The organism is Bacillus sp. UMB0728 (assembly GCF_002858875.1).
GTDB lineage: Bacteria > Bacillota > Bacilli > Bacillales > Cytobacillaceae > Bacillus_AB > Bacillus_AB infantis.
This window is the reverse complement of the sequence record NZ_PKLA01000002.1, coordinates 348,509-405,759: the sequence shown is the minus strand read 5'-3', so window position 1 is coordinate 405,759 and position 57,251 is coordinate 348,509. Positions and strand designations below refer to the sequence as shown.

At 48.7% G+C, this 57,251-nt stretch carries 56 protein-coding genes and 1 pseudogene (2 of these 57 running past the window's edge); 10 read left to right on the top strand and 47 right to left on the bottom strand.

Annotation, left to right across the window (positions count from 1 at the left end; translation table 11 throughout):
• The 3 genes from CYJ37_RS07830 to rpiB all read right to left on the bottom strand — a co-directional run.
• A protein-coding gene (locus CYJ37_RS07830; RefSeq protein ID WP_253618789.1) for a sigma-70 family RNA polymerase sigma factor crosses the window boundary here: on the bottom strand, positions 1-318 show its 5' portion. The gene continues 228 nt to the left of window position 1, outside the view; 318 of the gene's 546 nt are visible here — the first part of the coding sequence; it begins with the start codon at positions 316-318; its stop codon lies off the left edge, out of view.
• Between the two features lie 681 nt (positions 319-999).
• Complete coding sequence (locus CYJ37_RS07820; protein WP_009792620.1) at positions 1,000-1,563, bottom strand: TIGR01440 family protein; 564 nt, start codon at positions 1,561-1,563, stop codon at positions 1,000-1,002.
• A 20-nt stretch (positions 1,564-1,583) separates the two neighbouring features.
• Complete coding sequence (gene rpiB / locus CYJ37_RS07815) at positions 1,584-2,024, bottom strand: ribose 5-phosphate isomerase B (RefSeq protein WP_094769150.1); 441 nt, start codon at positions 2,022-2,024, stop codon at positions 1,584-1,586.
• A 208-nt stretch (positions 2,025-2,232) separates the two neighbouring features.
• Between rpiB and CYJ37_RS07810 the strand changes: the two genes are divergently transcribed.
• Positions 2,233-2,748, top strand: coding sequence for a C40 family peptidase (locus tag CYJ37_RS07810; protein WP_009792618.1), 516 nt, complete (start codon positions 2,233-2,235; stop codon positions 2,746-2,748).
• Positions 2,749-2,775: 27 nt separating this feature from the next.
• Here CYJ37_RS07810 and CYJ37_RS07805 read toward each other — a convergent pair whose 3' ends face one another.
• The 20 genes and pseudogenes from CYJ37_RS07805 to CYJ37_RS07715 form a co-directional block, all read right to left on the bottom strand.
• Positions 2,776-3,408 (bottom strand): NUDIX hydrolase, encoded by a 633-nt coding sequence (locus CYJ37_RS07805; protein WP_094769149.1) that lies wholly within the window; start codon positions 3,406-3,408, stop codon positions 2,776-2,778.
• A gap of 118 nt (positions 3,409-3,526) precedes the next feature.
• Positions 3,527-4,453, bottom strand: coding sequence for a methyl-accepting chemotaxis protein (locus CYJ37_RS07800; protein ID WP_441296442.1), 927 nt, complete (start codon positions 4,451-4,453; stop codon positions 3,527-3,529).
• A 12-nt stretch (positions 4,454-4,465) separates the two neighbouring features.
• A pseudogene (locus tag CYJ37_RS28080) lies at positions 4,466-4,639 on the bottom strand (HAMP domain-containing protein); the annotation flags it as partial.
• Between the two features lie 196 nt (positions 4,640-4,835).
• A complete protein-coding gene (locus CYJ37_RS07795; protein ID WP_035401974.1) occupies positions 4,836-5,273 on the bottom strand; it encodes a low molecular weight protein arginine phosphatase in 438 nt (145 codons plus the stop codon).
• A gap of 489 nt (positions 5,274-5,762) precedes the next feature.
• The gene (locus tag CYJ37_RS07790) at positions 5,763-6,320 is read right to left on the bottom strand and encodes a manganese efflux pump MntP (RefSeq protein ID WP_022544503.1); all 558 of its coding nucleotides are present in this window, start codon (positions 6,318-6,320) and stop codon (positions 5,763-5,765) included.
• A 405-nt stretch (positions 6,321-6,725) separates the two neighbouring features.
• Positions 6,726-7,766 carry an L-threonylcarbamoyladenylate synthase gene (locus tag CYJ37_RS07785; RefSeq protein WP_101548891.1) on the bottom strand — a complete coding sequence of 347 codons (1,041 nt, stop codon included), beginning with the start codon at positions 7,764-7,766 and terminating at the stop codon, positions 6,726-6,728.
• 176 nt (positions 7,767-7,942) lie between these two features.
• Positions 7,943-8,383 (bottom strand): GNAT family N-acetyltransferase, encoded by a 441-nt coding sequence (locus CYJ37_RS07780; RefSeq protein WP_009792611.1) that lies wholly within the window; start codon positions 8,381-8,383, stop codon positions 7,943-7,945.
• Between the two features lie 157 nt (positions 8,384-8,540).
• On the bottom strand, positions 8,541-8,927 hold the full coding sequence (gene gsiB, locus CYJ37_RS07775) for a glucose starvation-inducible protein GsiB (protein ID WP_022544504.1): 387 nt from the start codon (positions 8,925-8,927) through the stop codon (positions 8,541-8,543).
• A gap of 186 nt (positions 8,928-9,113) precedes the next feature.
• A complete protein-coding gene (gene spoIIR / locus CYJ37_RS07770) occupies positions 9,114-9,812 on the bottom strand; it encodes a stage II sporulation protein R (protein ID WP_101548889.1) in 699 nt (232 codons plus the stop codon).
• 647 nt (positions 9,813-10,459) lie between these two features.
• Positions 10,460-11,338 (bottom strand): peptide chain release factor N(5)-glutamine methyltransferase, encoded by an 879-nt coding sequence (gene prmC, locus CYJ37_RS07765; RefSeq protein ID WP_276537450.1) that lies wholly within the window; start codon positions 11,336-11,338, stop codon positions 10,460-10,462.
• Entirely contained in the window at positions 11,331-12,404 is a 1,074-nt protein-coding gene (gene prfA, locus CYJ37_RS07760; protein ID WP_009792606.1) for a peptide chain release factor 1, read from the bottom strand. The genes prmC and prfA overlap by 8 nt, the downstream gene beginning before the upstream one ends.
• Positions 12,405-12,755: 351 nt before the next feature.
• Complete coding sequence (locus CYJ37_RS07755; RefSeq protein ID WP_142385234.1) at positions 12,756-13,217, bottom strand: hypothetical protein; 462 nt, start codon at positions 13,215-13,217, stop codon at positions 12,756-12,758.
• 139 nt (positions 13,218-13,356) lie between these two features.
• Positions 13,357-13,977, bottom strand: coding sequence for a thymidine kinase (locus tag CYJ37_RS07750; RefSeq protein ID WP_094769143.1), 621 nt, complete (start codon positions 13,975-13,977; stop codon positions 13,357-13,359).
• A gap of 163 nt (positions 13,978-14,140) precedes the next feature.
• On the bottom strand, positions 14,141-14,353 hold the full coding sequence (gene rpmE, locus CYJ37_RS07745; protein ID WP_009792603.1) for a 50S ribosomal protein L31: 213 nt from the start codon (positions 14,351-14,353) through the stop codon (positions 14,141-14,143).
• Between the two features lie 156 nt (positions 14,354-14,509).
• Positions 14,510-15,784, bottom strand: coding sequence for a transcription termination factor Rho (gene rho, locus CYJ37_RS07740; protein WP_009792602.1), 1,275 nt, complete (start codon positions 15,782-15,784; stop codon positions 14,510-14,512).
• Positions 15,785-16,214: 430 nt separating this feature from the next.
• Positions 16,215-17,177: a class II fructose-bisphosphatase gene (gene glpX, locus CYJ37_RS07735; RefSeq protein WP_009792599.1), complete on the bottom strand. Its 963-nt coding sequence runs from the start codon at positions 17,175-17,177 to the stop codon at positions 16,215-16,217.
• Positions 17,178-17,214: 37 nt separating this feature from the next.
• Positions 17,215-18,501, bottom strand: coding sequence for a UDP-N-acetylglucosamine 1-carboxyvinyltransferase (locus CYJ37_RS07730; protein ID WP_009792598.1), 1,287 nt, complete (start codon positions 18,499-18,501; stop codon positions 17,215-17,217).
• A 319-nt stretch (positions 18,502-18,820) separates the two neighbouring features.
• Positions 18,821-19,468: a fructose-6-phosphate aldolase gene (gene fsa, locus CYJ37_RS07725; RefSeq protein ID WP_101548885.1), complete on the bottom strand. Its 648-nt coding sequence runs from the start codon at positions 19,466-19,468 to the stop codon at positions 18,821-18,823.
• A gap of 110 nt (positions 19,469-19,578) precedes the next feature.
• On the bottom strand, positions 19,579-20,436 hold the full coding sequence (locus CYJ37_RS07720) for a class II fructose-bisphosphate aldolase (RefSeq protein WP_101548883.1): 858 nt from the start codon (positions 20,434-20,436) through the stop codon (positions 19,579-19,581).
• 300 nt (positions 20,437-20,736) lie between these two features.
• Entirely contained in the window at positions 20,737-21,111 is a 375-nt protein-coding gene (locus tag CYJ37_RS07715) for a response regulator (RefSeq protein ID WP_009792595.1), read from the bottom strand.
• 442 nt (positions 21,112-21,553) lie between these two features.
• Here CYJ37_RS07715 and CYJ37_RS07705 point away from each other — a divergent pair, with 442 nt between their 5' ends.
• Positions 21,554-22,084 (top strand): DUF2529 domain-containing protein, encoded by a 531-nt coding sequence (locus CYJ37_RS07705; RefSeq protein ID WP_094769142.1) that lies wholly within the window; start codon positions 21,554-21,556, stop codon positions 22,082-22,084.
• Positions 22,085-22,348: 264 nt separating this feature from the next.
• On the opposite strand, the gene CYJ37_RS07700 is transcribed toward CYJ37_RS07705, so the two are convergent.
• The 10 genes from CYJ37_RS07700 to CYJ37_RS07655 all read right to left on the bottom strand — a co-directional run bounded on the left by CYJ37_RS07700 (position 22,349) and on the right by CYJ37_RS07655 (position 36,378).
• Positions 22,349-23,956, bottom strand: a complete 1,608-nt coding sequence (locus CYJ37_RS07700; protein WP_094769141.1) for a CTP synthase — start codon at positions 23,954-23,956, stop codon at positions 22,349-22,351.
• Positions 23,957-24,177: 221 nt separating this feature from the next.
• A complete protein-coding gene (gene rpoE, locus CYJ37_RS07695) occupies positions 24,178-24,726 on the bottom strand; it encodes a DNA-directed RNA polymerase subunit delta (protein ID WP_101548881.1) in 549 nt (182 codons plus the stop codon).
• A gap of 349 nt (positions 24,727-25,075) precedes the next feature.
• Positions 25,076-25,255 carry a hypothetical protein gene (locus CYJ37_RS07690; protein ID WP_224948820.1) on the bottom strand — a complete coding sequence of 60 codons (180 nt, stop codon included), beginning with the start codon at positions 25,253-25,255 and terminating at the stop codon, positions 25,076-25,078.
• Positions 25,256-25,424: 169 nt separating this feature from the next.
• Positions 25,425-28,691, bottom strand: coding sequence for a fused isobutyryl-CoA mutase/GTPase IcmF (gene icmF / locus CYJ37_RS07685; RefSeq protein WP_101548879.1), 3,267 nt, complete (start codon positions 28,689-28,691; stop codon positions 25,425-25,427).
• Positions 28,688-29,365, bottom strand: coding sequence for a TetR/AcrR family transcriptional regulator (locus CYJ37_RS07680; protein ID WP_101548877.1), 678 nt, complete (start codon positions 29,363-29,365; stop codon positions 28,688-28,690). The genes icmF and CYJ37_RS07680 overlap by 4 nt, the downstream gene beginning before the upstream one ends.
• A 122-nt stretch (positions 29,366-29,487) precedes the next feature.
• Positions 29,488-30,627, bottom strand: coding sequence for an acyl-CoA dehydrogenase (locus tag CYJ37_RS07675; protein ID WP_094769199.1), 1,140 nt, complete (start codon positions 30,625-30,627; stop codon positions 29,488-29,490).
• Between the two features lie 42 nt (positions 30,628-30,669).
• Positions 30,670-31,800, bottom strand: a complete 1,131-nt coding sequence (locus CYJ37_RS07670; RefSeq protein WP_101548875.1) for an acyl-CoA dehydrogenase — start codon at positions 31,798-31,800, stop codon at positions 30,670-30,672.
• A gap of 38 nt (positions 31,801-31,838) precedes the next feature.
• Complete coding sequence (locus CYJ37_RS07665) at positions 31,839-32,690, bottom strand: 3-hydroxybutyryl-CoA dehydrogenase (protein WP_009792584.1); 852 nt, start codon at positions 32,688-32,690, stop codon at positions 31,839-31,841.
• 37 nt (positions 32,691-32,727) lie between these two features.
• Positions 32,728-33,915, bottom strand: a complete 1,188-nt coding sequence (locus CYJ37_RS07660; RefSeq protein WP_022544508.1) for an acetyl-CoA C-acetyltransferase — start codon at positions 33,913-33,915, stop codon at positions 32,728-32,730.
• A gap of 351 nt (positions 33,916-34,266) precedes the next feature.
• Positions 34,267-36,378 carry a (Fe-S)-binding protein gene (locus CYJ37_RS07655; RefSeq protein WP_009792581.1) on the bottom strand — a complete coding sequence of 704 codons (2,112 nt, stop codon included), beginning with the start codon at positions 36,376-36,378 and terminating at the stop codon, positions 34,267-34,269.
• Between the two features lie 275 nt (positions 36,379-36,653).
• Here CYJ37_RS07655 and cls point away from each other — a divergent pair, with 275 nt between their 5' ends.
• Together cls and uvsE are read left to right on the top strand one after the other, a co-directional pair.
• A complete protein-coding gene (gene cls, locus CYJ37_RS07650) occupies positions 36,654-37,793 on the top strand; it encodes a cardiolipin synthase (RefSeq protein WP_094769198.1) in 1,140 nt (379 codons plus the stop codon).
• 63 nt (positions 37,794-37,856) lie between these two features.
• Positions 37,857-38,813 carry a UV DNA damage repair endonuclease UvsE gene (gene uvsE, locus CYJ37_RS07645; protein ID WP_101548873.1) on the top strand — a complete coding sequence of 319 codons (957 nt, stop codon included), beginning with the start codon at positions 37,857-37,859 and terminating at the stop codon, positions 38,811-38,813.
• 669 nt (positions 38,814-39,482) lie between these two features.
• Here uvsE and CYJ37_RS07640 read toward each other — a convergent pair.
• The 5 genes from CYJ37_RS07640 to speE all read right to left on the bottom strand — a co-directional run bounded on the left by CYJ37_RS07640 (position 39,483) and on the right by speE (position 44,199).
• Complete coding sequence (locus CYJ37_RS07640) at positions 39,483-39,662, bottom strand: XapX domain-containing protein (protein WP_094769440.1); 180 nt, start codon at positions 39,660-39,662, stop codon at positions 39,483-39,485.
• 128 nt (positions 39,663-39,790) lie between these two features.
• Entirely contained in the window at positions 39,791-41,461 is a 1,671-nt protein-coding gene (argS, locus tag CYJ37_RS07635) for an arginine--tRNA ligase (RefSeq protein WP_101548871.1), read from the bottom strand.
• Entirely contained in the window at positions 41,458-41,910 is a 453-nt protein-coding gene (locus tag CYJ37_RS07630) for a DUF1934 domain-containing protein (RefSeq protein WP_308302646.1), read from the bottom strand. Before CYJ37_RS07630 ends, argS begins: the two co-directional genes overlap by 4 nt.
• A 543-nt stretch (positions 41,911-42,453) precedes the next feature.
• On the bottom strand, positions 42,454-43,329 hold the full coding sequence (gene speB, locus CYJ37_RS07625) for an agmatinase (RefSeq protein WP_094769437.1): 876 nt from the start codon (positions 43,327-43,329) through the stop codon (positions 42,454-42,456).
• A 42-nt stretch (positions 43,330-43,371) separates the two neighbouring features.
• Positions 43,372-44,199, bottom strand: coding sequence for a spermidine synthase (speE, locus tag CYJ37_RS07620; protein WP_009791651.1), 828 nt, complete (start codon positions 44,197-44,199; stop codon positions 43,372-43,374).
• Between the two features lie 264 nt (positions 44,200-44,463).
• On the opposite strand from speE, the gene CYJ37_RS07615 reads away from it, so the two are divergent.
• A complete protein-coding gene (locus CYJ37_RS07615; RefSeq protein WP_101548867.1) occupies positions 44,464-46,536 on the top strand; it encodes a transglycosylase domain-containing protein in 2,073 nt (690 codons plus the stop codon).
• 163 nt (positions 46,537-46,699) lie between these two features.
• Here the strand turns inward: CYJ37_RS07615 and CYJ37_RS07610 are convergent, their stop codons facing one another.
• Complete coding sequence (locus CYJ37_RS07610; RefSeq protein WP_022544515.1) at positions 46,700-47,212, bottom strand: YwhD family protein; 513 nt, start codon at positions 47,210-47,212, stop codon at positions 46,700-46,702.
• 72 nt (positions 47,213-47,284) lie between these two features.
• Entirely contained in the window at positions 47,285-47,947 is a 663-nt protein-coding gene (locus CYJ37_RS07605) for a site-2 protease family protein (RefSeq protein WP_094769435.1), read from the bottom strand.
• Between the two features lie 205 nt (positions 47,948-48,152).
• Here CYJ37_RS07605 and CYJ37_RS07600 point away from each other — a divergent pair, with 205 nt between their 5' ends.
• Positions 48,153-48,341: a 2-hydroxymuconate tautomerase gene (locus tag CYJ37_RS07600; RefSeq protein ID WP_009791655.1), complete on the top strand. Its 189-nt coding sequence runs from the start codon at positions 48,153-48,155 to the stop codon at positions 48,339-48,341.
• Between the two features lie 47 nt (positions 48,342-48,388).
• Here the strand turns inward: CYJ37_RS07600 and CYJ37_RS07595 are convergent, their stop codons facing one another.
• The 3 genes from CYJ37_RS07595 to CYJ37_RS07585 form a co-directional block, all read right to left on the bottom strand.
• Positions 48,389-48,895 carry a YwgA family protein gene (locus CYJ37_RS07595; RefSeq protein WP_009791656.1) on the bottom strand — a complete coding sequence of 169 codons (507 nt, stop codon included), beginning with the start codon at positions 48,893-48,895 and terminating at the stop codon, positions 48,389-48,391.
• A gap of 49 nt (positions 48,896-48,944) precedes the next feature.
• Positions 48,945-50,243 carry an HD domain-containing protein gene (locus tag CYJ37_RS07590; RefSeq protein ID WP_009791657.1) on the bottom strand — a complete coding sequence of 433 codons (1,299 nt, stop codon included), beginning with the start codon at positions 50,241-50,243 and terminating at the stop codon, positions 48,945-48,947.
• Positions 50,244-50,545: 302 nt separating this feature from the next.
• Complete coding sequence (locus CYJ37_RS07585; protein WP_022544517.1) at positions 50,546-50,770, bottom strand: DUF1450 domain-containing protein; 225 nt, start codon at positions 50,768-50,770, stop codon at positions 50,546-50,548.
• A gap of 316 nt (positions 50,771-51,086) precedes the next feature.
• Here CYJ37_RS07585 and CYJ37_RS07580 point away from each other — a divergent pair, with 316 nt between their 5' ends.
• Positions 51,087-51,866 (top strand): RsfA family transcriptional regulator, encoded by a 780-nt coding sequence (locus CYJ37_RS07580; RefSeq protein ID WP_094769433.1) that lies wholly within the window; start codon positions 51,087-51,089, stop codon positions 51,864-51,866.
• A 105-nt stretch (positions 51,867-51,971) separates the two neighbouring features.
• Here CYJ37_RS07580 and CYJ37_RS07575 read toward each other — a convergent pair whose 3' ends face one another.
• Together CYJ37_RS07575 and pta are read right to left on the bottom strand one after the other, a co-directional pair.
• On the bottom strand, positions 51,972-52,826 hold the full coding sequence (locus tag CYJ37_RS07575) for a lipoate--protein ligase family protein (RefSeq protein ID WP_101548865.1): 855 nt from the start codon (positions 52,824-52,826) through the stop codon (positions 51,972-51,974).
• A gap of 401 nt (positions 52,827-53,227) precedes the next feature.
• Positions 53,228-54,205 carry a phosphate acetyltransferase gene (gene pta, locus CYJ37_RS07565; RefSeq protein ID WP_009791662.1) on the bottom strand — a complete coding sequence of 326 codons (978 nt, stop codon included), beginning with the start codon at positions 54,203-54,205 and terminating at the stop codon, positions 53,228-53,230.
• Between the two features lie 453 nt (positions 54,206-54,658).
• On the opposite strand from pta, the gene hemQ reads away from it, so the two are divergent.
• From hemQ to gerQ, 3 genes are all read left to right on the top strand, one after another.
• Positions 54,659-55,402: a hydrogen peroxide-dependent heme synthase gene (gene hemQ / locus CYJ37_RS07560; RefSeq protein ID WP_022544519.1), complete on the top strand. Its 744-nt coding sequence runs from the start codon at positions 54,659-54,661 to the stop codon at positions 55,400-55,402.
• Between the two features lie 448 nt (positions 55,403-55,850).
• Entirely contained in the window at positions 55,851-56,273 is a 423-nt protein-coding gene (locus tag CYJ37_RS07550; protein ID WP_009794337.1) for a cell wall hydrolase, read from the top strand.
• Between the two features lie 22 nt (positions 56,274-56,295).
• A complete protein-coding gene (gerQ, locus tag CYJ37_RS07545) occupies positions 56,296-56,796 on the top strand; it encodes a spore coat protein GerQ (RefSeq protein ID WP_009794338.1) in 501 nt (166 codons plus the stop codon).
• A 35-nt stretch (positions 56,797-56,831) separates the two neighbouring features.
• Here gerQ and CYJ37_RS07540 read toward each other — a convergent pair whose 3' ends face one another.
• Both CYJ37_RS07540 and CYJ37_RS07535 read right to left on the bottom strand, forming a co-directional pair.
• Positions 56,832-57,203, bottom strand: coding sequence for a DUF423 domain-containing protein (locus CYJ37_RS07540; protein ID WP_009794339.1), 372 nt, complete (start codon positions 57,201-57,203; stop codon positions 56,832-56,834).
• Between the two features lie 23 nt (positions 57,204-57,226).
• Positions 57,227-57,251, bottom strand: partial view of a YwdI family protein gene (locus tag CYJ37_RS07535; protein WP_101548861.1) — the 3' end only. It continues 257 nt past the right edge of the window; only the last 25 of its 282 coding nucleotides appear in the window; the start codon falls outside the window, past its right edge; the stop codon is at positions 57,227-57,229.

The window sequence follows — 57,251 nt, the reverse complement described above, 5'->3', positions numbered from 1 at the left end:
CAGGGCTTCTTCTTCCGGCAAGCCGTAGGGGCTGAGCATCTCTTCTTTTGAAAAAAGATAGTCTGCAAACGGCACCCATTTGCGCCGCTGCCGTTTTCGCCATTCGTCCAAGTAGGCATTCCGGGCCACCTTGAACAGCCAGGACCGCACATCCTCCTGCTGGTAAAAGGAGAGTGAAACAGTTGCACGCACGAAAGTTTCCTGCACAAGTTCTTCGGCCAGATGGTCTGAGCCGGAAAGCTTGAGCAGGTAGTAGTAAAGTGGTCTTGCATAGTGTGAGTATAGGTCATCGAGTTTTTCTTTTCTGCGGGCGTCCAACTGTTTTTTCCCTCCTTTCTTTGAATGGCTATAATGATAACGCAGGGGGTTGCTATTTGTTACAGGTTTTTTAGGAAAAATAAAAAACAGCCTTGGAATGGCTGCTAAATACATAGATTTATATTTATTTATGGGGCTGTTGATTTCCGTTCCAGGCACTTCGCTTTCCGCGGGGCGGAGTTGAGCCTCCTCGCGCTGCGCGCTGTGGGGTCTCAACTTTTCCGCTACAATCCCGCAGGAGTCTTCGTGCCTTCCACTGCAATCAACAGGGTTTATAAAATTTTATGGCAAGTTTCCGGTATCAGGCTGGTCTTTTCCACTTATAGACTTGCTTGAATGGCTGCTGATACATAGGATTTCTACTTGTTAATGAGGCTGTTGATTTCCGCTGCAGGCACTTCGCTTTCCGCGGGGCGGCGCTGAGCCTCCTCACGCTTGCGCGCTGCGGGGTCTCAGCTCTGCCGCTATCTCCCACAGGACGTTGAATCCGCTCCTTCGAAACTTCATCGCACGAAGAAAATGCGCAGCATTTTATGAGGAGTCTTCGTGCCTTCCGCTCCAATCAACAGGGTTTTAAAAATTTTTTGCAGGTTTGCGGTACCAGGCAGTCTCTCTACAAATCAAAAAGGAGTACGTGTTATTTTACCCGTACTCCTTTCTCTAAAAAAGATATCTTTCATCTTAACACGATTCATTCTCCGGCAGCCTCTCATACACGGCGCGCCTTCCGCCGATGAGTTTTGGTCTTGTGGAGGCGAGGGTGACGTGGGCGCTGCCGATGCTTTTTTGTTTGGTTCTGATTGGGACTGCTACATGCTTCAGGTGCATGCCGATGAGGGTGTCGCCGATGTCGATGCCGGCGTCGGCCTTGATGAATTCGACGACGGCCGGGTCCTTGAATTGCCTGTAGGCATATGAGGCCATGGCACCTCCGGCCTGGCGCACCGGTACGACTGATACTTCCTCAAGATTCTTCTGATCCGCAGTCTGCCTTTCCACAACGAGCGCCCTGTTCAGATGCTCGCAGCACTGGAAGGCGAGTCTGGCCCCTGTCCGTTCGGCAAAATTCTTTAGCTCTTCAAAGAGGATGGCCGCGGCTTCATCTGTGCCGGATGTGCCGATCCTTTTGCCGATTACTTCACTTGTGCTGCAGCCGACCACAAGCACGCTGTTTTCGTTAAGCGCCACCTGTCCGCCGAACTCATCCAGGATTTCTCTCAATTCAGTCTGAATCTCTTCGAACATGGTATCACCCTTCCAGTTGCTTATAGATCTTCGTAGGTTTTGATTTTTCCGATCCGGTTCGCATGGCGTCCGCCTTCAAACTCGGTTTCAAGCCAGGTTTTCGCTATTTCCCGGGCAAGTCCCGGTCCGATCACACGCTCGCCCATGGCAAGGATATTGCTGTCATTATGCTGGCGGGTCGCTTTGGCACTGAATACATCATGGACCAGTGCACAGCGGATGCCCTTCACCTTGTTGGCGGAAATGCTCATTCCAATCCCTGTCCCGCAGATCAGGATTCCTTTATCAAATTCGCCTGATGCCACCTTCTCCGCTACAGGAAGCGCATAGTCCGGATAATCAACGGAGACGCCGCACTCGCAGCCGAAATCTTCATATTCAATGCCCATTTCTTCCATCAAATGTTTCATTTCTTCGCGGATATTCACTCCGCCATGATCTGAAGCAATTGCAACCTTCATTACAAGAACCTCCTAAATAAACACGATTTCTTCCTTTATTTTGACACAAGTAAGCTGAAATAGAAAGCTGGCCGGACTGTTTCTGCTGCTAAAAAAATTACAGAAAGGTAACGCCTATTCCTGAAACTGTAAACAATGCTTAACGATTTTTTTCCCGCTGCCATTTACAATTACCAATGAAGACAAACCAAAGAAAGAAGGAATTCAAATGAAAAAGAATCTATTCAAAGGCCTTGCTGCCGCTTCTGTGCTGATGGCAGGATTGTCCTTCCATTCAGCAGGTGCATCAGCAGACGTTTTCACCGATACTTTCGGGAAGCTCCAGCCAAAACTGAATGTTGAACAAAAACTAAATGTCGTCATTGAATATGCAGATGCGCTTACCCATGCAAAAATCAAATACAAATACGGCGGCACATCAGAGAAGGGATTTGATGCCTCCGGTTTTGTTCAGCATGTGTACGGCAAAGCAGGCGTTAAGCTTCCGAGGACTTCTGCCGCAATGCAGCAAACAGGGAAAACCATTCAGAAGAAAGACCTGAAGCCGGGTGACCTTGTCTTTTTTAACACAGCCGGCGGCAGCAGCAAAAAGGCTTCCTTCGTGGGCATCTATGCCGGTCACAATCAATTCTTCGCTGTTACCGTCAAAAAAGGCGTCACCGTTGTAAAGCTGACAGACTCTTATTGGGCGAAGAAATACCTGGGCGCCAAACGGGTTATGTAACCCGGCGGCCTTTCCATCGGGAAGGGCCTATTTCTGTTCCGGCAGTTCATTGACAATCTCTATAAAATGCTGCAGGATCCGGGCGGTCAAACCCCAAATGACCTTATCCTCAAAATAGTAGAAGCATTCTTCCATTGACCTTGTCTGCCAATTATAGTTTTCGCCGCCGGCAATCCGGTCGAAAGGAAAACCGTTTTCCGGTTCCAGCCTGAAATTCATTTTATAAATTTCAGGCTTGGCTTTCAGCAGATAGGAAAGCGGTACGGTGAATACTTCCCCCACCTCTTTCGGGTTCACCTGGAAAGGCCGGGAAGGCTTCAGCATTCCTGCAAAAGGGTAGATGATCATGCCAAACGGGGATACCATATAGTCAAGGGGAACTGTCCCTCTAATTTCATCCATGGGGATTCCCAGCTCTTCGGTTGTTTCCCTGATTGCTGTATGCTTCACGTCCGGATCCGATCTGTCGACCCTTCCCCCCGGAAAACAAATCTCCCCCGGCTGCCTGCGCATTTCCATGGACCGGACCTCAAAAAGGACATGGACACCGTCTTCTTTTTCAATCAGCGGTACGAGAACTGAATAGTTTATGAATTTATTGCTTCCCAGGATGGCCGGTGTCCTGCTGCCCAATCCTGCGATAATATCCTCTATATTCATTCACCCATCCACCTCCATTTATATTTATATCTATTCCCCTATTTATCCATCAGCAAAATCGCCTGCTGTGAAATAAAGAAGAATCCCCGCTTGTGCCGCAGAGATTCTTTCTTGTTGTTTAAACCCTGAACTTGGTGATCGTTTCCTTCAGCTTTTCCGCCTCATCCTTCAATTCAAAAGCAAGCTTCTCCACATTGGAAATGACCATTGATTGATTTTCAGTTGCAGAGGCGACCTCCTGGGCTCCGGCGGATGTTTCCTCCGCGATGGCTGCCACTTCCTGCGACTGGGTGGCAGAATGGCGGATGCCTTCCATCTGCTGCTCCACCAGGCTCGAAATCGTTGTGACAGACGAAGCCATCTGGTTGACGGTATTCGTCATTTCACCGATGACCTGATTGGTTTTGACTCCTTTTTTCCCCTCGGCCGATGCCGTTTCGACCTGGTCCGTAATTTGCCTAACAACATTTTGGACTTCATTCTGGATGTTTTTAATCAATTCGGAAATGCCCTGGACCGCTTTGGCGCTTTCATCAGCCAGCTTCCGGACTTCCTCTGCCACGACGGCAAAGCCTTTGCCGTGCTCACCTGCACGCGCAGCCTCAATCGAAGCGTTCAGCGCCAGCAGGTTGGTCTGAGCTGCAATATCTCCCACCAGCTGGATGATCTGCTCTACCTTCGCGGCATTATCTTCGAGGCGCTTGACGGTCTGCAATGATTCCTGATTATCTTCCGCCAGCTTGGTAATTCCAGTTACAAGAGAGTGGATGACTTTCTTCGATTCATTCAAATCATCGACTAGCTCACCGGAAACCTGCTGGGACGTTTTCGCCTGCTGCTGTACTTCTTCAGCAATTCTTGTTGCATCCTCGACCGACTCGGCAGTCGCCTGAATCGACACAGCTGAGCTGTCGGCACCCAGGGAAATCTCGCCGATTGTCCTGGAGATGCTTGCAGCCTGCTCGGCAGCAGCTGATGCTTCCTGTGAAATGCTGATTACTTTATCATTGGTATGCTGAAAATTTTCATCGATTTTCGCGACCATTTCCCGGAGATTTGAAAGCATATGGTTGAACGCCGCTCCGAGGGAACGGATTTCATCATCTGATTTGGAAAGCTCCGCGTCTTCCCTGATATCGCCTTCTGCCGCTTTCAGAGCTGTCTTCTCCAGCTTTTGCAGCGGTTTCGTGATAAAGCCGGCCGCAACGAATGTCAATACACCGGACCACATGGCCCCAAGAGAAAGCGTGATAATGTTAAAAGCCGCTTCCCCGAACGGCAGATACTCCTTCACAATTGGATAAAGACCATAAATGAACACCGCACTCGTGGTGTAGGTAATGAATGCCAGTATGGTCGTTAACAGCACAAGCTTTTTTCTCAACCCGAACTTATAGCGCTTCTTCTCCATAATTGCCCCCTGGTCGTTACTTCTCTAATTTGTTAATAATCTGTTCAATATGCTTTTTCAGTTCATTAAAGGTTTCTCTGTATATTTCAAGGCTTCCGCCGAATGGATCAAGGATCTCACCGCCGTGTTCCCCTGCAAACTCTGTCAGTGTAAAGGTTTTGCCCTCTGCTCCCTCAAACATGCTGACCACATTCCATTTATGCCCGGACGTCATCGTCAAAATGACATCTGCCCATTCAACCAGCTCTGCCGTCAGTGCGCTCGAGGTATGTACATGGGCAATCCCCTGCTCCTCAAGAACCTGCTTCGCATGTGCGGAGGCCTGTCCCCCATTGGCAGCAAACACACCAGCAGACTTCACCTCAATCCCCGGAAGCTCCCTGCTCTTCAAAATAGCCTCTGCCATCGGGCTCCGGCAAGTGTTACCAGTACAAACAAACAATACGCGTCTCATCGATGCAGCCCCCTTTCCCTCCATTATAAGCCAATTGTCACAGTTTCAATAGACAAGCATGGAAAAATTTATAGAAAGTTCACACGAAGTGCGGAAGGGGCTTGCTCAGATTAAGGATCGCGGACTAAAAACGCCACGTCCTGTGGCAACGTCCGCATGACCCGCATCCTGCGGGCCCAGCATAAGGCGCTTAGGAATAAAAGGCGTTCTTTGCCTTTAATTCCTAAGTGACTTATGACTCGAGGCTCTAGCCCCTGGAGCCGGACAAACCGAAATGCGGAGACGGCTTGCCCAGGGCCGACAAGCATAAGACGCGCTAGAATAAAAGGCGTTCTTTGCCTTTAATTCTAGCGTGGCTTATGACTCGAGGCCCTAGCCGTCGCAGCTGGACAATACGAAATGCGGAGGGGGCTTGCCCAGCAAAAGGAACGCAACATAAAAAGACACCCGCCAGGATGCCTTTATTTTCTGAATGAATAGCCTCCCGCATTAAAAAAATGGCCATAACAGCTTTATGCCGAAAGCGAGGAGGATGGCTCCGCCGAGTGCTTCGCTGTAGGATCCAAGCCATCCCTGAACCTTGCGTCCGGCCAATAGCCCTGCCCATGTCAGAATCGCCGCGGCTGCACCGAAACATACCAGGACAAGCGCTGTTTTCGCTCCATAAATTCCAAGAGAGAGACCGACCGAAAAGCTGTCCAGGCTGACACTCAACGCAAAAATGAGCAGGCCGAAACCAACGGGTGTAATCAAGCTTGAATCATCATCCTTGATGCTTGACCAAATCATCTGGGCACCGAGCAGCAGCAGCAGCCCTCCCCCGATATAGGCCGCAATAGAGCCGAACTGCTCCGATAGGAACCTGCCGGCAATCATTCCTAACAGCGGCATGAAGACATGGAAAAGACCGATCGTTATTCCTATTTTAAAAATTTGCCTCAGGCGCAGCTCGAACATGCCCATGCCAAGCCCGACCGAAAAAGCATCCATCCCGAGGGCAAACGCCATTAACATCAACGTAATAAGTTCCCCAAAAAACGAAGTCATCCATTCTCCTCCTTGGACTTGCTAATTCAGCATATGCACGTCCAAGGGAAAATAGAATTAGAAATGCGGAGGTGACTGTTCTATCGAGGAACGCGGACTAAGTACGCCACGTCCTGTGGCAACGTCCGCATGACCCGCATCCTGCGCGCCTCATGCATAAGACGAGCAGGACGGAAGGTTGTTCTGTAACCTTCTGGCCTGCTTGGCTTATGACTCGAGCACCTAGGAGCCGGAGCTGGACAATAGAAAAGCGGAGGCGACTGTTCTATCGAGGAACGCGGACTAAGTACGCCACGTCGTATGGCAACGTCCTCATGACCCGCTTCCTGCGGGGCTAAGAAATGCCAGGCACCTCCCGCGCACAAATCACATTGAAATGTCCACAGACGGTGCCTGGCACTAAAATTATTTAATGATTCGATGGCCTGCTGCTTTGAGAAGCCGGTTCATAATGGCTTCACCGACACCTTCTGCGGGGAAGGATTCGCTGAAGATCACATCCACTCCAGAGCTGTTGAAGCTCCGTAATGCTTCGTAAAGGGAGGCTGCCACTGTTTCCAGATTCGCTCTCCTGCCGCATATAAATGTAAAATCGCTGTCGTAAAATTTTTCATTTTCGGCCGTTGTAAGCACACCGGCTTTCAGGCCTTCCGTATGCTGTTCGTTCACCAATTCTTGAATCCGTTCCCTTGTTCCTTCTACTATATATAAGGGAGCATCAGGTGCATAATGCCGATACTTCATGCCGGGGGAGCGCGGCGCCTCCTTCTCATCGGCAAGCGCAGGATCGGCCGCTACCTCTCCCACTACCCGCTCGAGCTGCTCTTTCGTCACTCCGCCAGGTCTCAGGATGACCGGAATCTCTCCCGTACAATCCAGGACAGTGGATTCAACACCTACTCCGGTAGGACCGCCATCCACAATTCCTGCAATCCTCCCGTTCAAATCTTCCTCCACATGTCCGGCAGTAGTCGGGCTGGGCCGCCCGGACCTGTTCGCGCTTGGAGCGGCTACCGGAACGCCGCTTTCACGGAGAATGGCGAGAGCCACCGGGTGATCCGGCATCCTGATTCCTACCGTATTCAGCCCTGCCGTTGCTGTCTCTGAGAGCTGCCCGTCTTTTTTATTGAATATAATTGTCAGCGGACCTGGCCAAAAGGCTTCCATCAGCTTATCTGCACTAGCCGGGACACTTTCCACAATCCCCTCAAGCTGCTCCCTGTCCGCAATATGAATAATGAGGGGGTTGTCAGAAGGTCTGCCCTTCGCTTCAAATATCTTCTTGACTGCTTCGTCATTTCTTGCATTTCCACCAAGTCCGTAAACAGTCTCAGTCGGAAAGGCAACCGTCTCATTTTGGGCTAAAAGAGCAGCTGCCTGTTTAATCTGTGGATAATCATTTAAACTATCCACATTTTTATCCACTGACCAAATTTCTGTCTTCATTGTTATGCCCACCTTCAATACTGTTCAAATTCTGTGTGGTATACCCTTTGTTTCAGCTTTTAAACCACAATCACTTTTGAAAGTATAAAAGAAGATGGAGGATAACTCAAGTTTTGTCCACAATTTGTGTATAACTTTTCGATAATAGTGGATAACTTTGTGGATATATCCACAATTCATAATGAAAGCTTCAGGAATGAAAAGTTATCCACAGTTAGAATATGCTGGACATGGGCGGAACTGTACAGTTCTTCCGGAAGCTCGCTTTTTTCATCCTGAAAGCCAAGCAGTTTGAAGAACTCTGCTGCTCCTTTTTTATTTGTCGCCATATATAGTGACTCGAGTTCCCTTTCCCTCGCAAGCCGCAGAATCTGCTCCACAAGCAGCAGCAGATCTTTTTCAGATGCTCTTTCCGAAAGTACCAGTGAGCGGAGGAGGCCCACACTTCCTAGAGGCTCAATGCCTAATGTCGCTTTAATATTTTCCTCTTCATCTTCCATAAGCAAGAAATAATTGATAGAATCAGAAATGCCTTCTGTCCCCAGATTGGCTTTTTCCAAAAACGCGGCCAGTTTATTTTCGTCTCCATTTTGTGCACAGCGGATCATTGTCTCCATACGCTCACCCCACTAAGATTTTGTAATCTAGTAATATATCTATGGGGCGCGGGAAAAAGTAGAACATAAAAAGAATAAAAAAACACGGCAGCCATCAGTTAACGGGCTGCCGTGCTATCTGGAATCTTTCAATTTAAACTTCCTTTACACTATAAACTTAGTCGTTGTTGTTGTTTCTTGAATTTCCGCCTTTTTCACCAATTTCGCGGTAGAAGTCTTTATCATGGTTTTCAGAAGTAGCTTCTCCGCCTTTTTGGCCGATCTCCTGGTAGAATTCCTTGTCATGGTTCTCAGAAGTAGCTTCTCCGCCCTTTTTACCGATTTCCTGATAGAATTCCTTGTCATGGCTTTCAGCAGTAGCTTCTCCGCCTTTTTGGCCGATTTCCTGATAGAATTCTTTGTCATGATTTTCAGATGTTGCTTCTCCGCCTTTTTTACCGATCTCTTGATAGAATTCTTTGTCATGGTTATTGCTGGTTGCTTCTCCGCCTTTGCGGCCTCTTTCCTCGCGGGACATTTTATCGTTGTTATTGTTGTTTGCCATGTCTTCCATCTCCTTTTCAGTAATTGTTGTTTTGGCTTACACTCCTTTAATATCCGCTTCTCCCAGAATCAAACATGCTCCCAGCATCTGTAAAAGGCTTGTCATGCACTTGTAACAATGGCATCAGCTTCTCTTGTGCCGTTTTTCCTACAAAAAGAAAAGCCGCTCTATGAAAAGAGCAGCATACTATCCGAAGATTTTATCCCATAATTCTTTGATAAAAAACTTAACTTCCGGCTTTTCTTCCTCTTCTTTAACAAAGACCGGCTCTTTTTCGCTAGATGGTTCTTTAGACTCACTATCTTCCAGCACATTCCCATCTAGTTCTTTTTTACCAACTTCTCCTTTTTCCTGATTTTCCTCTTCGAATCCATCACTTACAGCTACTCCATTCGAGAAATCAAGGAAGCATAGAGGAGGAAAAAGAACACACCACCAGTTCGCTCCATCGCCTTCACCAAGTGTAATTAAAATTGCTTCGTATTCGCCGGCAGGATATAGAAACTGGCCATAGAGCTTAGTAGGAAAATCCACTTTGCCGAAATTGGCTTTAACTGTCTGATCTGAATTTTCTTCTTCTACCACGTTCTCTGCTATCTCCTGGATTTCCGGCAGGCGCGACTTGATTAATGAACGGGCTTCTTCTATTGAAGTCAGTTCGCTGACCCATTCAGTGATTTCCTTATTGACTGCGTCCCTCACCAGCCGTTTCAACGCCTGGTCTCCTTCGCTGTCACTGTTTGCGAGGATGCGTAGGCGGATGGCTTCCTGCGGTATGACGAGCGGGTCTTCCGCTGCTACCTCTGTTTTTGGTATGTATAGGCTTAGCATTGTTCCTAAGGATAAGATAATGATATATAATTTCGCTAATGATTTTGCTGTCATTTCCGACACCGTCCCTTCACTAATCCATTGTGGACAGGAAGGGGGATTCTTAAACTAGCAAAATATAAAAAAAAAATCCCGTGTTTGAGATCTGTCATTTAGATTGCTTATAAATGGGGTCTGTTGATTTCCGTTCCAGGCACTTCGCTTTCCGCGGGGTCTCAACTCTTCCGCTATTTCCTGCAGGAGTCTTCGTGCCTTGCACTCCAATCAACTGGTTTTTTAAAAATTTTTGTGCATAAGACCAAAGGATGGGGACTAGATTCTGTTCTTTGTCTGTTGATTTCTGTATGGCACTATATTATTTGTATTGCACTATCAACAATTGGAAATAAATGTATTTTATGTAGAATCTTTTGATTTTTATGTAGAATAAATGGAATTTTTAGTAGAAATATTGAATTTTCATGTAGAATAGATCAAAATTTATGTAGAATAACACCCACAACGACCAATACCCGCCAATAATAAGACAGGAACACCTTCAGTTTTCTCGAGAATTTTAAAAAATGGTATGCCTGCTCACAAATTTAAAAATTCCTAATAAAATTTGAACGAAAATACAAGTTCAAAATAAAAAAAGGGAAACCATTCCGCTAATGGCCCCCTTACTCTGGAATTCAAATGCATAAATTCCCTTAACAAAACTAATCCTGCCAGCCAATCTCCGCAAAAACCATCCGGTCCTTCCCATTGATGTCGTAGACTATGTCTATGTTGGCATCTGGGAATGCGGTCCGCAGCAGTTCTGATACGGCTTTGCTTTGGCCGGCGCCGACCTCGAAGCCGACGAGTGATTTTTCTTTTAGGACGAGCGGCAGTTCTTCCATGAAGCGTCGGTAGAGGTCGAGTCCATCCTGGCCGGCGAATAGGGCGCGGTGGGGCTCGTTTTCGGTGACGACTTCAGACATCCCTTCCATATCGCTGAGCGGGATATAGGGAGGATTGGATATGATAATATCGAATTTCCGGCTTTCCTCTATGAAAGGCTGCAGCAGGTCTCCTAAAATAAACTCGATTTCAGCACCGTTCTTGTCTGCATTTTCCTTTGCCGTATCAAGGGAAGGCCCGTACACATCTGTGGCAGTTACCTGGAGGTCAGGCGATTCCAATTTCAGGGTTACCGCAATCGCTCCGCTTCCGGTTCCAATATCAGCAGCCGCAGGAGCAGCCTCTCTGCCGAAAAGCTTTTCCTTCCTCTTCAGGGCTTCCAGCACCAGCTCTTCTGTTTCCGGACGGGGGATGAGGACATTTTCATTCACAAGGAATGTCCGCCCATAAAATTCTTCTTTTCCAATGATATATTGGACCGGCCTGCCGTCCGCGTGCAGCTGAACTGCTTCTTTGAAGGCCCCTTGTATCCTCGGATCCAGCTCTTCCCTCATCTCCGCAAGCAGGCGGGAACGGCTCATATTCAGAAAGTGGCCCAGGAGGATTTCACCCGCGTTGGAATCTCTCCCTGCCGTTTCTAAAAAAGAAGAAGCCCACTTCAGGGCTTCATAGACTTTCATAGGCTGATCAGGCATCTGAAGCTTCCTTCAGCTTGGCTGACTGCTCTTCCATGATCAAGGCATCAATCACTTCGTCCAGCTTGCCTTGAAGAATCTGGTCAAGCTTCTGGATGGTCAGGCCGATGCGGTGATCTGTTACACGGTTTTGCGGGAAGTTGTAGGTGCGGATCCGTTCAGAACGGTCACCGGTGCCCACTGCGGATTTCCGCTGCTGGTCGTATTCCGCCTGTGCTTCCTGCTGGAATTTATCATACACACGGGCACGAAGAACCTTCATTGCCTTTTCTTTGTTCTTGATCTGTGATTTTTCGTCCTGGCAGGAAACAACCGTCCCTGTAGGCAAGTGGGTCAGGCGCACGGCTGACATCGTCGTGTTAACGCTCTGGCCGCCTGGTCCGCTTGAAGCAAATGTATCGACGCGGATATCTTTATCGTGGATCTCGATTTCAACTTCTTCCGCTTCCGGCAGAACCGCAACCGTTGCTGTCGAAGTATGGATGCGGCCGCCAGATTCAGTTTCAGGCACACGCTGAACACGGTGGGCCCCATTCTCGAACTTCAGCTTGCTGAAGGCACCGTTTCCGTTGATGATAAAAATGATTTCTTTGTAGCCGCCGACACCTGTTGAGCTGGCCTCGATCACATCTGTTTTCCAGCCCTGCACCTCGGCAAAGCGGCTGTACATGCGGTAAAGATCACCGGCAAACAGAGCAGCCTCATCGCCGCCTGCCGCTCCGCGGATTTCCATAATAACGTTTTTATCATCGTTAGGGTCTTTCGGGATCAAAAGGATCTTCAGGCGCGCTTCCAGAGCTTCCACTCTGTCTTCGAGCTCTCCTATCTCTTCCTTCACCATCTCGCGCATTTCCGCATCGAGCTTCTCTTCGAGCATCGCTTTTGCATCCTGGTATTGCCCGCGGACTTCTTTATACTCGCGGTATGCCTCCACCGTTTCCTGGATGCCTGACTGCTCCTTGGAATATTCGCGCAGCTTCTTTGTATCATTAACAATCTCAGGATCGCTCAAAAGCTCATTCAGCCTTTCGTAGCGATCTTCTACAGCTTGAAGACGATCGTACACAGTCCTTCACCTCATTTTGATTCTATTCTATATAAATCGGCTTTCACACCTAAAAAAGCTCATAAATTCATAAAATAAGTCCATTAAACCATCATGCCCATAACATTCTAATTATAGTATACAGCGCATCCCAGGTCAAAACCTAAAAAGCCCCGGAAAACCAGGGCTGGAAGTGCATAGGCAGTGGTATAGGTGACAGGCACCTTTCAAAAAAGAAGTGGTATAGGTGACAGGCACCCTATTCAATACAAACCTACCCAAATCAAGGTCTTCGCACAGAAAGGTGGTACAGGTGCCTGTCACCATTTCAAAGAAGTGGTACAGGTACCTGTCACCATTTCTTCACTTCTCCTACCGCTCACTCAACCGCACTTCAATGTTATACCGCGGAAGGGCTTTGGTGAGTGTTTTGTGCAGTTCGGCTTGGGCCTTTCGTTTTTCTTCGGCTGACAGGCTTTTGTCTGTGTGGGCCGTGACCCACATGCGGCCGCCATTGATCCAGACTTCATCCGGCTCATATTCTGTGTATTGATTGACGACCTGGCGCGCTTTGTCAACATCAGATTGATCGTTGACCCGCCCTCCATCGATATTGAGGAAGTTCGGGTTCTGATCGCTCATCGTCCTGTCGCGGTCCTCGTCAGACACTTGATCAAGGCCCCTTTTTACCTGGCCCCCGCCGTCAGTGATCAAGTTTGTCCCATTCTGGTCTTCGTTCTGCTCATGGATCCCCGCCACATTATCATCCTGTGCACATCCTCCCAATAGAGCGGCCAAAAGGACTGCTGCAGCTGCGAAAATGGATTTCATCATTTCAAACACCTCCATTAATAGGTTTTCCTTTCCCGGAGGTGAATCCGCAACCCAAATTCAGGCAGTTTGCTGGAGGAATCCGGCCACTCAGACAGCAAAAAACCCTGCTTTCACTAAGCAGAGCCTGAGCTTTCATCTATTAGGATAACGTACGGGTCGTTTCCGAACTGTTGAGGACATTCGGCGATTTCGGAACTTCGTGGTGATGGCGGCAGCGCGGCTCATAAGCCTCTGATGCTCCGACAAGAATGACCGGATCATCGTATGAAGCCGGCTTTCCGTTAATGAGGCGCTGGGTCCTGCTGGCAGGCGAACCGCACACTGCACATACTGCCTGAAGCTTTGTCACAAGTTCTGCAATTGCCATCAAAGCCGGCATCTGGCCAAACGGCTCACCGCGGAAATCCTGGTCGAGCCCGGCAGCGATCACCCGGTATCCGCTATCAGCTAAATGCTGAATCACCTTCACAACTTCATCATCGAAAAATTGCACTTCATCAATGGCAATAATCTCCATATCTTCATCAATATGCTTGAAGATGTCCGTTGAATGGCTGATGGGTTTGGCAATGACTGATGTTCCATTGTGGGAGACAACTGCTTCCTCGCTGTAGCGGTTATCGATCTGCGGCTTGAACACAGCTATCTTCTGCTTTGCAAATTGCGCTCTTCTGACACGGCGGATGAGCTCTTCCGATTTTCCCGAAAACATGCTGCCGCAGATAACCTCAACCCAGCCGTGGTGCTTCATTACATACATGAGTGGCCTCTCCTTCCTTGCTAAAGAAAACACGGCGCCAAAGCGCCAATTCCCCTTTTACAACTTACACTTTTTGTTAAAAGTATAAACCTATCTAATCATCATATTCTTCTATCGGCAATAAAAAACAGGCAAGAAGTAAAAACTTGCCTGTTTCTTATCATTATTGCTGTTGACCTTTAAGACCGTATTTTTTGTTGAAACGATCCACACGTCCGCCTGCTTCAGCGAATTTCTGACGGCCAGTATAGAATGGGTGGCATTCAGAGCAAGTCTCAACACGAACCTCATCTTTTACAGAACCAGTTTCAAACTGATTGCCGCAAGCACATGTAACCGTGATTTTCTTGTAATTAGGATGAATTCCTGCTTTCATTTCTTTCATCTCCTTTTGCCCTGAGTCTTGCGAAACAGAGTTATATAGTACGATGTTTGGACACACCGTATAATTCAAAAACACACTGTTGTTATTATAACAAGGACATCATGTTTTTGCAAGATGGGATTTACTGACTTTCAGATTGTGAACAGATCAGGATTGGGAACGCCTGCCGTTCTTCATTTCTTCGCCGAGATTGGCAAAGAACTCTTCATTGGATTTCGTCTGCTTCAGCTTGCGGAGGAACTTCTCAGCAAAATCAGGCGCATCCGACATCGACTTCCTGATCGCCCACAGCTTGTCCAGATGCTCTTTCGGAATAAGCAGCTCTTCTTTCCGTGTACCTGAACGGCGGATATCGATGGCCGGGAAAATACGGCGCTCTGCAAGCTGGCGGTCAAGGTGAAGCTCCATGTTTCCTGTTCCCTTGAACTCTTCGTAAATGACATCATCCATCCGTGAGCCGGTATCAACAAGGGCTGTTGCTAGGATGGTCAGGCTTCCGCCTTCTTCAATATTCCTCGCCGCCCCGAAGAAACGCTTCGGACGGTGGAATGCTGCAGGGTCAATCCCCCCGGACAGCGTACGTCCGCTTGGCGGGATAACCAGGTTATAAGCACGAGCAAGCCTTGTGATGCTGTCCATGAGGATGATGACATCCCGTTTATGCTCCACGAGGCGCATTGCCCGGTCAAGGACAAGCTCGGCCACTTTAATATGGTTTTCGGGCACTTCATCAAATGTCGAGCTGACTACATCACCGGCAACAGAACGTTCAATATCAGTCACTTCTTCCGGGCGCTCATCAATGAGGAGAACAATCAGCTCTGCCTCAGGATGATTCGTCGTGATGCTGTTGGCGATTTCCTTTATCAGCATCGTTTTACCCGCTTTTGGCGGAGCGACAATCAGTCCGCGCTGGCCGAATCCAACCGGTGCAAGTACGTCCATGATCCTTGTGGACACATGCTTCGGCGTTGTTTCCAGCTTCATCTGCCTATCAGGATATAAAGGCGTCAAAGCCGGGAAGTGGACACGCTCCTTGGCAGATTCCGGATCGTCGCCATTGACAGCTTCAACCTGCAGGAGGCCGAAATAGCGTTCATTTTCCTTTGGCGGGCGGACTTTTCCGGATACTTTATCTCCGTTCCTTAGATCAAATCTCCTGATTTGCGATGCGGAAATGTAGATATCCTCTGAGCTTGGCGAGTAATTGATTGGCCTTAGGAAGCCAAAGCCCTCAGACTGGATGATCTCCAGCACGCCTTCCATGAAAAAGTAGCCTTCCTGCTCAGCGCGGGCTTTCAGGATGGCAAAAATCAGCTCTTTCTTTGTCAGCTTGCTGTAGTAGGAAACTTTATATTCCCGGGCAAGTTCATAGAGCTCTTTTAACTTCATATTTTCTAAACTGGATATATTTAATCCCATATTGACACCACTCTTTTGAATTTTAAATCATTTTCCCCATATAAAATGACAATATCGTACTGTATTAAGAATATGAAAGGAAAAAGGAAAGAAAGCGTTTGAGGTTCATCGAAGCATTGGAAGGATGATTCAGCTTGTTAAAAAGGATAGTATCTTTGGTATGTTCCTGGCACTCAGGCTTAAACAGACCATATCTGCACTGCATAATCATCATAACAGATTTCAAAAACAATCTCTATTTTACCCTTATACCTGAAAGTTAATCAATATAATTTTTTCGCTCTTTCATAGATTGCCTTGTTTCGGGGGAATATATAAAGGGACCGGCTTCAGCCGGCAAGCCAGGTCCCCTCTCTTATATCATTTTTTCTGCAGGCCGATTCCGATTCCCTTCAGTGAAAGGGTTTGCACCGGCATGCAAAAAAAATCTTTATTTCATGACAAGATGCGGCTTCTTCTTCAGGCTGTGACGCCCGTCGATAAAGCGGACCGTGCCTGATTTGGCGCGCATGACAAGTGAATGCGTAGAACCGTAAGAGCCCTTGAACTGGACCCCTCTCAGCAGCTCGCCGTCTGTGACGCCTGTTGCTGCAAAGATGGCATCATCACCTTTGACAAGGTCTTCCATGCGAAGAATCTTTCCAAGGTCAAGGCCCATGCTTTGGCATCTTTCAACTTCAGCATCGCTGTGCGGAACCAGCTTGCCCTGGATTTCGCCGCCCAGGCATTTCAGCGCAACTGCAGCGAGCACCCCTTCCGGCGCACCTCCGGATCCGAACAGAATATCTACACCTGTATGGTCAAAAGCGGTATTGATGGCACCTGCAACATCGCCATCATTGATCAGCTTGATCCTTGCCCCTGCTTCACGCAGCTGGCTGATGATATGCTGATGACGCTCCCGGTTCAGCACGGTTGCCACGACATCTTCAATATCTTTGTTCTTGGCCCTGGCGACAGCCCTCAAGTTATCGATAACAGAAGCATTGATATCAATTTCACCGACCGCTTCGGGACCGACTGCAATCTTATCCATATACATATCAGGTGCATGAAGAAGATTGCCATGATCAGCGACAGCCAGGACAGCAAGCGCGTTCCAGCCTCCGGAGGCAACGATATTGGTGCCTTCGAGCGGATCTACCGCTACATCGACGCGGGGGCCATAGCCTGTCCCAAGCTTTTCTCCGATATAAAGCATTGGCGCCTCATCCATTTCCCCTTCCCCGATTACAACGGTACCCTTCATTGGCACCGTGTCGAACACATCCCTCATGGCAGAGGTAGCAGCATCATCAGCTTCATCCTTTACGCCTCTTCCCATCCAGCGGGCTGAAGCAAGTGCTGCTGCTTCTGTAACACGGATAAGCTCCATCGATAAACTTCTTTCCATTCTGTTTTCCTCCCCGGGTTGTTTTCTCTATCTGTCTTCAGGCGTTTTTCATCTGCTCCATTTCTTCCTTGGTCAGATTCTCGCGCCAGATGGTCGCACCCAGCCCATTAAGTTTTTCAACAAGATGGCTGTAGCCGCGGTCTATATGCTCAAGTCCTGTCACTTCCGTTATACCTTCGGCTTTCAGCCCGGCAATGACGAGGGCGGCTCCCGCTCTGAGATCGCTCGCCTTCACCTTGGCCCCCTGCAGACGGATCGGGCCATTGATGATCGCTGAACGGCCTTCGACTTTAATGCTGGCATTCATTCTCCTCAGCTCATCAATATGCTTGAAGCGGGCACCGTAGATGGTGTCCGTCACCATGCTTGTCCCTTCGGCCCCTGTCAGCAAAGACGTGAAAGGCTGCTGGAGATCGGTCGGGAATCCCGGATACACAAGCGTTTTAATATCAACGGCCTTCATTTTTTCAGCTGGGCTGACAAAAATCTGGTCATCTCCCGCCTCTATGTTCACGCCCATTTCACGCAGCTTGGCAATCAGTGATTCCAAATGCTGGGGAATGACATTATCGATCAGGATTCCTTCACCCGCAGCAGCACCGAGGATCAGATATGTCCCTGCTTCAATCCGGTCTGGAATGATGGTGTGGCGGCAGCCATGCAGCTGGTCCACCCCTTCAATTCTGATGACATCTGTACCCGCTCCCTTGATTTTTGCACCCATATTGGTGAGGAGCGTTGCCACATCGATGATTTCCGGCTCTTTCGCCGCATTTTCAATAATCGTCTTCCCTTTGGCCCTGACCGCAGCCAGCATAATATTGATCGTGGCACCGACACTGACGACATCCAGGTAAATTCTTGCACCTTTCAGCTCGTCTGCGCGGAGATAAATGGCACCCTGCTCATTTGTCACGCTGGCACCGAGCGCTTCAAAGCCTTTAATATGCTGGTCGATCGGACGCGGTCCCAGATGGCATCCGCCAGGCAGGCCGATCACCGCTTTTTTAAAGCGTCCGAGCATCGCCCCCATCAAATAATAAGAGGCACGCAGCTTTTTAACTTTTCCATTGGGCAAGGGCATGGAAATCATCGAAGAAGGATCAACGGTCATATCGTTATCAGCAAAATCGACACTTCCGCCAATTTCCTCCAAAAGCCCTTTCAGTATTTGAACGTCAGAAATATCCGGCAAACCTTCAATTGTTACGGGGGAATCTGCAAGAATCGTAGCAGGAATCAATGCTACCGCACTGTTCTTGGCTCCGCTGATTCTAACAGTTCCTTTTAAAGGGTAGCCGCCCGCAATCATAAGCTTTTCCATTTTCGACTTCCTTTCCTGCCCTTAAGTGCCTTTGCAAATCTCTGAACATTGATTGCCAGCCTGCCGCTGCAGGCGAAAGTATAGCACCGTTGGACTTTTCATTCTCAGTATGGGATAGCTTGTCCATTATATCAAAAGCTACCGTATAGGGATAATTTTCCACGAGCAAAAGACGAATTCCGACATTATCCTCACCATCTAGTTTACACGAAAAATTAAACTTCATGTATGAGAATTGAAAAAAGTTAAATTTTTGAAGTATGCACTTACATTTCCGCCTATTCAGATAATTCCCGGCGCAGCAGTGCTCTCTTCGGGGTTATTCAGAACGCTTGTCCCAATCAGCCAAAAATGCTTCAATCCCTTTGTCAGTCAGAGGGTGATTGAACATTTGATTGATGACCTTAAGCGGGACGGTGGCAATATGGGCGCCTCTCAGGGCTGAATCTGTGACATGCTGAGGATGGCGGACTGAAGCTGCAATGATTTCTGTCTCGATTCCGTGGATATCAAAGATTTCCCTGATGGAAGTTACAAGGTCCAGACCATTATGGCCAATATCATCAAGCCGGCCAAGGAATGGAGAAACATAGGAAGCACCGGCCCTTGCTGAAAGCAAAGCCTGATTGGCGCTGAAAATGAGGGTTACATTCGTTTTGATCCCTTCTTTTGAAAAAGCATGGACAGCCTTCAGTCCATCCGGTGTCATTGGGACCTTGATGGTGATATTAGGGGCGATTGCCGCCAGTTCCTTCCCTTCTTTGATCATGCCTTCTGCATCAAGTGCGATGACCTCTGCGCTGACAGAGCCGGGTACAAGCTCGGCAATTTCCTTCAGCCTGTCATGGAATGAAATATTTTTTTCTTTTGCCACTAAAGAAGGATTGGTCGTTACTCCTGCCAGTATTCCCAGAGCATGGGCCTCTTTAATCTCTTCCAGGTTTGCCGTATCAATAAAAAATTTCATTTCGCTTCCCCCTAAGATTATTCGACTTATTTTTTAAAATCGACATAAATGAATTGAAACCGCCTTTCAGAAAGGCGGTTTCAAGTCTATTTTAACATACTGGATCTGTATTAAGCTTTGTTAGAAGAACCGAATTCGCGCATTTTGCCGATTACTGTTTCTTTAATCGCTTCACGTGCAGGTCCTAAGTATTTGCGCGGATCGTACACTTCTGTGTCAGCCGCCAATACTTCGCGCACGCGCTTCGCGGAAGCAATCTGGTTCTCAGTGTTTACGTTGATTTTCGCTGTTCCAAGGGAAACAGCTTTCTGGATGTCTTTAGTAGGAATGCCTGTACCGCCATGAAGGACTAAAGGCATGCCTGTAAGCTTTCCGATCTCTTCCATTTCAGCAAAGCCAAGGTTTGGCTCGCCTTTGTAAGGACCGTGAACAGAGCCAAGTGCAGGAGCAAGGCAGTCAATGCCAGTGCGCTTGACAAGCTCGTCACATTCTTTAGCATCAGCATAGATGACGCCGTCAGCTACTACATCGTCTTCCTGCCCGCCGACAGTTCCAAGCTCGGCTTCAACAGAAACACCTTTTGAGTGTGCATATTCTACCACTTTAGAAGTGATTTCCACGTTTTCCTCGAAAGGACCGTGTGAAGCATCGATCATGACAGACGTGAAGCCTGCATCGATTGCTTCTTTACATTTATCGAAGCTTGAACCGTGGTCAAGGTGGATGGCAACAGGAACAGTGATCTTATAGTCCTCAAGAAGCCCTTCTACCATTTTCACAGTTGTCTTGAAGCCGCCCATATAACGAGCTGCACCTTCGGAAACACCAAGGATAACAGGTGATTTCTCTTCTTCTGCAGCCTGAAGGATCGCTTGAGTGAACTCAAGGTTATTTAAATTAAATTGACCTACAGCATAGCCTTCTGATTTAGCTTTGTTCAGCATATCAGTCATGGAAACTAAAGGCATATTTCTTCCTCCTTATTAATGATTGCATCGTTCTTTGCAGGGATTCACATAAAGTTTTTCCCAGCATGCCCATGAATATGTACCCTATCTTGCAATAGGCAAAACGGACGCAATCCTTTGGAATTCATTTGTATCATACCAAAAGAGAATCAGAAATTCCATTAATCCAGCGCTATTTTTCGCTGCAGGACAGAATATTTTAAAGCAAACGCTATCATTTTAAATATTCATTTTTTTGGACCGGACCAGCATATTTTTTTAACCAGCTGGCATTTAACATTAGAATTTATCCGGACCCTCCTAAAATGAATTCGTGATAGGGACATACTTTTTGACAGCAGCCCTGATGTCATCAATATCAAATGGCTTGGCAAAATGGGTCAAAGCCCCCAGGTCCTTTGCCTCCTGGATCATGTCGAGCTCACCATAGGCAGTCATGATGATCACACGGATATCCTGGTCGATGACTTTCATTCTCTTCAGGATTTCAATGCCGTCCATGCCGGGAATTTTCATATCGAGCAGGACAAGATCCGGAGAATGTTTTGTAACGATTTCGAGGGCCTGGACGCCATTTGCAGCCTGATAGGTGTCATAGCCTTCCTTTTGCAGCACTTCATTCAATAGAATGCGGATGCCGAACTGATCGTCTACTATTAATATTTTCCCTTTCATACAGCCACCTCTTCCCTAAAATAGTTACATCTGATGCTGATAGACAGAAAGCGGAATTCTTATGTCCTGCCGGGCTTAGATAACCCTTCTATATTTTTGACAGCACATAAGAATTCCCGCTTTCCCGATAAGATAAGAAGCTCACTGCTGACACTTGCCGCTTCCCGCACGGAAGCTATGCAGACTGCTGTTATGCGGGATTCCAGCGCCAGTGAAATCAAACTCCTGCTTTTTTAAAAGTGACCATTGGTCATAGAAAATATATCCACTTCTCAACATTCTCCCTTTCCCGTCTGAATTCCTGCTTCTTTTTGTTCGATTCTGCCGAATATTTTACCTTTAGCTTTCATTTCACTATAATAAGACCACAAATAGTGTTCATGATCCTGCCGGGTTTATGACCTGCAGATTGATTATTGCACCAATTAGGAGGAAGTTCACATTGCTAAAAATGTTTTCAACCCAGCTGACGGGAATCTTCAAAAAGCTGATGGAAAAAGAAGAATTCAGCATTGAGGACGCAGCCCGGCTGCTGGCCCAGGCCCCTGCAGGCGAAGGCAGGATCCAGATTTATGCCACCCGCGAAATGAAGGCTGCTGTCCTGGAGGCAACCGAAGGAGCAGAACCGCTCGCATCCGCTGCCCATTGGACTGATGCTCATTCAGAAAATGATATCGCTGATACAGACCGCTTTCTGATCATCTCCCGCCACTCTAATGATGAACAGGCAGTCGCCCTGGCAAAAGCACTTTCTGAAAAAATGATTCCGTTTGCCGCCATTTCCACTGCTGTGGAAGGAGAAGGCCCATCCCTTGCTGAGCTTGCGGATGTGCATATCGACCTGAAATTAACAAAGGGACTGCTTCCCGATGAAGAAGGGAACCGCTTCGGCTACCCCTCTGCCATCGCTGCACTCTTTGTATACCATGGTCTGAAGTTCACGATTGATGAGATATTGAGTGAGTATGAATAGCAGAACAGATGACTCCAAGTACAGTTTTCTGCCTCTAATGGGGCTGTTGATTTCCGTTCCAGGCACTTCGCTTTCCGCGGGGCGACGCTGAGCCTCCTCACGCTTACGCGCTGCGGGGTCTCAGCATTGCCGCTACTTTCCCGCAGGAGTCTTCGTGCCTTCCACTGCAATCAACAGGGTTTCTTACGCTCTTTGGGCATCTTGCAGTTATTCACCCTGTTAAAAAACTAAGCCCCCTCAAATCCAGAGGGGGCTTTAGTATACTTAGTTATTTTCCTGATGCTTCAAGGATGCACCGACGAAGTCGCGGAACAGCGGCTGCGGGCGGTTTGGCCTTGAGATGAATTCAGGGTGGAACTGGGAAGCGACAAACCAAGGGTGATCCTTCACTTCAATGATCTCAACAAGACGGCCGTCCGGGCTTGTACCAGAGAAGACAAAGCCTTTCTCCTCCATTGCCTGGCGGTAATGGTTGTTGAACTCATAGCGGTGGCGGTGGCGCTCATAGACAACCTCATCCTGGTAAGCAGCATATGCATTTGTTTCTTCATTCAGCTTGCACGCCTGCAGGCCAAGGCGGAGCGTCCCTCCGAGATCTTCAATGTCCTTCTGCTCAGGCAGCAGGTCAATGATCGGATGCGGTGTAGAAGGATCAATTTCCGCTGAATGCGCTCCTTCCAATGAAAGGACATTGCGGGCAAATTCAATGGAAGCAAGCTGCATGCCAAGGCAGATGCCAAGGAATGGGCGCTTCTGCTCGCGTGCATACTGAATGGCAAGGATCTTTCCATCAATGCCGCGGTCGCCGAATCCGCCCGGAACAAGGATTCCGTCAGCATCCTGAAGAAGCTCCTCCACGTTACCTTCTGTTACTTCTTCTGAATTGACCCATTTGATTTCAATATCAGAATCATAGGAATAGCCGGCATGTTTCAATGCTTCCACAACAGAAATATAGGCATCCTGCAGCTCTACATACTTTCCGACAAGGGCGATCTTCGTTGTCTTGGACAGATTGCGGACCTTGTTCAGAAGCTCTGTCCATTCAGCCATATCTGCCTGTCCGCAATCCAGCTTCAAGTGATCACAGACGATCTGGTCAAAATTCTGCTCCTGCAGGGCAAGTGGGACTGCGTATAATGTATCGGCATCACGGCACTCGATAACAGCCTTCGGATCAAGGTCACAGAACAGACCGATTTTATCCTTCATATCCTGGGAAACCGGCATCTCAGTACGAACGACAATGACATTTGGCTGGATCCCGAGGCTTCGCAGTTCTTTTACGCTGTGCTGTGTCGGCTTTGTTTTCATTTCGCCTGCAGCTTTGATGTAAGGAATCAAGGTACAGTGGATGTACATAACGTTGTCGCGGCCGATATCACTCTTGATCTGGCGGATCGCCTCAAGGAATGGCAGGGATTCGATATCCCCTACTGTACCGCCGATTTCTGTGATGACGACATCAGCATTGGTCTCATGACCTGCACGCATAACTCTTTCTTTGATTTCATTGGTAATATGCGGGATAACCTGGACTGTTCCGCCCAGATAGTCGCCGCGGCGCTCTTTTTTCAGGACCGTGGAATAGATTTTTCCAGTTGTCACATTATTGAACTTAGTCAGATTGATATCGATAAAGCGCTCATAGTGGCCAAGATCCAAATCCGTTTCGGCGCCATCGCCTGTAACGAAAACTTCACCGTGCTGGTATGGGCTCATGGTTCCCGGGTCAACGTTGATATAGGGGTCAAACTTCTGAATGGTGACATTCAAGCCTCTGTTTTTCAGCAAGCGGCCCAAAGACGCAGCGGTGATCCCTTTTCCCAATGACGACACAACGCCGCCTGTTACAAAAATATACTTTGTCATGTTATTTCCCCCTCATATTCAGTTTGTGCATTTTCTGCATCCTTTAGGTAAGGCTTTTCCCAAAAAAAATTTGCTGTTCCTGGTTGTAGCCAAGAACAGCTAAAAATAAAAAGCGCTCCCTACCAAACAGTAAGGGAGCGCTATTGCATATACATTCATATGGTCCTTTTTTAAGGAGCCCAAAAATGATTCTACAAGCCTGGCTTGGAAAAGTCAAGCGATTATAGATCTTCTTCGTCTTCTTCATCAAGGTCTTCGTCTTCTTCGATATCATCTTCAAGAAGTTCATCATCATCTTCGAAGTCGTCGTCTGAGTCCTCATCAAGATCGTCTTCGAGTAGATCGTCGTCATCCTCGTCCAGATCATCATCGTCATCAAGGTCATCGTATTCGATGTCTTCCTCGTCGAGCTCATCATACTCGTCCAGATCAAGATCGATGTCTTCAGCCTTCGCCGCTTTCTTGGCCTTTTTCTTCTTCGGCTTCGCTGCTGTCATTGTATCTTCTTCCATTGTATCAACAGGGTACCAGCTGCGCAGGCCCCAGCGGTTTTCTCCCATTGCAATGAAGCGGCCGTCAAGGTTCAGGTCAGTATAGAACTGGGCGATCCTTGAGCGGATTTCCTCATCTGATACTTCAAGACGCGTTTTATATTCGTTCATAATGTCGGTAAAAGAAACCTGCTGCTTTGTGCCTTTAAGCAGTTCGTAGGCAATATCGATAAAGGACATTTCCTGCAGCTCTTCTTTTGTGAATTGGTCTAGACTCACTATACGCACTTCCTTTCCCTATATAACACTCGCTATCGGAGCGCAAAATACTGTAAAAACACCGGGGCTTCCCGGATATGCATTGCTTTTAAAAAGGCATAGGATTCAGCCGCTCCAAAAGCATCCCTAGATGAATAAAAGGCATAAGAATGCCTTTTGCAAGCTGGATAGACAGCTTATGTAAAATACATATTCTTCATTATAAACAAATTGCTGGTGTTTATGCTAGTTCTATCTCCAGTTTCCTTGCATTTTTGCTGTGAGACAAACTTTTGGAAGGCTTGCTGCTGCAGGTCTCCCGGATGGGTTTCTTCTTTTGCACGGGAAGAGCTTCTATCCGGGGACCCTTTCAGGTCTTTTTCCTCTTCCCCGGCCCCCTGCCTTTTCTTCCGGAGAGCTGGCCCATGGCCAGGTACAGAAAGTAGATGGACAGCAAAAAGAAAGCGACCGCACCAAGCTGCCTCTGGTATAAGAAGTAGAAGGCCGCTATCGCAGCAGCAAAAGCGCCTATTGAAAATATCTGTCTCAATCCGTTCACATCCTGCATATCAATATCACTTAGGACTGCATTCCCTTTCATTATAGCGGAGAAAAGCCTTTTATCCTAAACACATTATGATGTTTTCCAGAAAAATATATCCTTTTTCCGAATACAAGACAGAGCCATGGGCTGTCTTTGGCCCCTGGCTCTATCCTTGCTACATATTGCGGCGGTATTGTCCGCCCACCTCATACAGCGCCCTCGTGATCTGTCCGAGGCTTGCATACTTGACGGTTTCCATAAGCTCGGCAAAGATATTGCCGTCTGTCACCGCAGCTTCTTTCAGGCGGGACAGGGCTTCACCTGCATGACCCTTGTTCCGTTCCTGGAAGCTCCTGAGATTCCTGATTTGTGTTTCTTTTTCTTCCTTCGTCGCCCTTGCGATTTCCATGCTGTCCATCTGCTCTTCTGACGGAGGATTTGGATTCAGATATGTGTTCACGCCGATGATCGGGAGCTCACCGGTATGCTTCTTCATTTCATAATACATAGATTCATCCTGGATCTTGCCCCGCTGGTACTGCATTTCCATGGCACCGAGCACGCCGCCCCTGTCGTTGATCCGTTCGAACTCCTGCAGGACCGCTTCTTCCACCAGGTCTGTCAGTTCATCGATGATGAAGGCCCCCTGAAGAGGATTTTCATTCTTTGTAAGGCCATGTTCTTTTGTAATGATCATCTGGATGGCCATCGCCCGGCGGACAGATTCCTCCGTAGGCGTGGTGATTGCTTCATCATAGGCATTCGTGTGCAGGGAGTTGCAGTTATCATGGAGAGCCATTAATGCCTGCAGTGTTGTCCGGATGTCATTGAAATCAATTTCCTGGGCATGGAGTGAGCGCCCTGAAGTCTGGATATGGTACTTCAGCTTCTGGCTCCGCTCATTGGCTCCATATTTATCCCTCATTACAGTTGCCCAGATGCGGCGGGCCACCCTGCCGATGACGGTGTATTCCGGATCGAGCCCATTTGAGAAAAAGAAGGAAAGATTCGGCGCAAAATCATCGATCTTCATGCCTCTGCTCAAATAGTACTCAACATAAGTGAAGCCGTTCGCCAGCGTAAAGGCCAGCTGTGACAGCGGGTTTGCCCCTGCCTCGGCGATATGGTAGCCGGAAATGGAGACAGAATAATAATTGCGGACCTTTTTATCGATAAAATACTGCTGGATATCACCCATCATCCTGAGGGCAAATTCTGTTGAGAAGATGCAAGTATTCTGTCCCTGGTCTTCCTTCAGGATATCCGCCTGGACGGTACCGCGCACCGTCTGCAGAGTCGCCGCCCTTACTTCTTCATGCTCCGCTTCGTTAAGCTTTCTGCCAAGCTCTCCTTCTTTCTTTTCCACCTGCTGCTCGACCGCCGTGTTCATGAACATGGCCAGAATGATCGGTGCCGGTCCGTTAATTGTCATTGAAACAGATGTGGACGGATGACAAAGGTCAAAGCCGGCATATAATTTTTTCATATCATCAAGCGTACAGATGCTGACACCGCTCTCCCCAACCTTGCCGTAAATATCCGGGCGGTAGTCCGGATCCTCGCCGTATAAGGTGACGGAATCAAACGCTGTGCTCAGGCGCTTTGCCGCATCGTCCTTTGATAGGTAATGGAAGCGGCGGTTCGTCCGTTCCGGTGTCCCTTCCCCGGCGAACTGGCGCTTCGGATCCTCTCCCTCCCGCTTGAACGGGAAGACGCCTGCGGTATATGGGAAGGCACCCGGCACATTCTCTCTGTAAACCCAGCGGATGATTTCGCCGTAGTCCCTATATTTCGGGAGCGCGACCTTAGGGATCTGCAGGCCTGAAAGGCTCTTTGTCTTTAGGATGGTAATGATTTCCTTATCGCGGATCCTTGTTGTGAACTGCTCCCCGGAGTATTTCTCCTTGAGGTTTTCCCAGCCTTCCAGAATCTTTTTTGATTCGGCTGTCAGCTTTTCTTTTGTTTCCGCAGCCAGGTCCTCTAAGGAAACCAGAGTCTCTTCGCTTCCGCCTGACTCTTTTACGGCCTGGATTGCTCCTTCAAGCTGGAACAGCTTCCTGGCAAGGGCTGCCTGGTCTTCCGCTTTTTTATGGTAATTGCGGACCGTTTCAGATACTTCGCGCAAATAATAGCGCTGTTCATTCGGAATGATGACATTCTGCTTTTCGACCACTTCATTTTTGGAAAAAGAAGTGCTCCAGCCGAGGCCCGCTTTTTCATTCATTTTTTCGACCAGCGCGGCAAATAAAGCATTGGTGCCCGGATCATTGAACTGGCTGGCGATCGTGCCGTAGACCGGCATCTCTTCCAGCTCTTTCTCAAACAGCATATGGTTGCGCTGATATTGCTTCTGCACCTGGCGGCGGGCATCCTCTGAGCCCTTGCGCTCGAATTTATTGATGACGATCAGGTCAGCGTAATCGAGCATATCAATTTTTTCAAGCTGGGAAGGCGCCCCGAATTCACTTGTCATCACATACATGGACAGATCGCAGATTTCCGCGATTTCAGCATCACCCTGCCCAATCCCGCTCGTTTCGACGACAACCAGGTCAAAGCCGGCAGCCTTTACGACAGAGATGGCATCCTTGATGGCCAGCGACAGTTCGCTCTTGGACTTCCGTGTCGCAAGGCTCCGCATATAGACGCGCGGCGAAAAGATGCTATTCATGCGGATCCGGTCGCCAAGCAGCGCTCCGCCTGTTTTCTGCTTTGTCGGATCGACAGAAAGGATGGCTACTTTCTTTTCAGGGATTTCATTGATGAAGCGGCGGATCAGCTCATCCGTCAATGAGCTCTTTCCTGCTCCGCCAGTCCCGGTGATTCCGATAACCGGTGCTGTTTTTTCCAGTGTCTTGATTCTTTCCATGAGCGATTCTGCCGCAGCTGCCGCTTCTTTTTCAAGCCCGACGCCATGCTCGGCAAGCGTGATCAGCCTGGCGATGCTGTTCACTTCGCCTGCTTCAAGCTTTTCAAGCTCTGCTGCACTCTCCACTGAAACGGTCGGATAGTCGCACTCAGCGAGCATTTCATTGATCATGCCCTGCAGACCCTTCTGGCGGCCGTCTTCCGGCGAGAAGATACGGGCAATCCCGTATTCATGAAGCTCTTTTATTTCGCGCGGGATGATGACGCCTCCACCTCCGCCGTAGATGCGGATATGAGAAGCTCCCCTTTCCTTCAGCAAATCGTACATGTATTTAAAATATTCAACATGGCCTCCCTGATAGGAGGAAATCGCGATTCCCTGGACATCCTCCTGGATCGCCGCATTCACGACCTCTTCCACTGACCGGTTATGGCCAAGATGGATGACCTCTGCCCCGCTCGCCTGGATGATCCTTCTCATAATATTGATAGAAGCGTCATGCCCGTCAAAAAGGCTTGAAGCGGTAACGAATCGCAAGTGATGCTTCGGCCTGTAAATTTCTGCTGTACTCATTCGTCTGACTCCCCCTGTTCCTGGATTTTACTGCCGGCAGGCACTTTTGCCTGATCATGCTTTATCCCTTGAATCAGAAGCTCTGTCTGCAGTTCAATATATTCATCAAGACTGTACACCCTCTGCAGCGCCCAGCGGCGGAATCCCCACATCTGGCCCTGCACGAAAATATTGTGGGCGATCATCTTAACCTCTTTTTCCGTCAAATCGAGTTCCCCGTTGTCCACACAGCGCTGAATGACATCTTCAAACATGGAGACCATTTCAATTTCTTTTCTCAGCACATATGGAAGGGCATCCTTTGACAAGGACTTTGCTTCCTGGTACATGACCAGGACTTCATCCTGCATATCATCCACAACCCGGAAATAGTAGGCGATCCCGAGCTTCAGGCTATCGAGCGTCCCCCTGTTGGCATCAAGGGCCTCCTGCAGCCTGTCGCGGACCGAATCATAGATGCTGTCACAGACAAGGTACAGCACATCCTCCTTTGTGCGGATATACTCGTAAAGCGTCCCGATGCTGAACCCGGAGGCCTTTGCAATCTCCCTTGTCGTGGTGCGGTGAAAGCCTTTTTGCTTAAAAAGATTCACCGCTCCCTTGATCATTTCGTCCCGCCGCTTTTTCACCAGCTTTTCATCTTTTACAGAAGCATGGACTTCCCGTTTTTTCATAAATTTGCACTGCCCTCCTCTGGCCGCTCTTTATGAGGCAAAAGTGGACCTTTCCCTACTGGTGGCTGTTTTCGCGGAGGTTGTTTATTTTAAATTAGGAAAGAGCCCTATCCTCTTATGTTCTATTTGGTTATCATCCTGGAAATGACAAGGCGCTGGATTTCCTGAGTGCCTTCATAGATCTGCGTAATCTTGGCGTCACGCATATATCGTTCGACCGGATAGTCCTTGGTGTAGCCATAGCCGCCGAAGACCTGTACGGCCTCAGTTGTCACTTTCATTGCCGCATCGCCTGCAAACAGTTTGGACATGGCCGATTCCTTGCCGTACGGCAGACCTTCCGACTCAAGCCATGCAGCCTGATAAGTCAGGAGCCTTGCTGCCTCTACACTTGTCGCCATATCGGCCAGCTTGAAGCCGATTCCCTGCTGAAGGGCGATCGGCTTGCCGAACTGCTCCCGCTCTTTCGCATAATCGACAGCAGCGTCCAATGCCCCCTGGGCAATGCCGACTGCCTGGGCTGCAATGCCGTTCCTTCCGCCATCAAGAGTCATCATGGCGATTTTAAAGCCTTCTCCTTCTTTGCCGAGCATATTTTCCTTTGGCACACGGCAGTCTTCAAAGATGATTTCGGTTGTCGGCGAAGATCTGATGCCCAGTTTCTTTTCCTTTTTGCCGACAGAGAATCCAGGAAAATCACTTTCAATGATGAAGGCTGTGGTGCCTTTCTGCCTGCTCTCCGGATCTGTCAGGGCAAATACGACATAGATGTCGGCGATTCCGCCGTTTGTGATAAAAATCTTTGAACCGTTCAGCACATAATGGTCACCGTCAAGGCGGGCCGTCGTCCTCATGCCGCCTGCATCCGAGCCGCTGCCCGGCTCTGTCAGGCCGTATGCACCGATCTTTTCACCCTGCGCCATCGGCTTCAAGTATTTCTGCTTCTGTTCTTCACTTCCGAACTTATAGATTGGCCAGCCTGCAAGCGATGTATGGGCAGACAAAGTCACCCCTGTGGATGCACAAACCCTTGAAAGCTCCTCGACTGCAATGCAGTATGCCAGATAGTCGCTTCCAATTCCGCCGTACTCTTCAGGCCAAGGGATTCCTGTCAGCCCGAGCTCGGCCATCTTATCGAAGATTTCACGGTCAAAGCGCTCTTCCTCATCGCGCTCTGCCGCGCTCGGCGCCACTTCATTCTTTGCAAAATCGCGGACCATTTTCCTGATCATTTCATGTTCTTCCGTCAGTCGGAAATTCATCGTATTTTCCCCCGTCCATTTCAATATTGGCCTGCCTCTTACTTACAGGTTTTTGCTGATGACAATTCTCTGAATCTCGCTTGTGCCTTCATAGATTTCGGTTATTTTACTGTCGCGGAAATACCGCTCGACAGGGTAATCTTCTGTATATCCATAGCCGCCGAACACCTGGACAGCTTCTATGCTCGTTTCCACTGCTGTTTTCGAGGCAAAAAGCTTTGCCATGCTGGCCTGCATCCCGCAGCGCTCGCCATTCTGGCGCATCATCGCTGCCTGGTAGACCAGCAGTCTTGAGGCTTCTACATTTGTGGCCATATCAGCCAGCTTGAAGCCGATGCCCTGCTGATGGCTGATCGGCTTTCCGAATTGGCTTCGTTCCTTCGAGTAGGCAACCGCTGCTTCCAATGCCGCCTCCGCGATGCCAAGGGCCTGGGCTGCAATGCCGATGCGCCCCGCGTCCAGATTGGCCATGGCAATTTTGAAGCCTTCCCCTTCAGCACCAAGGAGATTTTCTGCCGGAACCCACATATCCTCAAAGCTGAGCTGAACCGTCCTGGAGCCGTGGAGCCCCATCTTCTCCTCATCCTTGCCGATCACAAGGCCCGGTGTCCCTTTTTCAACGATGAAAGCAGAAACGCCCTTTGTCCCAAGCTCAGGGCTTGTGGATGCGAAGACGATATACACATCCGCTTCGCCGCCGTTTGTAATGAATACCTTCGAGCCGTTGAGGATGTATTCATCCCCGTTTCGGACCGCCTTTGTTTTCAAACTGCCTGCATCAGAGCCTGCCCCGGCCTCTGTCAGGCAGAATGCGCCGAGATATTCTCCCGCAGCAAGTTTCGGTACATACTTCTGCTTCTGCTCCTCCGTCCCGAAATACAGGATCGGGTTGGTGCCGACCGATGTATGGACAGACAGGATGACTCCGACGGTTGCGGATACCTTTGACAGCTCATTGATGGCAATGATATAGGAGGTGAAGTCCATTTCTGCCCCGCCATATTTTTCGGGCACGGGAATTCCCATCAGCCCGAGTCCGCCCATCTTTTTCAATATGTCACGAGGAAACTCCCCTTGCTCCATTTTTTCAATGAATGGCGCAATTTCGCTCTGGGCGAAGTCACGGACCATTTTCCTCATCATTTCCTGTTCTTCTGTAAACCGTAAATTCATGGCTAATCCCTCCTGGTGTCCATTCTGGGCTTTCCAGTTCAGCTGTACTGATAAAAGCCGCGGCCGGACTTCTTCCCGAGCCAGCCAGCCTTCACATATTTGCGGAGCAGCGGGCATGGGCGGTACTTATCATCGCCAAACCCTTCATGAAGCGTTTCCATAATGTAAAGGCACGTATCTAGACCAATGAAATCCGCCAATGTGAGCGGCCCCATTGGATGGTTCATGCCAAGCTTCATGACTTCATCGATTGCTTCCTTTTCTGCAACACCTTCATAGAGGGTATAGATGGCCTCATTGATCATCGGCATCAGGATGCGGTTTGAGACAAATCCCGGAAAATCATTTACCTCGACCGGCACCTTGCCGAGCTTATGAGTCATTTCCTCGATCGCTGTGTATACCTCATCGGCTGTAGCAAGCCCGCGGATGATTTCAACAAGTTTCATAACCGGGACCGGATTCATGAAATGCATCCCGATTACCTTTTCCGGACGCTTTGTCGCGGCAGCAATTTCCGTAATTGGCAGGGAAGATGTATTGCTTGCCAGGATTGCATGATCCGGGGCAATCCCATCAAGCCGTTTGAAGATATCGGCTTTAATTTCAATATTTTCTACGGCAGCCTCGATTACCAGGTCCACCCTGCCGGAGTCTTCCAGATTGTCAGAAGGCTGCAGGCGGCGGAGCACCTCTTCCATCTCCGCCTCTGTCATGCGCTCCTTGGATACCTGACGGGACAGGTTCTTCTTGATCACACCAAGCCCCCGGTCAATATATTCAGCCTTCAAATCATTCAGCAGCACTTCATATCCTGCCTGTGCACATACCTGTGCGATTCCAGAGCCCATCTGCCCTGCACCGATGACCATTACTTTTTTCACTTCCACGGTTACTCCTCCATTTCTCTTCCAGTCTTCTAATCTATTATTTCGCCGGAACTTCAATCATGATGGCATCTCCCTGGCCGCCGCCGCTGCAGATTGCCGCGATGCCGACTCCTCCGCCCCTGCGCTTCAGCTCATAAATCAGCGTCAGGATAATCCTCGCGCCGCTTGCCCCTATCGGATGTCCGATGGCAACGGCCCCGCCGTTCACATTCACTTTATTTTCATCCAGATTGGCAATCTTTCCGCTCGTCAGGGCAACTGCAGCGAATGCTTCGTTTATTTCAAACAGGTCAATATCATCGAGGGACTTGCCTGTTTTTTTCAAAAGCTCGTTGATGACAAGTCCTGGTGTTTTCGGAAAATCCTTTGCTTCAACAGCGATTGCCGTGTGGGCCAGGATATATGCCTGAACTTCCTTGCCTTCCCGTTCAGCCCGCTCCTCACTCATCAGTACAAGTGCGGCTGCGCCGTCATTCACTCCCGGTGCGTTACCGGCAGTGATCGTTCCATCCCCATTGAATACAGGGGCAAGCTTTGCCAGCTTTTCAATGGAAGTATCCTTGCGCGGTGCTTCATCCTGCTTTACGACAAGCGGATCGCCTTTGCGCTGCGGCACCTCTACTGCCACAATTTCTTCAGCCAGCCTGCCGCTTTCGATCGCTTCGACAGCCCGCTGGTGGCTTCTGTATGCCCAATGGTCCTGTTCCTCCCGCGATATTTCCATTTCCTTTGCCGTTGAATTTCCGTAAGTCCCCATATGGACGCCTGTAAAACTGCAGCTGAGGCCGTCATGAATCATCAGGTCCTTCACAGTCGAATCGCCCATCCGCAGGCCCCATCTGGCTTTAGGCAAAAGATATGGCGCATTGCTCATCGATTCCATCCCGCCGGCCACAATCACTTCTTCATCACCGGCCCTGATGATCTGGTCGCCAAGCGTCACACTCCTCATTCCTGAGGCGCAGACTTTGTTGATCGTTTCTGTTTTAACTTCCCATGGAAGACCGGCTTTATTGCCTGCCTGCCGGGAAGGTATCTGGCCCTGGCCTCCCTGAAGGACCGATCCGAGAATCAGCTCCCCAACCTCTTCAGGACGGACATCGGCACGCTTCAATGCTTCCTTGACGGCTGCAGCTCCCAAATCAGAGGCAGTCAGGCTGCTTAATGCCCCTCCCATTTTTCCAAAAGGTGTCCGTGCTCCGCTAATAATGACTGTTCTTCCCATCTGTATCCTCTCCTCAAGGCAAATTGGTCTTTAATTTGCTGGGCAAATTTAATTTTAATTTGTGGGCAATTTTTGATTGCCAGGTGAATTTGGTGTTCTGTTTTGACTGAACGCTCGCTCGAAATGAAATCAAAGCCTGCTGAACTCAGCCTGTCTTCCAAGTCTTAAACAGAATAAGGACAAAAAGGAGACCATTCGAAAAGGTTCTCCATCTTTGTAAGCGCTTTATTTATATTTCCATCTTACTCCATCCGCAGTGAAAATAAAAATATTTTCCTGAAGATTCTTAATAATCACGGCATTATTTTTCTAAGAAAGGCCCGGTGCGCCAGGCCTTTCTCAAGTTTCAGCTCAGGATACAAGAGTCTGCGGCTCGCCGATCACGGCTTTTTCAAGCAGCTCTGCCACATCATAGGTTTGGACTGTTTCTTCCGCTTCTTTAGCCTTCGTGCCATCTGACAGCATGGTCAGGCAGTACGGGCAGCCGGAAGAAATGACTGAAGGATTGACAGCCAGTGCCTGCTCTGTGCGGGCAACGTTGACGCGGTGTCCTGTTTCTTCTTCCATCCACATAAGTCCGCCGCCGGCTCCGCAGCACATGCCTGTCTCCCGGTTTCTTTCCATCTCCACCAGCTTCACGCCAGGAATGGACTTAAGGATTTCGCGCGGCGGATCATACACCTCGTTATAGCGGCCGAGGTAACAGGAATCATGGAAGGTGATCGTTTCATTCACATCAAATTGCGGCTTCAGCCTGCCCTCTTTCACCAGCTCAGCAAGCAGCTCTGTATGGTGATACACCTCTGCCTCAAGCCCGAAATCCGGATACTCGTTTTTGAAAATGTTATAGGCATGAGGGTCGATCGTTACAATTTTTTTGACTTCATTTTTCTCGAATTCCTCAATGTTCTTTGTGGCAAGCTCCTGGAACAGGAATTCATTGCCGAGGCGCCTTGGCGTATCTCCGGAGTTTTTCTCCTTATTGCCAAGGATCGCAAATTTCACACCGGCTTCATTAAGGAGCCTTGCAAATGATAAAGCGATTTTCTGGCTCCGGTTATCATAGGAACCCATACTGCCGACCCAGAAGAGATATTCGAATTCTTCGCCGGATTTCTTCATTTCCTTCACAGTCGGGACGGATACATCTTCCCTTGCCTCGCGCCAGTCCTCGCGCTCTTTCCGATTCAAGCCCCATGGATTGCCCTGGCGTTCAATATTGGTCATCGCACGCTGTGCATCCGCATCCATTTTTCCTTCTGTGAGAACAAGATAACGGCGCAGGTCGATGATTTTGTCCACATGCTCATTCATGACCGGACATTGGTCTTCACAGTTCCGGCAAGTCGTACAGGCCCAGATTTCTTCTTCTGTAATGACATCGCCGATCAGGCTTGGGCTGTATGCAAGGCCGGCTGCCGCTTCTTCGGCACCTTTCCCTGCAGCTGCCAGTGCAAGCTGGTTGCCTTTCGTATTAGAGAAAGCAAAGGTCGGAACCCATGGCTGCCTTGATGTTACGGCGGCCCCATGGTTTGTCAGATGGTCGCGCAGCTTCAGGATCAGATCCATTGGCGACAGCATCTTGCCTGTACCTGTCGCAGGGCACATATTCGTACAGCGGCCGCATTCCACACATGCGTAGAAGTCGATCATCTGCAGCTGGTTGAAATCCTCGATTTTGCCGACTCCGAATGATTCCTGTGACTCATCTTCAAAGTCGATTTTCTTCAGCTTCCCGGCATTCTCGGTCCGGTCAAAATACACATTTGCAGGCCCGGCAATCAAATGAGCGTGCTTGGACTGCGGTACATAGACCAGGAAAGCGAGGAGGAACAGCAGGTGGATCCACCAGGAAATATAGAAGATGACGATGCTGGCTGTCTCCCCGATCCCTGAAAATGCCCCGGCTATCAGCGAAGCAACCGGCTCTGTCCATGTCCCCTCATGGCCGTGCCAGATCATGCTCATACCGTTTCCAAGGAGAACGGACAGCATCAGTCCGCCGATGAAGATGAGAACAAGCCCTGCCTTGAAGTTGCGCTTCAGACGGACAAGCTTCTCCACATAGCGGCGGTGGAAAGCCCAGAGAACGGCGACAAGAATCATCAGCGTCACAATTTCCTGGAAGAAAGTGAACCCGGGATACAGCGGCCCAAGCGGCAGATGCGCCCCAGGCTTGATTCCTTTGATGATAAAATCGATCGCCCCGAATTGGACAAGGATGAATCCATAGAAGAACATAACGTGGATGGCCCCGCTCTTCTTGTCCTTCAGGAGTTTTTTCTGGCCAAAGACATTCACCCATATTTTCCCCAGGCGTTCTTTGACGTTTTTATCAAACTCCGCTTTCTTGCCGAGCTTAATATATTCAATTCTGGTTTTAACCACATAGACAAACAGGCTGACTGCGTAAGCGGTTACAAGCAGGAACGCAATTAAGTTGATCCATAGTAATCCATTCATGGCTGATAATCTCCTTTCGTCCTTTTTCCACCAGAAAATTTACAACCAACCAAATTTTCTGAAAAGATTCTTAGTACCATTATATAATGAATGAGCATTCAGTCAATAACTTTTTCTGCATTTTCCCACTTTTCCCAGTCTGCTCTCCTATTTCATAGAAACCGCCTTCAAAGGGGATGCTATCAGGAAAAGATCCGAGGGGGACATGCGACTTGAAAACTGCCATTATCATACTTGCCATAGGATTGGCGCTGCTGCTTTGGGTGTCATGCGATATGGCGCTCGGCCGGCGGAAGCAGCTGTCAAAGGTCCAGAGAAAAAACTATCCGGTCAGGCAGAGCAAGATCGATTTGATCACCGCCGGCCCGGACTTATTCGAGAAGTTGTTCCTTGATATCAAACATGCTAAAAAGCATATCCATATTTTATTTTATATTGTAAAAAATGATAAAATCTCAGGCGAGTTCCTTTCCCTTCTGAAGAAAAAGGCCGAGGAAGGCGTCGAGGTCCGGCTGCTGCTTGATTGGGTAGGCAGCCTGCGTGTAAAAAGGAAGCTGATCACCGGCCTGAAGGAAGCCGGGGTCCGTTTTGCTTTCTGTCATGTACCGAAGCTCCCCTACCTGTTCTATTCCTCCCAATCGAGGAACCACCGGAAAATAACCGTCATAGATGGGAGTATCGGCTATTTGGGCGGGTATAACATTGGCAAGGAATACGTCAACCTGGATTCGAAGCTGTGTCCATGGCGGGATTATCACCTCAGGATGACAGGAGAAGGCGTCAATGATCTTCAAAGCGAATTTCTTTGTGATTGGCGGGATGCATCCGGAACAGACCTGCTCAGGGATGCGGCCTATTTTCCCAGGCTTCCACAGGAAGGCCTCCGGCACCAGCATATCCCATCAGAAGCCGGCTATCTGGAAGAAACCTTCCTCGCCATTATCCGGAATTCCAGGAGGAAGATCATCATCGGCACTCCGTACTTCATCCCGAGCCCCGCTCTTTTCCAGGAGCTGCGGCGGGCATTGGACAGAGGCGTAAGGCTGAGCATTATCGTCCCTTCAAAAACAGACCATCCCCTTGTAAAGGAAGCTTCCTATCCTTATCTCAGGGTGCTGCTGAAGGAAGGGGCACGGATCTACCAATACATGAACGGCTTCTACCATGCGAAGATCCTTCTTTCGGATGATACAGTATGCGATATCGGGACGGCCAATTTTGATAAAAGAAGCTTGTATTTAAACCATGAACTCAACTGTTATATATATGACAAAGCATTCATCCAGAAAGCTGAGAAAGTCCTTGAGCAGGATATGAAGGACTCAAAACTGCTTATGCTCAAAAATATTTCGGGCTTTAATGCAATCCGGTGGCTGCGGGAAGGAGTGGCGAAATCTGTTTCGTACTTTCTCTGATGGCTAACGCCTCTCCTCCCTCCAGTGGTGCCGGACCCAGGCCATTTTTTTAAAGGAGTAATTATGAAAATACGATTCGGCTATGTGTCCCAGGCGGTAAGCCTATGGGAGGCATCCCCTGCGAGAACACTGACATTTACGAGATACAAGCAGATGACAAAGGAAGAAGGCATGCAGAAGCTGCTGGCTGCAACTGCAGAGAATCTGCGGAGCACGAGAAGGATGCTTTATTATAACCTCGCCCACGATATAGAATTGTACCGATTCTCTAGCTCTATCGCCCCCCTTGCCACCCATCCGGAGGTCATGTGGGATTTTGTCGCCCCCTTCCGCGATGAATGGCAGGAGCTCGGCAGACTGGTAAAGGACAATGGCCTGCGGGTCAGCTTCCATCCGAACCAGTTCACCCTTTTTACGTCTCCCCGCAGCGAAGTCACAGCAAATGCGGTAATTGATATGGAATACCATTACCGCATGCTCGAGGCAATGGGACTTGAAAACCAGGCGCTGATCAATATCCATATCGGCGGAGCCTATGGCGATAAAGAGACATCCATTGAACGTTTTTATCAGAACTTGAAGACCCTTCCTGCACATATAAAAGCGGTTATGACCCTTGAAAATGACGATAAAACCTATAACGCCGAAGAAACGCTCGCCGCCTGCCAGCGGGAGCAGATACCGCTGATCTTCGATTATCACCATCATATGGCGAACTTGAGCGGAAAGCCGCTTGAGGATATGCTCCCGGACATTTTCCGGACCTGGGATCATTTCGGCATGAAGCCGAAGATTCATGTGTCTTCGCCTAAATCGGAAAAAGCCTTCAGGTCGCATGCTGACTATGTGGACGCCGAATTCCTGAAGCCTCTGCTGGATCACCTTCATGCGATCGGCGAGGATGTGGATTTTATGATAGAAGCAAAGATGAAGGACAAAGCTTTATTGAAGCTTGTTGAGGATATCAGCCGGATCCGCGGCGTGAAGCGGATCAGCGGCGGGGCGGTTGAGTGGAAATAGGTTTTTAGGATACACGAGGTGGGGTTTTTCGGCCGGGTCATGTACCTGTGGCTGCTTTTGGGATACATGAGTTGCGCTTTTTTCGCCGGGTCATGTACCTCAGACTGGTTATGGGGTACATGAGTCGGGCTCTTTTAGCCAAGTCATGTACCCCAGGCTGCTTTTGGGATACATGAGTTGCGCTTTTTTTGCCGGGTCTTGTATCTCAGACTGCTTTTGGGGTACATGAGTCGGGCTCTTATCGCCAAGTCATGTACCTTAGGCTGCTTTTGGGATACATGAGTTGCGCTTTTTTCGCCGGGTCATGTATCTCAGACTGCTTTTGGGATACATGTATCGGGCTTTTTTCGCCGGGTCATGTATCTCAGACTGGTTATGGGGTACATGAGTCGGGCTTTTTTCGGCGGGTCATGTATCTCAGACTGCTTTTGGGGTACATGTGTCGGGCTTTTTTCTCAGGGTCATGTACCTCAGGCTGCTTTTGGGATACATGAGTTGCGATTTTTTCGCCCGGTCATGTATCTCAGACTGCTTTTGGGGTACATGACTCCTCGTTTACACAAATTTTATGTACTACAGTGGCCACATGCTCACTCTTTTCCGGCGGGGCATCGCCCCCTGCCTCTCCTCGCTTACAGGATTCCGTACTCTCCCCCTGCTCCCAATTCTTCATTTTAAAAAGCCTTCAAACCAAGGACCCACTTGTTCAAACGCCTTAAATCCCAAATAGATGCCGATGATACCCACTACTCCAGCCAGTGCTGGCGGGGCGGGTATCGGCAGTTTGAACAGGGCAAAAATAAAGCCGACCGCGAAGCCTGTTATAAGTGACAACAGAACAATTTTCATCAGATTCCTCCTAAAAATAAGCTCATGTTGTTCCATAAATATCCTTTATTATGTGCAATAAACGCTCCATCATTCTACCGCCACTAAAACAGAAAAAAACCCCGCTTTCAGGAAGCGGGGCATGAGTCTTACATTTTTTCAGGTGCGGATACACCAATTAATTTAAGTGCGTTTCTTAATGCTGTTTGTACAGCCTTGATCAGGCCGAGACGGGCTTTTGTTTTTTCCGGATTGTCGCTATCAAGCACTTTTTCGGCATTGTAGAAGCTGTGGAAGGCAGATGCGAGCTCGAAAATATAGTTTGTGATGCGGTGCGGCATACGCTTTTCTGCAGCCTCTGCAACTGCCTGTGGGAATTCACCAAGCTTCTTCAGCAGGTCGATTTCCTTCTCGGCAGAAATGAGGGAGAAATCAGCGTCGGCACTTAATGCCATCCCCTGCTCTTCACCCTGGCGGAGGATGCTCGAGATGCGCGCATGTGCGTACTGGGCATAATAAACAGGATTATCATTGGATTGGGACACAGCCAGATCAAGGTCAAAATCCATATGAGTGTCAGCACTTCTCATTGCGAAGAAATAGCGGACTGCATCGAGTCCAACCTCGTCCACAAGGTCACGCATGGTAACAGCTTTTCCTGTCCGTTTACTCATCTTCATCTTTTCACCGTTCTTGTACAGGTGTACGAGCTGGATGATTTCGACTTCAAGGGCATCCTTGCCATAGCCAAGCGCCTGGATGGCAGCCTTCATACGCGGGATATAGCCGTGGTGATCGGCGCCCCAGACATTGATAAGCTTTTCGAAGCCGCGCTCAAGCTTGTCTTTATGGTAGGCGATATCAGGCGTCAGATACGTGTAAGATCCGTCATTCTTGATAAGCACGCGGTCTTTATCATCGCCGAATTCGGTTGAGCGGAACCAGGTTGCGCCTTCTTCTTCATATACATGTCCGTTCTCTTTGAGTGCTTTCAAAGCATCGTCAATCTTGCCGTTCTGGTAAAGGGAAGTTTCAGAGTACCAGACATCAAAAGGTACGCGGAAATCTTCCAAATCCTTTTTCAGCTTTTCCATTTCGTATTTAAGGCCGTATTCGCGGAATGCATCGAAGCGTTCCTTTTCATCGGCATTCACATATTTGTCGCCAAATTCATCGGCAAGCCTTTGGCCGATGCCGATAATGTCTGCCCCATGATAGCCGTCAGCAGGCATTTCTTTTTCCATGCCAAGCGCCTGGAAATAACGGGCCTCAACTGACAATGCCAGATTATTGATCTGGTTTCCGGCATCATTGATATAATATTCGCGGGATACATCATAGCCTGCTTTGGCCAGGATGCTGCTCAGGGAATCGCCGACTGCTGCACCGCGGGCATGTCCCAGGTGAAGGTCGCCTGTCGGGTTGGCAGAAACAAACTCAATCTGCACCTTTTGGCCCTTGCCTGTATTCGTTTCTCCGTACTGATCTCCGGCGTCAAGGACGGTCGGGATCAGGTTCGTCAGGTAGCTGTTGTTCATGTAAAAATTGATGAAGCCCGGCCCTGCGATTTCAATTTTTTCAATGGATGCTTTGCTGCTGTCAAAATTCTCGATCAGCTGCTCGGCAATCATGCGCGGCGCCTTTTTGGCTACACGTGCAAGCTGCATCGCCATATTGGTAGAATAATCGCCATGCGCCTTCTCTTTAGGCGTTTCCAGGATTACATCCGGGATTTGCTCTTCTGCAGCAAGGCCTGCTTTAATGACCGCCTGCTTGATTTCCTCTTTCAGATTGCTTTGCACTTGTTCGACTATATTCATTTTTCTTCCTCCTCAAACGTAATCGCCAAATGATATGTACCTGCCTGTGATCCCTGCATTTTCATTTCATATAGAAGGTCAAAGGCCCCTGTTCCGCTGTTGTCATCAAAGGACTGTGAGAGCCCTTTGGTCAGAGTCAGCATTTCCATGGTTCCGAAGGGCATTTCGTAGCTTCCCCTCATCTTTTTGTTCAACCGGAAGGGCAGCCTCATTTTCACGGCTCCTGAACGGAGGATCAGGGCTTCTCCCTCTGCCATTTTTACAATCGTTTTAACTGTCCCCGCTTCATTTTCTTCATCATATTGAAGAAAGCGGGAGCCGTTTTTTTTATAGTATCGGCCAAACGCAGTCAATTCAAAAGTTTCTTTGCTGCCTCCGCTGCGAATATCCGTTTTTACTTTTATTTTAACAGGTGTCTGTTCCGCTGGGCTATTGAGCAACGGGCACACTTCCTTTTCGTTTAACTCTTTAGTATAACTTTTTAATTATAATTTTTTTGGGGTTGAAGTGCAAATGAAGTTGGGCAGTAATAGGAATTGGTTTAATTATGGGGGCCTGTTGATTGAATTTTTTCCAGATTGGTTATAACGCTGCAAAAAGTTAAGTAAGCCCTGTTGATTGCAGTGGAAGGCACGAAGACTCCTGCGGGATTGCAGCGGCAATGCTGAGACCCCGCAGACGCGCAGCGGTGAGGAGGCTCAGCGTCGCCCCGCGGAAAGCGAAGTGCCTGGAACGGAGATCAACAGGCCTATTTATTAATGCAAACCCGCCCACCTAATAGGATTTTATGAATGTAGTTCCATTATAAAACAAAAGAGATACAGAATCCTGTACCTCTTTTGTTCAAAGGCATTAGCCTCCGCTTTTCTATTTGTCCAGCTGCGGTGGCTAGAGCCTCGAGTCATAAGCCACCCGGGAATTAAAGGCAAAGAACGCCTTTTATTCCCGGGCGTCTTATGCTTGTCGGCTCTGGGCAAGCCACCTCCGCTTTTCTATTTCACCCAGCCCAAGATCATCTCGCGGATGAGTTTGCTGGCTGTGTTGGCTGTTTGTTCGGATGGGTCGTAGATTGGCGCTACTTCCACGAGGTCGGCTCCGACGACTTTTACTTGTGAGCGGGCGATTTCGTGGATGGAGGCCAGGAGCTCCTTGGATGTGATTCCGCCGGCGTCGACTGTGCCTGTGCCTGGTGCGTGTGCCGGGTCAAGGACGTCGATGTCGATGGTTACGTATACCGGGCGGCCTGCCAGCTTAGGAAGGATTTCCTTGAGCGGCTGGTGCACATCGAATTTTGAGATATGCATTCCGACTTTTTTTGCCCATTCGAATTCTTCCTTCATTCCTGATCGGATGCCGAAGGAGAAGATATTCTGAGGGCCGATCAGGTCTGCGGCCTTGCGGATCGGCGTTGAGTGGGATAAAGGCTCCCCTTCATAGTTCTCGCGCAGATCTGTATGGGCGTCCATATGGATGATGGCAAGATCCGGGTATTTCTTATACATCGCCTTGAAAACCGGCAATGAGACAAGGTGCTCCCCGCCCATGCCAAGCGGGAACTTGCCGGCAGCCAATAGCTTATCGACAAACTCCTCGATCAGATCAAGGCTTTTCTGCGGATTCCCGAAAGGAAGCGGAATATCGCCGGCATCGTAATATTTTACCTCCGCAAGCTCGCGGTCAAGATACGCGCTGTATTCTTCAAGTCCGATTGAAACTTCCCTGATGCGGGTCGGGCCGAAGCGTGATCCCGGGCGGTAGCTGACTGTCCAGTCCATCGGCATTCCGTAAAGGACCGCCTGGCTTTCCATAAAATTCGGATGGCTCCCGATGAATACATTTCCTGAATAAGCTTCATCAAATCTAACCAAAATGACTCCCTCGCTTTACATGCTGGTGCCTGGCACCAATCTTTATTTTACAAGATCCTGCACAAACTTAGGCAGCACAAACGCTGCTTTGTGCAGTTCTTTTGTGTAGTACTTTGTGTCGATTTCGTGGAAGCGCTCTTCGCTTACTTCAAGCGGATTGTGCTTCTTGCTTCCGATTGTGAATGCCCACAGTCCGCTTGGGTATGTCGGGATGTTGGCCACATATAAGCTTGTGATCGGGAAGATTTCTTTTACATCCTTCTGGACGGTGCGGATCAGGTCTGCCTTGAACCAAGGGTTGTCAGACTGCGCAACAAAGATGCCGTCTTCCTTCAAAGCCTTGGAAATGCCGGCATAGAAGCCTTTCGTGAACAGGTTTACAGCTGGCCCGACCGGCTCAGTGGAATCAACCATGATGACGTCATATTCATTCTCGCTGTTGGCGATATGCATGAAGCCGTCGTCAACCTTCACTTCGACTCTTTCATCGTCAAGCATGCCTGCGATTTCAGGAAGATACTTCTTGCTGTACTCGATTACCTTCCCATCGATTTCAACCAGTGTTGCTTTCTTAACGCTTGGGTGCTTCAGCACTTCGCGGATAACGCCGCCGTCGCCGCCGCCCACTACAAGAACGTTCTCAGGGTTCGGATGCGTGAATAACGGCACATGGGCCACCATTTCATGGTATACGAACTCATCCTTGATGGATGTCATGACCATATCATCCAAGAGGAGCATATTGCCCCATTCTTCTGTCTCTACCATATCAAGCTTTTGAAAATCAGTTTGCTCTGTATGTAAAGTCTGCTTCACTTTCATTGTGATGCCAAAGTTCTCTGTCTGTTTCTCCGTAAACCAAAGTCCCATTCTGAACATCCTTCCATTTTAAAAATTTGTATAGTGCGCATAAAACGCTCTCAAAACTTTTTAAAAGTTGTGCGGTTATCTTTATGCTTCCCTAACTGTTTAATTACAAACATGAGAAAAAGTATAGATGAATCTAGCAAAATTGCAAGAAAAAAATGAAACTCGCGAATAAATTCCTTCTCTTATTTCAATACTAGGAATAAAGACCAAATTTGGGTGCCGGAAACCATTGCGCGCACCGTTTATAAAAAGGGGTGAATTATGATGGAAGTCATGGCCGGTCAGCGGTACAAGAGAGCGAAGAAATATGTGCGGGCAGCCGCTGTCATCAGTTTAATAGGAATGATTGCTGCCGGGCTTGCCATCGGCGCCGTCCTGATATATGCCAAGATCCTTGGCCCTCCTCCGCTGGCCGTACCGCAGTCGACCTTGTATTACTCTGAGGACGGTGAAGTGATCGGGGAAAGCAGCAATGGCCAGAAGCGGTATTGGGTGGCGCTTGACCATATTTCCCCTCATCTGATTGATGCAACGGTTTCAGTCGAGGACCAGAATTTTCATTCCCACCACGGCTTTGATTATAAACGGATTGCCGGGGCTGCGCTTGCGGATCTAAAAGCGATGGCAAAGGTCCAGGGAGCCAGCACCATCAGCCAGCAGTATGCCCGGAACTTGTTCCTCGCACACGAGAAGACATGGAAACGGAAAATGATGGAGGCCTTCTACACAATCAGGCTTGAGATGAACTATTCAAAAGATGAGATTCTGGAAGGCTATATCAATACGATTTATTATGGCTATGGCGCTTATGGCGTACAGGCAGCAAGCCAGTACTATTTTGGGAAAGATGCTGAGGAGCTTAACCTTGCCGAGGCTTCCATGCTTGCCGGGATACCGAAGGGCCCTGGCGTCTATTCCCCTCTCGCTTCTTTCGAAAGGGCCAGGGACCGCCAGCGCATCATTCTGGATACAATGGCCATGCAGGGGAAAATCACCGCGGAGGAAGCTGATAAAGCTTTTGGGTCAGCGCTCAAGCTTGTCGGCGAATTTCCGCATAAAGCAATCGAAAAGGCGCCGTATTTTCAGGATGCGGTCAAAAATGCGCTGAAGAATCAGCTTCAGCTTGATGACCGCACAATAGAACTTGGCGGCCTGAAGGTATACACAACACTTGATACAAAAATCCAGGCTGCTGCTGAGAAAGCGGTAACCGGCAATATTAGCAAAGATTCGGAAATCCAGGTCGGGCTTGTGTCAGTCAACCCGAAGAACGGACATGTAAAGGCAATGGTCGGCGGAAGAGATTATAGCGAGAGCCCGTTCAACCGGGCGGTTCAGGCAGTCCGCCAGCCTGGCTCGACGATTAAGCCGCTTCTTTACTATGCTGCCCTCGAACAGGGATTCACCCCTGCAACCATGATGAGGAGCGAGCAGACCACCTTCCGTTTTGATGACGGCAGGCAGGAATACACACCGCATAATTTCAACAATCAATATGCGGATGGTGATATCACCATGGCACAGGCACTCGCTTTGTCGGACAATGTGTATGCTGTAAAGACCCATCTCTTTTTAGGCGAAAATACGCTTGCAGAAACAGCGAAAAAATTCGGCATCACTTCCAAAATGGCTGAGGTTCCTTCCCTGGCGCTTGGGACATCGGGTATTAGGGTCATTGAACTGGCCAATGCGTACAGCCTTTTTGCCAATGGAGGAAAAAAGGTTTCCCCTGTCCTGGTGACAAAGGTTGAAAATCATAAAGGCGAAGTGATTTATGAAGAAAAGAAAGAGCCTCTGCCGGTGCTGAAGCCGGAGGATGCATATGTTATGACGCAAATGATGACCGGCATGTTTGACCATAAGCTTGACGGCTATTCCAGCGTTACGGGCAGCACCATTATCAGCAAGATGACAAGGCCATATGCCGGCAAATCAGGGTCCACCGACACAGACAGCTGGATGGCCGGGTTCACGCCCCAGCTCGTTTCCGCCGTCTGGACCGGATATGACCAGGGCAAGCCCATCACATTGACGGCCGATAAAGCTTATGCAAAGAATATTTGGATACAGTTTATGGAGGATGCCCATAAAGATTTGCCCGTCAAACGGTTCAAAGGTCCAAAAGGAACGGTCGGCGTGTATATCAATCCGGAGAACGGAAAAATCGCCACCGACCATTGCCCGGTTCAGCGCCTGACCTATTTCACCGCCGGGACCGAGCCGACCGAATATTGCACCGATCATCTGGAGCATATGGAAGAAGAGCCGGAACAGCCTGTGAAAAAACCCAAGGAGAAGAAAACCTGGTATAAAAAGCTGTTTCAGTGGGGATCTTAGCAAAGTCATTAAAAGGAAAAACCCCGGGTTTCCGCCCGGGGTTTTTCGTGTCCTAGTTCTATACAGTGCATCAACACTGTAAATAAGTTTACTTTTTTTATCGCCGCTCGGCAAGTAGGTTGGAATTTAAGTTCGAAAATCTGTCACAATTTCGTCAAAATTTTTAACTGGAAGCCAAATCTTTTTTCAGCTGGTCTTCTGCCCTTTCCCACATGCCCATATCGTGATTCTTCAGGAAGTCTGCAAGGATTCCTTTAGACTTGTCATCCATATGGTCGACGATGATATGGCGTTTGATGCTTTTATCAAGCCTGTTGACATGCTCAGGCAGCAGTTTATAGCCGCGGCGGATTTCCCGGTCCACCGTCATAAAGCAGGCAGTGACACCGGCATAATAAGGGCCTTCCTGCTTGCGGTCGATCGTCACCCATACGAGCCAGTAAGGCTTTCCGTTCGGAACGTCCTCCTGGTTGGTCAGGAACTTGATTCCTTTTTCTACAGTGCTTCTTGCATGCATGGCGCCGATATCAACATGGGCATCTCCCGCTTCCACATCCACAAAGACCGGTGACACATTATCAAGGCTGAGGGAGCCTCCCCCAAAGCCGCCATGCCCGTCTGTCGGGTCGCTCTTAATGATGTTGAAGCCAATATTTTTTTTCTTCTTTTCTTCCATTTGATGTATCCTCCTTTTAAAAAGGTCAGTTATCATAATTTGATCTTTAATTTTGGCCTGATTTCCGAATCGTCAGCCGCGCAGGAACAGTCCCGAGAAGAAGTCATGCATCCCGTTGATCAGGACCGGCAGCACAGTGCCGAAGATCGGCTGGATCGTATACTGATCAAGCGGTGTGATGACAAGAATCAGGAATATAATCGAACCATATGCCTCAAACTGGGTGAGCTTAGGCCTGATCCCCGCCGGGGCGAGATCCTCAATGATCCGGTATCCGTCAAGAGGCGGAAAAGGCAGCAGGTTAAACACAAACAGCATGAGATTCAAGTAAATGAACAAATCCAGGAACTCGGGCACAAAATCAGGCAGGCCCGCTGCTGCTCCGGCCGCGGCCAGTCCGTACCAGATGCCCAGGCCCAGGCCCGCCATCAACAGATTGCTGAGCGGTCCGGCAAGCGAAACCGATATCCCCGCAAGCCTTGGATTTTTAAAATGGAAACGGTTCACCGGCACAGGCCGTGCCCAGCCGAATCCCGCTATAAAAATCAGGATGGTCCCAAGGGGGTCCAGATGGTGGATCGGATTGAGCGTCAGCCGCCCCTGCTTCTGTGCAGTCGGGTCGCCGAATTTATAAGCAACAAACGCATGGGCAAATTCATGGACCGTAAAAGCGATCATCAAAGTCAATGCTACATAGGGAATCTCCCTTAAAGAAAAGGCTAAGAATTGTTCCAACGGCAATACCCCTTTATGTGAATGAATAAAGTCCTTAGGCAGCAGGCACATGCCTGCATACTTATCTATTTTTCAGTATACATGAAATGCCGGGCGAAGGGAAAACTCCGCTTCCGGGAAAAGCCCGGCATCAGCCCGCGCCCCGAACTGGCACTTCCCTTAAGCCTTCTGCTATAGTAAAAAGTATAAAAAGGAGGAAGTTATTATGCCATATGTAACAGTCAAAATGCTTGAAGGACGTACAGAAGACCAGAAAAAAGCTCTTGTTGAAAAAGTGACCGATGCGGTCAGCGAAACGACCGGTGCTTCTAAAGACAAAGTCGTCGTATTTATCGAAGAAATGAGCAAGAACCATTATGCCGTAGCAGGCAAACGCTTAAGCGACGAAGATTAAAACATCTTAATGACGCCCGCCAAACAAAGAAAAAGCTAAGCACACCCCTAGTGCTTAGCTTTTTCTTTCAGCTTTTCAATATATTGATAGGCCTCTTCTACCTCTTCTTCTGTGTACTTCTGCTTGCTCTTTAAAGTGAACACCTTCTCCTGCACCTCTTCGCGGGGAAGATTATCAAAATATAAAACCGTTGAGACAAGCTCCAGGAATCTTGCATTCTGGCTGTTCATATCCTCCAGGCAGTCCGGCAGGCAAGGCATATCAACCTGGTTGACGGATAGAAATTCCCGGCCGTTGTCCGTCAGTGTGTACCGGTATTGAAAATAGCCGCCCTTCTTCTCTTTCACTTCATTCAGGAAGCCCATATTGCAAAGCTCCTCCACCCTCAGTGTCAGCTCCTCTGAATAAGGACCGTAAAAGTGGAACTGGAACCGCTCCTGAAAAGGAAAAGAAATCTTCTTTGCAATAAAAATCATCTTCTGAAGCTTTTTCCGGCCGATGACTTCCCCGGAAGCCGCCAAAGCGTGCACCAAATTGGCATGATCTTTTAACAAAACCCCTCATCTCCTACTCCAAAGTAATTACCGCTTCTATGTATGTCGATTAGATCTCCAGCATTTCACGGATTTTTTTCTTAATAGTCTTCTTGCTGCCCTCGTCCATAATCAAATCAGCAGGATAATATAATTTGTGGTCCGTCCGCCTTTTTCCGGATATCGCATCAACAATTTCCGATTCGCGCGACAGTTCCCGCAGGTCCCCGTTTTTCATCTGCAGGTGGATCGGAAGACGCTCCTCTTCCTCTCCCGGCCTGTAGAAGTCATACGGAAGATCTGAAGAGGAATCGACAACCAGATAATACTCAGGATCAAGCCCTGCCTTGCTGAACAGCACAGACAGCTCGGCCAGCTTCTTGTATTCCTTCGCCGGGTCAAATTCCACATATTTAAAGAGATTGCGGTCCATATACCTTTTGCACAAATCCCTCAGAATTGGATCTTCTTCTTCCTGCCACATCTGGAAATAATAGAGTATCACGGCTTCATCAAGCTTCAGATAGTCTTCCAGCGTCACTTCGCCTTCAAACAGTGTATAGAAATGGAGGGGAAGGTACTTGAATGCATAATAATTTTCATGGAGCTGTTTGGCCCTGTGCAGGATTTTCGTCAATATGACTTCCGCACTTCTTGTTACCGGGTGGAAATAGACCTGCCAGTACATCTGGTAGCGGCTCATGATATAATCCTCGACCGCATGCATCCCGCTCTGCTTGATGACAACCTGGTCCTCCCTCGGGCGCATGACCCGGAGAATTCTTTCCATATCAAAATGGCCATAGCTGACACCGGTGAAATACGCATCGCGCTGCAGATAGTCCATCCTGTCGGCATCGATCTGGCTGGAAATCAGGCTGACGACCTGCTTATTCCGGTAAGTCTTCGCAATCACGTCGGCTACATCCTTCGGAAAATCCTTCCCGGCTCTTGAAAGGACAAGATTTACTTCGGTATTGCCAAGGATGATTGCCTGTGTGTAATGCTCATGATCCAGGTCGAATACCTTTTCGAATGAATGGGAAAAAGGGCCATGCCCCAAATCGTGCAGGAGCGCCGCACAGAGGGATACAAGGCGTTCATTGTCATCCCACTCTTCCCGGCCGGCAAATACATCATCGATGATGCGCCTGACAATCTCGTAGACTCCAAGTGAATGATTGAAGCGGCTGTGCTCTGCCCCGTGGAAGGTCAGATAAGTCGTCCCCAGCTGCTTGATCCGCCGCAGGCGCTGAAATTCCCTCGTCCCGATCAAATCCCAGATCATTCTGTCACGAACATGGATATAGCGATGGACAGGGTCCTTGAATACTTTTTCTTCGCTTAATTTTTCCGTTGAATATGGCATCTTTTCCCCTCTTCCTGTGCACCAGCCCGGCCTATTCCCGTTTTTTTCCTTTGTATCTATTATAGCCAGTTTTCACCGCTAAATCATTACAAAATCTGCTGTAATTCCCTTTTCTTCGACAAAATCCAGACACAGCAAGGCTTTCGGAAAAATAAAATTTTCCCTGTGTTCAGATGATGTTCTTTTTCCACAAACAGGCAGCAGGCTAAACGTGCCGGGAAGAAAAGAAATTGCCCCATCTGCCGGAGCCGCACAGCATTTGGCGAATAAAAAATCACCTTAAGACAGGTGTCAAAGGCGATTTATTTTTTCAGCTTTTTTTCGATTTTCTCTCTTAGCTCTTCTTCTGACAATGCTGCCAGAGGACGGTTGTTGACAAATGCAAAAGTCTTCTTCCTGCCCGGCCCGCAATAGGATTGGCAGCCTACGTCCACTTTTGCCTCAGGGTCGATATCCTTCAGCATGGGGATCAGTGTTTTCAGATTAACTGCCTGGCAGTCGTCGCAAACACGGAATTCGTTTGCCATTTCGTACATCCCTTTCTCGGTCTATCATTTTTAAATTATCTATAGAAAATTTTAGTTGCTATCTCAATTAATCTGCCCGGAGGCACTAAAGGGTATTTTACATTTTCTGAACTTGTATTGCAAGCTGCAATCTTTAGCACCGCTGGCAGGCTGCAGGCATTTTTTCCAGCACATTCTCCCTTCTCCCCAGTCCCTGAATATATCAGAAAAAAAAACTACTATCCTTTTATTCCCTCTGTATAAAGAAAGAAAGATGTGGCCATGCTAGTGCTAGAAGGTTATATAAACCAATTTTGCCCAGGGAGTTGAAGAAAAAATGAAAGTAAGACAGGATGCATGGTCAGAAGAAAATGATTTATTGCTTGCTGAGACGGTATTAAGGCATGTCAGGGAAGGAAGCACCCAGCTGAACGCTTTCGAGGAAGTCGGAGATAAGCTGAACCGCACTTCTGCCGCCTGCGGATTCCGCTGGAACGCTGTTGTTAGGCACCGCTACGAAAAGGCGCTGCAGCTCGCCAAGAAACAGCGCAAACAGCGCAACAGGCTGCTCGGGAAAGAACAGGGCGGCAAGAAAAAGCTGCTGTACAATCCTCCGGTCCCAGCTGTTGAAGAAGTTGAATTGCTCACTGCTGATACACTGCCAATGCCGGAAGAAACAGAAGTCTATACGGAGACTTATACAGAAATAGATATAGATGCCGATGGAGATGCTGAAGAAGAAACAATCGAAGCTCCAGAACCAGTATTCTCTTATCCTGCTTATCAATCGGCGCCGCAGCCGCGGGCCCAGCTGAATCTGGATTCGGTTATCAGCTATTTGCAAAGCCTGAACGGCTCCACCCTCAGTGCTGATCTGTTAAAAAGCGAGAATGAAAGATTGAGACGCGAAATCGCCATGCTGAGGAGCCAGAATGAGGAATTATCCGGAAAAATCGGCATGCTGGAACAGAATACCGTCACGATCCAGGAAGATTACGAGACGCTCATGAAAATTATGAACAGGGCAAGAAAGCTGGTACTATTTGACGAGGAAGAACGCCCGGCCACCAAATTCAAGATGGACCGCAACGGGAACCTGGAAAAGGTAGCAGAATAAAGGACCCCGCTGTTTTATAGACTCGGAGAGAAGAAATGGCAGCAGCCTGCCCCCTTAAACAGAAAACCGCCCGGATTAAAGGGCGGTTTTTCTATTCCTGGATGGTCAGGCGGGATCCTGAAGGGTGCCGAATACTTTTTCATTCCGCTCGGCGACCCGCTCATAATAGCTTTCATAAAGGCCGGCTTCTTCTTCATTCAGCCCTCCGGCATACAGCCTGCCTGATCTGCTTTTCAGCACGTTCAGGAACCTCATCATCACATCTGCGACCGTCAGCTCGGACTGGAGCAGCTCGCTGAGCGATGCCATGACCGGCGGTGTAATGTCAGGGTACAGGAACTTCGTTACCGCATCCTTTTTCGCCCTGGTGTAAAACTCCCTTACCAAGTCAGCCCGCCCGCTTCCGCTGCCGTTTACGCATAAATAGATCTGGACTGCCACACCCTTGCGCAGCCTGCGCTGGGAAATGCCGGCGAACTTCCTGCCGCCGATGCTTAGATCATAGCTGCCGGGGCAATAAGAGCCGACAATTTCCCTTGCTTCTATTTCATATGGGAAATCGCTGAACATTTCTTTTATTAAAAGCCACATAGCATCATAGCCGCGGTTGATATCAATCCCTTTTTCTGATTCCGGAAAAATGAGCGACAGATTCAGTACACCCTCATCCAGCACAACTGCCAGGCCGCCCGAGTTGCGGACAATCGCCCGGTAACCCTGCTCTTGCAGCCAGTCCACCCCGTCTTCCAGGTATGGAAGCCGTGAATCCTGGATGCCGAGCACGATCGTCCGGTCATGAACCCATGCTCTTGCCGTTGCAGGGGTTTTTCCCGATCCGACAGAAGCACAGAGCGTATCATCCATCCCGAACGAATGCATCGCATTCAAATGCAGTCCCGCACTCGACTGGTCTATTATCCGCCACTCCGGCTGCTGCAGCAGCTCACTTGCTTCGTTCATCTTCAGTACTCCTTTAAATAAACAATATGGGATTATTATAGCATACGGGCGGCGGGAAGAAGAAAAGGGGCGGAGCCGCTGATCGGCCCTGCGCAGTTGGTTATTGAGTTCAGCTTTTTGACTGCTTTTTCTGCTTTAAAACTGATCTCTCTGCCTGAAAAAAGCCTATCTTTGGGGGTGCAAACAGCGCGGGAGCAGCTTTCTGTCCAATTCGGGGCATATTCTACCGGGTCCCCCCGGGAATCTACCAACTTGACGCTATATTCTACCGACTTCACACTGTAATCTACCGAATTGAGCGTTTTTTCTACCCACTGGCAGCTGACAGCCCCACCGCGCCGCGCCACAACACGCTGCACCGCAAAAAAGAACCGGCACACCAGAGTGCCGGCTCTCTTCTATTACTGATTCAATGCCTGAGCTGCTGTGATCAAAGCAAGCTTATACACGTCTTCCTGGTCACATCCGCGGGACAGGTCATTTACCGGACGGTTCAGGCCTTGAAGGATCGGTCCGACCGCTTCAAAGTTACCAAGGCGCTGGGCGATTTTGTAGCCGATATTTCCGGCTTCCAGGCTTGGGAATACAAATACATTAGCATCTCCCTGCAGCGGTGAATCCGGAGCTTTCTTTTCAGCAACAGATGGAACGAAGGCTGCGTCGAACTGGAATTCGCCGTCCACGATGAGCAATGGCTCACGAAGCTTGGCTTCTTCAACTGCCTGGGATACTTTTTCCGTTTCAGGGGATTTTGCAGAGCCTTTGGTAGAGAAGCTCAGCATGGCAACGCGCGGGTCGATGTCGAACATTCTTGCTGTCTTGGCGCTTTCGATGGCGATTTCCGCAAGATCTGCGCTGTCTGGTGCGATATTGATTGCACAATCGGCAAATACATACTTTTCATCTTCGCGGACCATGATGAAGACACCGGAAGTCTTTTTGACGCCTTCTTTTGTCTTAATGATCTGAAGAGCCGGTCGGACTGTATCTGCAGTAGAGTGAGCTGCTCCGCTGACAAGGCCGTCTGCTTTATTGGCATAAACAAGCATGGTGCCGAAATAGTTTTCATCAAGAAGAATGCGGCGGGCATCTTCTTCTGTCGCTTTTCCTTTGCGGCGCTCAACAAATGCAGCAACAAGTTCGTCCATCATGGCAAAGTTTTTCGGGTCATAGATTTCGACAGAATCAAGGGATACATCCAATGATTTTGCTTTATCCTCGATTTGTGCAATATCCCCGATCAGAATAGGGGTAAGAATTTTGTCAGCTGCCAGACGGCCTGCTGCAGTCAGAATCCTTTCATCTGTTCCTTCAGGAAATACGATTCGCAGATTATTGCCGGAAACCTTATTCCTTAATCCTTCAAAAAGATCACTCATATGAAAATCCTCCTTTTATATGTAACAAATCACTCGGCTTAAGCGGCGCTGAGACTGCCTTTATCCATAGAAGTGGGCCTGCGTCCGCTATTCTCACTCCCTTAGGATACTCCTCCACTGTGAAAATTCAAGAACAAGGAGAAGTGGCAGCGGTTACACCTGAAAAGTTTTTGTTTTCTTAACATTCTTATATTTATATCTGGGAATCGATTCTCTCCGGACGATGTTAATATGGTCCTTTTTGCCGGAAAATATCCGATTTCGCGCCCGTTCTGGTTGCCTAATCTGCTATTCTTTAGAATCCCCTTGTTTTCCCGGCTGGAAACCTGATTGAGAATAATTTTTGAAAGCTGGTAAGCGACATATAATTTTCAAGTTTCAGGCAGACGTGTTATGGTGAAACTATGATATAGTATTGATGAGAATTCGAGTACATATATAGGAGTGATCAGAATGACTGAAGCAGCACAAACGCTTGATGGCTGGTATTGCCTCCATGATTTCCGCACAATGGACTGGACGACATGGAAAATGACTCCGAAAGAAGAGCGCGATGCAGCAATCCAGGAGTTTATGGGCCTTGTGGATAAATGGAATTCCGTGCAGAGCGAAAAGAATGGCAGCCATGCTTTATATACGATTGTTGGACAAAAAGCAGATTTCATGATGATGATCCTGCGCCCTACAATGGAAGAGCTGAATGAGATCGAGAATGAGTTCAATAAATCAAAGCTTGCGGAATATACCATTCCGGCACATTCTTATGTTTCCGTTGTGGAGCTCAGCAACTATCTGCCGGCCGGAGAGGATCCTTATCAGAATCCTCATGTCCTGGCACGCCTTTACCCGGAGCTTCCTAAAGCAAAATATGTTTGCTTCTACCCGATGGACAAGCGCCGCCAGGGTGAAGATAACTGGTATATGCTCCCTATGGAAGACCGCCGCAATATGATGCGCAGCCACGGCATGATCGGCCGCCAGTATGCAGGCAAAGTAAAGCAGGTCATCACCGGCTCTGTCGGCTTTGACGATTACGAGTGGGGAGTAACCCTCTTCGCAGACGATGTGCTTCAATTCAAGAAGCTTGTCTACGAAATGCGCTTTGATGAAGTGAGCGCCCGCTACGGCGAATTCGGCTCCTTCTTTGTCGGAAACCTGCTCCTGGAAGACCAGGTAGGCAGCTTCCTGAATGTTTAATATATGAATCAGGCCTCGGCTTTTGCCGGGGCTTTTTTTATTGAAAATAATTCAACATATGGCATGCAATTGGGCTAAGAATTTTTTTCCACCTATCAGTTACGCAGATAGATTCCTGCTTATAGAACAAGCGCCATCCGCTTTTCTTTTTGTCCAGCTCCGGGCGCTAGCCCCTCGAGTCATAAGACACACCAGAATTAAAGGCAAAGAACGCCTTTTATTCTGCCGCGCCTTATGCTGGGCCCGCAGGATGCGGGTCATGCAGGCGTTGCCACAGGACGTGGCGTCTTTAGCCTGCGTTCCTTTATTCTGAACAAGCGCCCTCCGCTTTTCTTTCCCCCATCAGGCATAATACAGCATTTCCCACATATTTATGAAATAGTGAGTTTGGTTTTATACGGATACTTTCACTTACAGCCTTTGAATAGCTGCTGAGAGAGGTGAAGTTATGGCCGTTATTCCTTATACCGAAGAGGATGTGAAGCTTCTCGCAAGGCTGATGCGTGCGGAGGCTGAAGGGGAAGGAAATCTGGGCATGCTGATGGTCGGCAATGTCGGGGTGAACCGGGTCAGGGCCGATTGCCTGGATTTCAAAGAGATTCCTTCCATCCGGAAAATGGTTTATCAGCGGCCAGGCGGATTTGAAGCCACCATCAAGGGCTACTTTTATCAGCGGCCCCGTCAGAATGAGCTCGACCTGGCCAGGAAAGTCATCAAGGGGCAGCGCCATCATCCTGCCAGCAATTCGCTCTGGTTTTTCCGCCCCACCGGGGACTGCCCTGCCCAATGGTATAATCAGCCGAATGCCGGAAGATACAAAGCACATTGCTTCTTCCAGCCGGCCCGGGCAGACTGTCCCACTGTTTATTAATGACATTTAGGAGGGATTTATTTTGAAACAGCAATCTGTACCGCAGCAGCAATATGTTGATTACCGCACCTATCCGCCTTATCAGCAGCAGCAGCCGCAACAGCAGCAGCCTTACTATGGGGCCGGCACACAGGCACAGGGATACGGCGCCCAGCAGGCCTATCCGCAGATGCCGTCCGGTTCCATGCTCACCACATCTCCGCCTTCAGGTTCACCCGTTTCACAGGTTCCCGGGATGCTGCCTATTGAGCAATCCTACATTGAAAACATCCTCCGTCTGAACAAAGGGAAGCTGGCAACCGTTTACGCCACCTTTGAGAACAACAGGGAATGGAATGCGAAGATTTTCAAGGGAATCATTGAAGCGGCAGGAAGGGATCACCTGATCTTGAGCGATCCGCAGTCAGGCACACGCTATTTGATCCCGATGATTTATCTGGATTATATTACATTTGATGAAGAGATTGAGTATGACTATCCATATGGAGCGGCTCCAGGGCTGGCAGCCTTTCCGCCAAGATAATGAAAAGCCTGGCTTATGCAGCCAGGCTCATTTTTTTACAGATATTTAACTGCAGCAATGATCAGGAGAACCCATGCAGCAAGGAAGGCGACTCCGCCGAGCGGCGTGATGGCGCCGAGGACACTGATCTTTGTCAGCGTCAGGACGTACAGGCTTCCGGAGAAGAGGATGATTCCAATCAGCATCAGCCAGCCGGACCATGACAGTAAGGCCGTTGCCGGCAGTCGTCCCAGCAGAACACCGATGATCAGAAGTCCGGTGGCATGGAACATTTGATAGGTTACACCTGTTTTCCAGGTTTCAAGATACTTAGGTTCAACTTTTCCTTCCAGGCCGTGGGCGCCAAAAGCCCCAAGAGCAACAGCAAGGAACGCATTGATTGCACCGATTATGATAAAAATTTTCATGATTTCACCTCTTCATCGACTTCTTAAAAGTCGAAAATTGAATCTCCA

Excerpts from the sequence above, each read along its gene's own strand:
- uvsE (WP_101548873.1), top strand. The coding sequence starts at position 37,857 with ATGAAAATACGATTCGGCTATGTGTCCCAGGCGGTAAGCCTATGGGAG.
- CYJ37_RS07790 (WP_022544503.1), bottom strand. The coding sequence starts at position 6,320 with ATGACTTCGTTTTTTGGGGAACTTATTACGTTGATGTTAATGGCGTTT.
- gsiB (WP_022544504.1), bottom strand. The coding sequence starts at position 8,927 with ATGGCAAACAACAATAACAACGATAAAATGTCCCGCGAGGAAAGAGGC.
- CYJ37_RS07580 (WP_094769433.1), top strand. The coding sequence starts at position 51,087 with ATGAAAGTAAGACAGGATGCATGGTCAGAAGAAAATGATTTATTGCTT.
- CYJ37_RS07615 (WP_101548867.1), top strand. The coding sequence starts at position 44,464 with ATGGAAGTCATGGCCGGTCAGCGGTACAAGAGAGCGAAGAAATATGTG.
- CYJ37_RS07730 (WP_009792598.1), bottom strand. The coding sequence starts at position 18,501 with ATGGAAAAGCTTATGATTGCGGGCGGCTACCCTTTAAAAGGAACTGTT.
- cls (WP_094769198.1), top strand. The coding sequence starts at position 36,654 with ATGGCGCTCGGCCGGCGGAAGCAGCTGTCAAAGGTCCAGAGAAAAAAC.
- icmF (WP_101548879.1), bottom strand. The coding sequence starts at position 28,691 with ATGAGTACAGCAGAAATTTACAGGCCGAAGCATCACTTGCGATTCGTT.
- CYJ37_RS07805 (WP_094769149.1), bottom strand. The coding sequence starts at position 3,408 with ATGAATATAGAGGATATTATCGCAGGATTGGGCAGCAGGACACCGGCC.
- CYJ37_RS07700 (WP_094769141.1), bottom strand. The coding sequence starts at position 23,956 with ATGACAAAGTATATTTTTGTAACAGGCGGCGTTGTGTCGTCATTGGGA.
- CYJ37_RS07785 (WP_101548891.1), bottom strand. The coding sequence starts at position 7,766 with ATGAAGACAGAAATTTGGTCAGTGGATAAAAATGTGGATAGTTTAAAT.
- rpmE (WP_009792603.1), bottom strand. The coding sequence starts at position 14,353 with ATGAAAGCAGGAATTCATCCTAATTACAAGAAAATCACGGTTACATGT.
- CYJ37_RS07720 (WP_101548883.1), bottom strand. The coding sequence starts at position 20,436 with ATGCCTTTAGTTTCCATGACTGATATGCTGAACAAAGCTAAATCAGAA.
- pta (WP_009791662.1), bottom strand. The coding sequence starts at position 54,205 with ATGAGTGATCTTTTTGAAGGATTAAGGAATAAGGTTTCCGGCAATAAT.
- CYJ37_RS07550 (WP_009794337.1), top strand. The coding sequence starts at position 55,851 with ATGGCCGTTATTCCTTATACCGAAGAGGATGTGAAGCTTCTCGCAAGG.
- CYJ37_RS07810 (WP_009792618.1), top strand. The coding sequence starts at position 2,233 with ATGAAAAAGAATCTATTCAAAGGCCTTGCTGCCGCTTCTGTGCTGATG.
- CYJ37_RS07640 (WP_094769440.1), bottom strand. The coding sequence starts at position 39,662 with ATGAAAATTGTTCTGTTGTCACTTATAACAGGCTTCGCGGTCGGCTTT.
- argS (WP_101548871.1), bottom strand. The coding sequence starts at position 41,461 with ATGAATATAGTCGAACAAGTGCAAAGCAATCTGAAAGAGGAAATCAAG.
- CYJ37_RS07660 (WP_022544508.1), bottom strand. The coding sequence starts at position 33,915 with ATGGGAAGAACAGTCATTATTAGCGGAGCACGGACACCTTTTGGAAAA.
- CYJ37_RS07585 (WP_022544517.1), bottom strand. The coding sequence starts at position 50,770 with ATGGCAAACGAATTCCGTGTTTGCGACGACTGCCAGGCAGTTAATCTG.
- CYJ37_RS07540 (WP_009794339.1), bottom strand. The coding sequence starts at position 57,203 with ATGAAAATTTTTATCATAATCGGTGCAATCAATGCGTTCCTTGCTGTT.
- hemQ (WP_022544519.1), top strand. The coding sequence starts at position 54,659 with ATGACTGAAGCAGCACAAACGCTTGATGGCTGGTATTGCCTCCATGAT.
- CYJ37_RS07715 (WP_009792595.1), bottom strand. The coding sequence starts at position 21,111 with ATGAAAGGGAAAATATTAATAGTAGACGATCAGTTCGGCATCCGCATT.
- CYJ37_RS07820 (WP_009792620.1), bottom strand. The coding sequence starts at position 1,563 with ATGTTCGAAGAGATTCAGACTGAATTGAGAGAAATCCTGGATGAGTTC.
- CYJ37_RS07590 (WP_009791657.1), bottom strand. The coding sequence starts at position 50,243 with ATGCCATATTCAACGGAAAAATTAAGCGAAGAAAAAGTATTCAAGGAC.
- spoIIR (WP_101548889.1), bottom strand. The coding sequence starts at position 9,812 with ATGACAGCAAAATCATTAGCGAAATTATATATCATTATCTTATCCTTA.
- fsa (WP_101548885.1), bottom strand. The coding sequence starts at position 19,468 with ATGAAATTTTTTATTGATACGGCAAACCTGGAAGAGATTAAAGAGGCC.
- CYJ37_RS07800 (WP_441296442.1), bottom strand. The coding sequence starts at position 4,453 with ATGGTCGCGAAAATCGATGAAAATTTTCAGCATACCAATGATAAAGTA.
- speE (WP_009791651.1), bottom strand. The coding sequence starts at position 44,199 with ATGGGACTTTGGTTTACGGAGAAACAGACAGAGAACTTTGGCATCACA.
- rho (WP_009792602.1), bottom strand. The coding sequence starts at position 15,784 with ATGGGATTAAATATATCCAGTTTAGAAAATATGAAGTTAAAAGAGCTC.
- CYJ37_RS07600 (WP_009791655.1), top strand. The coding sequence starts at position 48,153 with ATGCCATATGTAACAGTCAAAATGCTTGAAGGACGTACAGAAGACCAG.
- prmC (WP_276537450.1), bottom strand. The coding sequence starts at position 11,338 with ATGCCTGATCAGCCTATGAAAGTCTATGAAGCCCTGAAGTGGGCTTCT.
- CYJ37_RS07655 (WP_009792581.1), bottom strand. The coding sequence starts at position 36,378 with ATGAATGGATTACTATGGATCAACTTAATTGCGTTCCTGCTTGTAACC.
- CYJ37_RS07670 (WP_101548875.1), bottom strand. The coding sequence starts at position 31,800 with ATGAATTTACGGTTTACAGAAGAACAGGAAATGATGAGGAAAATGGTC.
- CYJ37_RS07755 (WP_142385234.1), bottom strand. The coding sequence starts at position 13,217 with ATGATGAAATCCATTTTCGCAGCTGCAGCAGTCCTTTTGGCCGCTCTA.
- CYJ37_RS07780 (WP_009792611.1), bottom strand. The coding sequence starts at position 8,383 with ATGGAGACAATGATCCGCTGTGCACAAAATGGAGACGAAAATAAACTG.
- CYJ37_RS07680 (WP_101548877.1), bottom strand. The coding sequence starts at position 29,365 with ATGAAAAAACGGGAAGTCCATGCTTCTGTAAAAGATGAAAAGCTGGTG.
- CYJ37_RS07675 (WP_094769199.1), bottom strand. The coding sequence starts at position 30,627 with ATGAATTTCCGACTGACGGAAGAACATGAAATGATCAGGAAAATGGTC.
- CYJ37_RS07750 (WP_094769143.1), bottom strand. The coding sequence starts at position 13,977 with ATGTATGTAATGAAGCACCACGGCTGGGTTGAGGTTATCTGCGGCAGC.
- CYJ37_RS07795 (WP_035401974.1), bottom strand. The coding sequence starts at position 5,273 with ATGAGACGCGTATTGTTTGTTTGTACTGGTAACACTTGCCGGAGCCCG.
- CYJ37_RS07575 (WP_101548865.1), bottom strand. The coding sequence starts at position 52,826 with ATGAACGAAGCAAGTGAGCTGCTGCAGCAGCCGGAGTGGCGGATAATA.
- CYJ37_RS07610 (WP_022544515.1), bottom strand. The coding sequence starts at position 47,212 with ATGGAAGAAAAGAAGAAAAAAAATATTGGCTTCAACATCATTAAGAGC.
- glpX (WP_009792599.1), bottom strand. The coding sequence starts at position 17,177 with ATGGAAAGAAGTTTATCGATGGAGCTTATCCGTGTTACAGAAGCAGCA.
- rpiB (WP_094769150.1), bottom strand. The coding sequence starts at position 2,024 with ATGAAGGTTGCAATTGCTTCAGATCATGGCGGAGTGAATATCCGCGAA.